Here is a 56,217-nt window from a genome sequence, read left to right as displayed (position 1 = left end):
ATTTCGTGCAGATGTGGGTCATCCCCGACGAATCGGGCATCTCCCCCGGCTACCAACAGCATGAGATCGGCCACATCGGTGCCGAACTTGTGACCATCGCCTCGGGCATTCCGGGGCGCGACGCGGCCATCTCGCTGCACAACCGCGGTGCGGCACTACACGCCGCGCGGCTGCAACCCGACGACTCCGTCGTCGCACCCGCCGCCCCGTTTCTGCACGTCTTCGTGCCCCGCGGCCGGGTCACTCTGGAAGGGGTCGGCGAACTCGCCGACGGGGATGCCGTCCGGCTCACCGACACCGACGGTCGGCGACTGACGGCAAGCGCGCCGACTGACCTGCTGATCTGGGAGATGCACGCGGAATTGGGTGGCCAGAACAAATAGAGTGGGCATGACAGACAGGAGCCGGCATGTCGAAAGCGCAGCCGCGGCACGCGGTGCCGAACCCAAAGCGCGACGTAAAAGCACTGAAAACAGTCAAGTTTTGGGCGTTGCCGATCGGCGCCACACTCGCCCTGATGTCGGCGCTGTGTGCGCTGTATCTCGGCGGCATCTTGAACCCGACCACCAACCTGCGCCATTTCCCGATCGCGGTGGTGAACGAGGACGCCGGGACCGCGGGCCCGAAGATCGTCGACGGCCTGGTCGCCGCGCTGGACAAGAACAAGTTCGACGTCCGGGTGGTCTCCCACGACGAGGCCAAACGGCTGCTGGACCGGGCACAGGCGTACGGCGAGTTGGTGATTCCGCCCACGTTCTCCTCGAGTTTGCGCGAGTACGGCGAGAGCGCTGTGATGCCCACCAAGGCCGAGCGGCCCTCGGTCACGATCTTCACCAACCCGCGTGCGGGCACGCTGGGCGCCAGCATCGCCGGGCAGACCCTGAACCAGGCCATGGCCGCCGCTAATACCAAAGTGGGACAGTATCTTTCGTCTCAAGTCGCGCAGCAGACCGGCAATGCGCCGCTGACGGGGGCGTCGCAGGCCGGACTGGCCAGCCCGATCGATATCAAGTCGGCCGTGTACAACCCGCTGCCCAACGGCACGGGCAACGGACTGTCGGCGTTCTACTACGCCCTGTTGTTACTGCTGGCCGGCTTTACCGGCAGCATCGTCGTGTCCACGTTGGTGGACTCACTGCTCGGGTATGTGCCGGCCGAGTGGGGTCCGGTGTATCGATTTGCCGAGCAAGCCAACATCTCTCGCTTCCGCACCCTGTTGGTGAAGTGGGGAATCATGCTGGTGCTGGCACTGGTGACGTCCGGTGTCTACATGGCCATCGCCCATGGACTCGGTATGCCGATTCAGCTCGGCTGGCAGTTGTGGGCCTATGGCGTCTTCGCGATCGTCGCGGTGGGCGCGACGTCCAGTTCGCTGATCGCGGTGCTGGGTTCGATGGGGTTGCTGTTCAGCATGCTGGTCTTCGTAATCTTGGGGTTGCCGTCGGCGGGCGCCACCGTCCCGCTGGAGGCGGTGCCGCCGTTCTTCCGCTGGCTGGCCGAGTTCGAGCCGATGCACCAGGTGTTCCTCGGCGTGCGGTCGCTGTTGTATCTCAACGGCGACGGTGCGGCCGGCCTCTCGCAGGCGTTGTGGATGACGTCCATCGGACTGGTGATCGGCCTGCTGGTCGGCGGCATCGTCACACGCATCTACGACCGCAGCGGATTCCACCGGATTCCGGGAGCCATCGGGGTCGCGATCGCCGAGGTGCACCAATCGCAGCACAAGGCGCGCATCGGCAACAAGCACGAGAGTTCGGGTAGATCGACGGATGCGAAATCCGGCGATGCGGACGCCGCCGAGTCTGATCCCGAAAGTGTAAGCGAGCAAACGTAATTCGGGCGCGGCCCAAGTGTCACACGTTTGTTATTTATGTTGACAGTGAGGCCAATGTGACTGATGCTGTGAATGTTGCATCCACATCAGGGCCGAAAGGGCTGCCGTGCAGACTCGACGCGCCAGGCTGCGCCGACTGGCGGCCGGCCTCACGACGGTGTTCGCCTGCGCCCTGTTGACCAGCACCGTCGCGCCGCCCGTCGCCCACGCCGCCGACGGCCGCGAAGCGCTCGCGAGCGCGATCGGCGCCACCAAGGGCTCGTATCTGGTCTACAACTTCGGCCCCGGCCACCCCACGCCGCTGATGGACGCCAGCGGGCGGTGGTACGAGATGAACAACGGCGGGCATTTGATGATCATCAAGAACGCGTCCGGACGCCTGGCGCCGCACCTGCTGGTCGACACGCACCGCGGGGTTCAGGCGCGATGCGAGAACAACCCCGGGGCCCGCACCGGCGAGGGGTTGTGGCAGGCCTCCGAGCTGTACGCGCCGCTGCAGGCGTGGCAACGGTTGGGGCAGCCGACCATCGCGATCAACGCCAACTTCTTTGACGTGCGCGGCCAGAAGGCCGGTTCGTGGCGTCAGACCGGCTGCAGCTCACCGCTGGGCGCGTTCGTGGACAACACCAACGGGCAGGGTCGCGCCAACCAGGCCGTCACCGGGACCGTGGCCTACCCCGGCAAGCAAGGACTTTCCGGCGGCGGGGAGAGCTGGTCGTCGCTGACGACGATGATCCTGCCGACCGGCGGTGCGCCGTACGTGGTGTGGCCACGCGGCAAGAATGACTACGACGCCGCCACCCCGGTGGTCGCCGACTTGCTGAACAAGAACGAGAAGTTCGTCGCGGTATCCGGGATCGGGCTGCTGGGCCCCGGCCAGACCCAGCAGCTGCACGACGGCGGCCCCAGCGCGGCGCGCACGGCCCTGGCCTACGTGAAGCAGCGCGACGAGATGTACATCTTCGAGGGCGGCAGCTACACCCCGGACAACATGCAGGACCTGTTCCGCGGTCTGGGCAGCGACACCGCGATCCTGCTGGATGGCGGTGGGTCGTCGGCGATCGTGCTGCGTCGCGACACCGGCGGGATGTGGGCCGGCGCGGGTTCACCGCGTGGCTCCTGCGACACCCGGCAGGTGCTCTGCGACTCCCACGAGCGCGCCCTGCCCAGCTGGCTGGCCTTTAACTAACCGTCGCCTCGGCCGGACCGTACCGGAAGATCAGCAGGCTGGTTGCCACCACGGCCGCCGTGAGCGTGAACACCGGAGCGATGAAGAACCGCGACAGCGTCGCGCCGAGAAACGCGCCGGCACACATCGTGAAAATCACACTGAAGCGCAGCTTTTGGCGCTCGCCGGTGCCGCCGGCCAGTCGGCTGTCCAGCCCGAGGCTGACGATCGTCGACGTCAACACGGTGGTGGACAGCTCTTGGATGCCGAACTGGCGAGCGCTGGAATGCTGCAGACCGAACGTCACCGTCAAGAAGCCGATCATGATCAGCTTGGTGTTGTCGTGATAGTGCAGCACGCCCGCACCGGCCAGGATCGACAAGGTAAGCAGCAGAACGATTTCCGCTGCCAGCACGGTGGTGATCCATTGCCGGGCCCGGTCACCGAAATGTCGTGACAACCGGCCGCTGAGGATGGTGGTGATGACGAACGTGGGCAGGGCCACCGACACCGCGGTCAGGTCGATGCTGGTGCGCGGGGCGAGCCAGAAGCCGAGGAAGATCACGTTGCCCGTCATGTTGGCGACGAACACGTGACCGAGGACCAAGATACTGAGCGAGTCGGCCAGGCCGGTGGCAAAAGTCAGCAGCAACAGCGCCGCAACGGTCGATCGCTCGGTTACCGGCGACGTGGCGGCCACGGGGTGGAGTATATTTCGGCGGTCTCGGTTCGGCCGGGTTACGGATGCGGCGTGAGATCCAGCGAAGTGACGGTTGTCATCCTGGTCACCATCCAGCGCCCGTTCGCGCGCTTCATGAACAGTCGATAGGACAGGTACTTCAGCGCCGGGATGTTCTTGGTCAGCGGGCTCGTCGAGGTGGTGTTGGTGTACACGATCACAACCGCGTTCGGGCCGTCCAGCGATTCGACCGCCGCGCCGGTGACCAGGGTGCTGTTGCTGATCTTGGCTTGCTTGTTCGGGGCGACGATGGCGTCGACGAATTTGCGGTACTGGGCCTCGAAATCGCCGCTGAGGTAGCGCGACGCGCGGTCGGCGAGGCTGTCCATGTTCTCCGGCGTGTAGGTCCACAGCGTCGTGATCGCGTTGGCCGCGGTGCGGGCCACGTTGAGCTTGGTTGTCGCCGTGGCACGGTCGGCCAGATAGGGCTGCATGGCCGCGCCCGCGAATGCCGCGGAGCCGACGAAAAGTAGTGCGGCCACCACGACGACGATGGCCATCCATTTGCCGGCCAGCAGTTTGCGCCGCGTGCGACCGCCCGGTGCGGGAGCGGTCGCCGACTCGTCGGTGTCCCCGGCTTCGTCCGACTCCGCCGCGTCGGATTCCGCTGCCGTAGAGGTGTTTTCGTCGTGGTCAGCGGTGTCGTCGGCGGTCAGATCACCTGCAGCAGGCTGCTTATCTTCCACTGATTCCCTTCCCGCGTAGCAGTTGCCGTCCAACGGTTGGTGTTCTCGAACACCTGCTTTTGATCCGGCGACTTGGACGTGACTTCGGTTGCCACCATCACGGTGACGCTGCCGTCGTCGTTCCACCGTTCCACGGCCGCCCCGAGGATGCTGCCGGTCGCGGGTTCCGCCCGGGCGACCTGCAGCAGGATCTCGTTGGCCTTGTCGTGGTACTGCTTGGCGAAATCGCCTGTCGCCTGGGCCATTATCCGCATCACGTAGTCGTTCGCGTGGTAGGGATCCAGCGAGGTGAACTGCGTCATGAACCCCGTCACGTAGCTGAGCACCTCGCGGTCCTTGGATGCGGCGTGCTCACGGGATTCGTGGGAGATCAGCATCAGGGTGGCCAGTGTGATCGCCGCCGTCGTCAACACCGCGGCGACGGTGCCGGCCACCGGCAACCCCCAGGCCCGGCGCTGCGTCCGCGGATCCGGCTCGACGAGCAGCGCGCCCTGACCCGGCTCAAACTTGCGGCGGGGGCTCATTTTCCGTTCCCCGGCGGCTTCGGTTTGGTCAGCACGGTGAGGTTGTCGACCAGCCAATGGCCGCCGGCGTCCTTGACGAAATTCACCCGCACCGTCGCGGTGATGTAGCGTTCCTCGGGCGCGGCGCCGCGGCGCCCCTGCATGAACAACAGCATCGTCGCCCGATCCGGCGACGATGATTCGATCGAGCCGTCGGTCACCCAGTATTCGTTGATGACCGGGTTTCCCTTCTGGACGATGTCCTGCTGCGCCTTGAGCGGCCCCCGGTAGCTGTCGGTCGCCAGCGACTGTGCCCGCTTGAAATCGTCGGCGAGTGTCTTCGGGTCGTAGGTCAGCATCTGCGCGACGATCTTCGGCCCCTGGATCGCGATCTGGGCCCGCGTTTGATCGGTCGCCCGATCGCGGGTGTACACCACCGCATAGCTCACCGCGACGCCCGCCACGCACAGTACGGTCGCGGTCAGCACCGTGCCGATCGTCCACCGCCGAATGTCGGGCCGCGGCGTTTCCGCGCATCGCACCTCGGTGCGCAACAGCATGTCGGCGAAGGTGCGCCGCTGCGAATCCCACAGCGGCCAAAGCCATCCCACCACCGACACGGTGTCGAGCAGATGGGCCAGATCCCGCAGCAGCAGACCCCAGGCGCCGATGACCGTACCGTCGCGGTGCACCACCGAGATGCCGAACAGTGCCCGGCCCAGGCTCCATCCGTAGATGGTGGGCAGCAGCAACCGGTTGACCAACAGGGCCAGGATCGCGATCCCGAGCACGCAGCTGCTCAGCCACCACCACCCGCCCCGCGGCGGCACGGTGAACGACACCAACGCCATCGTCGTCGCCACGGCGCCGGCGGGCAGGACGTCGACCGCGACCGCGCCCGCGCGAATATGCCAGGGCGCCAAGGCATTCTGTGATGACACTTGGGGGGCCGTGGTCTGAGTCTCCTCGACCACCAGCGTCACTTCGTCACCTGGTCGAGCTTGGCGATCCGGTACTGGCCTTCGTCCAGCGCCATTTTCACCCGCAGCCGATAACCGGTCTCGTTCTCCGACTGCTCGGTGGACACCTTGACGCGCATCGCGACGAGCACCTCGATCGAACCGTCTTTGTTGTCCCGCTCGACCGCGGCCCGCACATCCGAGACCTGAACGTGAACATTCGCGGACTGATATGCCTGCACGAGCATGCCGGTGTAAACCATGGCCTGTTGGCGGAATGCGTCGGTGCCGCACTCGATGATCTTCTGCTCGCTGGCGATCATCGCGTTGGTGTCGGGCGCCTGCGTCGCCGAGACGCAGTCGATCGCCGCCTTGAGCGCCGCGGCGTTGTTGCGCGCGATGGCCTGGCTCTCGTGGTGGTAGCGCAGCGCCAGGTAGCCGCCGGCGCCGACGGCCCCGGCGAGCAGGACCAGGGCGGCGGCGATGCCGGCGAGCCATGCCCGGCCCAGGGCCGACGGGGAACGCGCATCGGGGTGCGCCGCGGCCGGCTCGGCGGTTTGGTCGCCGTCGGTCGGCGGCTGTTCGGAATCGTCGGTCGCGGGCGCGGGTTCGGTTTCGTCCTCCGGCGCTTGCGGGACTTCGGCTTCCGGGGTGGCTTCGGGTTCAGCGGTCACCTCGGCCTGGTCGGCCTCGACCTCGGATTCGGGCGAGTCCTCGGTTGTCACCTCGGTGCTAGTCTGGTCGGCTCCGCCCTCGGATTCTGGCGAATCCTCGGCCGTCGCCTCGGTGCTAGTCTGGTCGGCTCCGCCCTCGGATTCTGGCGAATCCTCGGCCGTCGCCTCCGGGTTGGTCTGGTCGGTGACGTCGTCCGATTTCTTCGGCCGTCTCCGACGCAGACGACTAAGCATCGACATCGGTGGTGGGTTCAGCCGGCTGGTGCCAGCATCTCCTTCCATCCGTCGTCTCCTGTTTTGGTCGAGTTTTCGACGGAGTATTTGACGCCGTCGGGCCCTACCAGTTCACCGCTTTGGGGACTGTATACCGCCGAGGGGGGTCCCATGGGCGTGTAGACACACGGGTTGGGCTGCTGTCCGTTGCACTGCACGGTACCCGAGCCGGGTCGGGTCAACGGGTCACTGGTCGGCGGCGGGGTCCCCGCGACCCGGTCCGACGGTGCCGGGTTCATACCGTTGTTGATCGACGGTGCCGGGATCACCATGCCCGGGCGTACCGACTGGTCGCATCGTGCTCCCGGCGCCGGGCAGGTCAGAATCTGATTCGGGTCACCGAACCAGGGGTTGGTGCCGGCGGGCACATACGGCCTCGGGTCGCGGCACTCGCGCGGCGTGGCCGCCCGCTTGCCGGGGACATCCACGCAGGGGATGTTGCGCGAGCCACGCACGCTGTTGGCCGGGGTATCCATCGGAATCTTGCAGTAGGTGCCCGACGGCAGCGGCTGCATGCTGGTGTCGGCCGGTGCCCGCCACTCGGGGGCGGGAATGAAGCCGGTCAGGCAGGGCGGCGGCTGGTTGATGGACAGCGCCAAGTCGAGCGCGGCCTGGTTCGGGAACGGCGCGGCCACCGTCTGCGCGATCGAGGCACCCTGCGGCAGGAACACCAGCACCTGCTCCACGCCGGTGTGGTAGCGCTTGAGCAGGTCGAACACGATCTCAAGGTTCGCCAGCGTCTGCGGCAGCGACTCCCGCACGTCGCTGAAGACGTCGTTGACCTGATCGGCGGTCGGCGCGGCTTGCGACAGAACACTTTTCACGTTCGCGTCGCGTTGTGCGGCCTGGGCGGCCAGCGTGTTCAGGTTGCGCGCCCAGCGCTCGATGTTGTCACCGGACTTCACCTGGCTGTCCAGCACCGGCCCGGAGTTCTGGATGATGTCGTTGACGTTCGTGATGTTGGTGCGGAAGTCGCCGACGATCGCCTGCGTCGAGTCGACCAGGCGCTGCAGCGCGGGACCCAGGCCGCCGACGGACTCCGCCGTCTCGTCGAGCAGCTTGCCGATCTTGTCTTTGGGCAACGCCTCGAGGCCGCGGTTGGCGGTGTCCAGGGCCGGACCGATCTCGGCCGGCACGGTGCCCTTGGTGATGGTTTGCCCGTCGGCGAGGTACTTGCCGGGATTGCCGGTCGAGACGATGTCCAGGTACTGCTCACCGACCGCCGACACCGAGTGCACGTTGGCGACCGCGTCGACCGGGATCTTGTACCGGCTGTCGATGCTCATCGTGGCTTCGGCGCCGTGCGCGGTCGGCTCGACGTCGGTGACCTTGCCGATCGTGATGCCCCGATAGGTCACATTCGCCGTCGGGTACAACCCGCCCGAGGCCGGCAGGTCGGCCTTCAGCGAATACCGGCCGATTCCCATCAGGCTCGGGACCTGCAGGTAATAGACACCCAGCACGAGCAGCGAGACAACCGTCAGGACCAGGAACGCCCATAACTGTCGTCTGATGAACGGGGTCAGCAATTCCGGTCCCCCCTTTCCACCAGCGGGCCGCCGGGCGCGTCATTCGGGTTCGGCGTGTAGCGGACGTCGGGGATCATCGTCTCGGGGTCGCGGCCGAACGACTGCTCAAGTGCGCGCAGTGCGCCCGACAACCCGGTTCCGGTGAGGAACGCGTTGTCGACCGAGCTGTAGGTCACGTCCAGCGTCAGCGAGATGTTGACGTAGTCACCGCGGAACATCTTCGGCACGGTGTCGATGTCGAACGGCTGGGTCAAAATCAGTTTCAGCGCACCGATCAGGTACGGCGAGGAGCGGCCTAGTTCCTTGAGCGGGCATTGCAGCGCCTGCAGGTCGGTGTGCAGCGGCCCGCGCGCCTCGCCCAGGTACTGGTCGGCGGCCCCACTGAGCCGGCCCACCGAGTCGACGGCGTTGATCAACAGGTTTCTGGTGTCGGCGAAATGCTTGATCAGCGGCGGGATGTCGGTCAGCACCCGTTCGAGCACATCGGAGCGCCCACCCACATAGGTCAGCAGCCGGTTGGTGGAGTCGATCGCGCGGGTGATGTCGTCACGCTGCTGGTTGAGCTGGGCGGTGAAGGTGTCCAGCTTGCCGATGAACGCGCGGATCTGCTCGCCGCGACCGTGGAAGATGTCGTAGACCTCGTTCTGCAGCACTTCCAGGTTCGGGATCCCGCCACCACGCAAGATCAGTGACAGGCTGGCCAGCGTCTGCTCGGTGGTGGGATACGACGACGAGTTCTTCAGCGGGATGGTGTCGCCGTTGCGCAACAGCTCCGGCGACGGATTCGGCGGCGCGGCCAGTTCCACGTGCTGAGAGCCGAGCAGCGACGTCTGGCCGATCCTGGCGATCGCGTTCTTCGGCAGCTTGACGCCGCTCTTCACCCCCAGCGTCAGGGTGGCCACCCAATTCTTCAGGTTGATCGCCTTGATCGAACCGACGAACACGTCGGCGACCATCACCTTGCTGTTGCCGTTGATCGCCAGGGTGTCCGGCACCTGGACGTAGATGGTGTAGGACCCCGGCCCGTCGCCCGGGCCACCCGGGATCGCCACGTTGGAGATGCCCCGCCAACCGCACGAGCTCAGCACCATGGCGATCACCAGCAGCACCAGCCCCTGCCAGGCCCGGTAGCGGATCAGCCGCGTCAACCCGCTCACTGGCCACCCCCGAAGTCAGCGGCGATCGGCGGACCACCGGCGTTGGGGGCCGGGGCGCCGACCGGCGCGGGCGTCGGAGCCACCGGTCCCGGAATGACTCCCGGTCCCGGCGCCGGCGGCTGGATCGGCGTCGGCGCCCGCAGCCCGATGGGCGGCAGGATCGGGTTCTCGTCGTAGGCGTTCGGCGGTCCCGGCGGGGTCTGGTACTGAGACTGGACCGGTTCGATGTTGGGGCCACCCATCAGCTCGGCGAGCGAGTCGGGGGTCATCAGGCCCGCGGTGATCGGCCCGACCTGTTGGCCTTGCATACCCGGGGCGACGATCCAGCCTTGCTGGGTGTTGCGGTGCGACAGCGGCGTGTCCGGCACCCAGATGCCCGGGACGGTGGTGTCCTTGTAGCCGTTCGGCGGACGCAGCCGCTCTTCGGAGTAGGCCACCTGTTTGGGCAATGTCTCGGCGGTGCTGAACAGGTTCAAACCGAACGGCAGGTAGTTGAACTTGATCGCGTCCAGGATCGGCGCCAGGTACTGGGCGCACAGTTCGGCGGATTCCTGGTAGCCGAGCCGGCTGCCGGCCTGAATCGAGCTGCAGATGAACTGCATCGGGTTCGCGAAGTTCGTGATCGCCGGAATGGCGACCACCGAGCCGTGCGACGGGTGATAGATCTGGTTGATGTTGGCCGCGGCCGTCGGCAGCACGTGCAGCGCGGTCTCCAGCCCGTTCAGCGGATCGGGTTGCAGCAGCGTGTTCGTCGCGGTGGCCAGGTTGTTGACGTCGGTCGCCAGCACCTCGTGGTTCTTGTCCAGCCACGGCCGCACGGTGGTCAGCAGGCTGTCGAACTGCGCGATGGCGTTGGACAGGTCGTTGTCCGACGAGGCCAGCCGGCCGGTGACATCGGCCAGGTTCTGGTTCAGCGCGACGAACTGTGCGTCGTCCTGGTGCAGCGCGTTGACGAACAGCGCCAGGCTGCGCACCACGGCGAAGAAGTCGCCGCGGCCCTCGTTGAGGGCGTTCAACGCCGACGACAGGCTGTTCAGCGCGGTGTTGATCTGCTTGCTTTTGCCTTCCAGTCCGTCGGCGAACGACGAGATGACCTCACCGAACGGTCCCGTCGGCTGCTCCTTGGTCGGACCCAGCTTCGAGATGATGTTGGTGACGCTGTTGCGCAGCTCGTCCCACTCCACCGGGACCTGCGTGCGCTCTTCGGGGATCACGGCGTTGTCGCCGAGCACCGGCCCGCCCTTGTAGGGCGGTTCCAGCTGGATCGCGCGCGATGCCACCAGGGTGGGGTTGAGGATGACCGCCGAGGCGTTGGCGGGGACCTTGTATCTGTTGGCGTAGTGGAAGGTGACCTTCATCTTGTCGCCGACCGGCTCGATGCTGTCGATCGCGCCCACCCGCAGGCCCATGATCTGGACCTTGTCCCCCTTGTACAGGGCGTTGGCCGCCGGGAAGTACGCGACGACGGTGTTGTTGGTCAGCTTCTCGAACAGCCGGTAGCCGACATAGCCGACGACCAGCGCGACGACGATGACCAGCGCCCCGACGATGACCGTCGTCCGGGAGAACTTCGGGAGCCGGATGTTGCGGACGTCAAAGATGGTGCTCAATTCTGGCTACCTCCCGTGACACCACTACCGCCCGATCCGCCCGGGTTGATGAACGGCGCCGGCAATTGGTTGCCCGGTCCGGGCGGGGCCGGCGGACCCGGCGGCAGGCCCGGAGCGAACGTGGACGGCGGCGGCACCGGGCCGGCCGGTCCCAGGTTCTCGGTGCGCGCGCCGGGCGGTGCCTGCGTCGGCAGCGGCACCGGCGTGCCCGGAACGTTCGGGGGCGGGTCACCCGGGCGTCCGGCGATATTGATGCCGGGCGTGGGCGGCAGTCCGTCCGGGTTCGGCGGCGACGTCGCGACGTCGACCGGAGCCGGGAAGCCCGGCCCGCCGAACGGGCCCACACTCGCACCCGCACACGGCAGCGGATTCCACGGCCGCGGCAGGCCCTCGTCGCCGACGGTGATGTTGCCGCCGGGGTTGGCCGGCGTGTACGAGCACGGCGATCCGGGCGGGATGGCCGGTCCGGGGTGATCCGGGGTGCCCTCCAGCACGGGCGGTGCCGGCGGCGGCGCACCGTTGGGGAACCGGGTGCCGTTGGGGTCGGGCCAGCGGTATTCCGGCAGCCCGGCGCTGCGCCAGAAGTTCTCCGGGTCGATGCCGCGCTTCTTGAAGGCGGCGTCCACCCACGGCTGGATGATCTGGTAAAGCGCCAGGTTGTGCAGGACGACCTTGAAGAACGGTCCCGACGCGATCGCCTCGTTCAGCGACGGCAGGAAGTGGCCCACCTCGGTCAGACCCGCGGCCACGTCCTCCCTGCGGTCGACCAGGATCTGGCTGATCGTGCGCAGCTGCTCGAGCACGTGGTTGAGGTTTGGGTTGTCGTTGATCAGGCCCTTGACCTGTTCGGAGAACGCGGCGATGTTGCTCAACAGCGCGTTGATGGCCTGCCCGCGTTCGTTGAATGCGGCCAGCAGCGTCTTGGCGTTGACCAGCAGACGGTCCACCTGCTCGCTGCGGTCACCGAGCACGCTGGCCACCTGATTGGCCTGGGCCAGCAGGTGCTTGACCTCGGCGTCGCGTTTGCCGACCGTGTCGGAGAACTTGGAGACACCCTCGAGCGCGGCACTCAGGTGCGGGTAGGTCTGGTCGATGGTCTGCGACAGCACGTGCAGCGACTGCTTGACCTCGTCGATGTTCCAGCCCGTCGCGGCCTTGGTGACGTCGAAGAAGGCGTCGTAAATCTGGTACGGAGTGGTGCTCTGGCCGATCGGCAGCGTGGCCCCGGGCCGCAGCGGCTGGGCGCCGCGCGCCTCGATCTCCATCACCTTCTTGCCCAGGATCGTGTCCGTGCGGATCGCCAGCCGGCTCTCGGTGCCGATGGTGTTGGTGCCGATCGAGAACTTCATCACGATGTGGTCGCCGTCGATCTTGAGGCCCTCGACCTTGCCGACGTCCATGCCGGCGATGCGCACCTTGTCCCCGACGTTGATCCCGCCGGAGTCGCTGAACTGCCCGTAGTACGCCGGCCGTGCCATCAGGATCGGGACACTGGTGAAGCTTTGCCCGACGCCGATGACGAGCAGCGTGACCACGATGCCCATCAGGCCGAGCCGAAGCCGGTTCGGAGGTTCCAGCGTTCTCATTGCGGCGTGCACCTACCCGTCGGCTGCTGGAAGAGCCGGACCGTGCGGACCGGGCCGCCGGCCTGCAGGCCGTTGATCTTCAACGTGATGTCGCAGGCGTAGAAGTTCACGAAGTCGCCGTAGGACCCGATCGCGCGCCCGATCATGTTCAGCGCGCCCGGCACCTTCTTCAGGTAGTCCTGCAGCTGGTCTTGCTGGTCGATCAGCGGCTGCTGGATCCCGTCGAGGTAATTGATGGACTTGTGCAGCAGCGCGCGGTCCTCGCTGAGCAGGTCGGCCACCGTGCCGGCGGCGTTGCTGATGTGCGCGGTCCCGCCCGCCAGCTGGTCGCCGTGGTCCTTGAGCCCGGTGATCAGTATTTCCAGGTTGTTGACGGTCTGGTCGAATTGCTGGCGGTGCCGCACCGTGGTGTCCAGCACGACGTTCAGGTTCTTGATCACCTCGCCGATCGCCTGGTCACGCTCGCCGATTTGGCTGGTCAGCTGCGCGGTGTTGTCCAGGATGTCGTTGATGGTGCCGCCCTGGCCCTGGAACACCGTGACCAGCGCGGTCGCGATGGTGTTGACCTTCTCCGGGTCCAGCGCCCGAAACAGCGGCTTGAAACCGCCGATCAGCGCATCGAGGTCCAGCGCCGGCGCGGTGTGCGACAGCGGGATGAATCCACCCGGCGGCAGCACCTTGTCGGCGCCCTCGCCCTCGCCGCGCTTGAGCTCGAGGTACCGGTTGCCGATCAGGTCGAGGTAGCGGATCTGCGCCGTCGTCGACTGATACAGCGGGACCGAGCGGTCGACGTTGAACTTCACCCGCACGCGTTTGCCGCCGTCGACCAGCTGCACCGAGTCGACCTTGCCGATCTCCACCCCGGAGGCGCGCACGAACTGGCCCTGCCGCAGCCCGCTGATGTTGGCGAACTCCGCCGTGTAGGCGTTGGTGCGGTCGAACCGCATCTGGCCGAACACCACGACGATCATCACAGTGAACAGCAGCAGCACCAGGGAGAAGATGCCGAGTTTGACGAGCGTACCGGTGATTTTCATGGGTTGATCGTGTTATCCCCTACCTGACGGCCCCAGACGTACTCGATGGCGTAGGGCGAACCGGTGTCGAGGTGGTTGTACGGCGCGATGCTGTTGCCGGAGTCCATCACCAACTCGGGAGCGGGCCAGAGGTCATGGGTGATGTGCTGCCAGCAACCCGGCGCACCACCCGGCCCACCGCGGGCGTTCACCCGCGGCAAGTTTTCCGGATAGATGTAGGGGTTGGGCGCGCCACCGACCACCCCGGCCAGGCCGCCGACCAGGCTGGCGATCGTGGCCACCGCCGAGACGGGGTTGGCCAGCAGGCCGAGGCCGGACAGCGCCTCGGTGTGGGCGTTCAGCGAGTAGCCGTTCCCGGCCAGGAACGAGGCGGCCTTGGGCTCGATGTCGTGGTAGTTACGCAGCGTGCAGAAGATCGCCGGGCTGTAGGTGTCCAGCAGTTGCGCCGACGGCACGAGGTCGGCGGCGCCGCGCGCCAGGTACGGGCCGCCCTTCTCGAAGATCTCCGCGCCGGTGTTGCCGAAGCCGGCGGCCGCCAGCAGCGCCTGGTCCAGGTCCTTCTGCTGCCGGTTGATGGTGCGCGAGGTGACGACGGCGTTGTTGAGGAAGTCGAACAGGTCCGGTGAGGCGTTGGCGTAGGTGTCGCCGAGGCTGGCCAGCTGCTGGATGTCACGGCGGATCTGGGGCATCTGCGGGTTGACGTCGTCGAGCACCGCGTTGGCGTTGACGATCGACTGCCCGAACTTGTCGCCGAGGCCGGCCAGCGATTGCGCGGCCGCGCTCAGCGTCAGGTTCAGCTTGACAGGATCCACCTTCTGCGCGATCGAGGTGATGGTCTGGAACAAGGTATTGATCTCCGTCGTCACCGACCGCGCATCGATCACCGACGACGCCGAAAGCCGTTGCGGCGACGGGTTTTGCGGCGTCGTCAGCGACACGTACTTGCCGCCGAACACCGTGGTGGCCTTGATGTCGGCGTTGACGTTGGCCGGGATCAGCGACAGATACCGGGGGTAGACGTCCAGGGTGAACTTGGCCGCCGGCTTACCGTCGCGCACGATCTCGGAGATGCTGCCCACCCGGCCGATCTCGACGCCGTTGTAGGTGACCTTGGAACCGGGGTCCATGACCAGCCCGGCGCGCGATGCCAGCATCGTCAGCTTGGTCTTGGGGGTGAAGTCGCCGCGGAACTGCCCGTAGACCAGGACGAAAATGATCGCGCCGATGACCAATAATCCGATGCCCGCCAGCTTGTAGGGCGGGGTCCGCGATTCGTTGATCTTTCCGGGTCGGGTCATGGCAGCTACACCGTTAGGGCGAAGTTCGGGTTGACGCCGTAGAGCGCCAACGCGGCGGACAACACGACAACCTGCACCGAGACCAGCGAGAAGCGCATCGAGCGGCCGACGGCCTCGCCGACGCCGACGGGCCCGCCGCCGGCGTTGTAGCCGTAGAAGCAGTGGGTGATCATCACGACCGCGGTGATGAGGATGGCCTCCAGGAACGACCAGAACACGTCATCGGGGCGCAGGAACGTCCGGAAGTAGTGGTCGTAGGTTCCGTTGGACTGCCCGTAGAGCACCGTCGTGGTGATCTGCGGCGACAGGAAGCACATGATCATCGCCAGCGCGTAGATCGGGATGATCACCACCAGCCCGGCCATGAACCGCGTGGTCGCCAAGAACGAGATCGACTTGATGCCCATCACTTCCAGGGCGTCGATCTCCTCGCTGATGCGCATGGCGCCGAGCTCGGCGGTGGCGCCCGCGCCGACGGTGGCGGCCATCGCGATGCCGGTGACGACGGGGGCGGCGATGCGCACATTGATCAGCGCGGCGAAGAACCCGGTGAACGCCTCGACGCCGATGTTGCCCAGCGACGCGAAACCCTGGATGGCGACCAGCGAACTCCCGGACAGCGTGACGAAACCGACGATGGCCACGGTGCCACCGACGACGGCCATCGCCCCGGTGCCCATGCCGATCTGGGCGATCAGCCGCAGCGTTTCCTTGCGGTAGTTGCGCAGGGCGTGCGGCACGTGCGCCATGCAGACCAACCCGAACCAGGCCATCTGGCCGAGGTCGTCGAGCCCGCGGCCGGCCGCCCCGCCGTATTTGTTCAGGTTTTCGGCTGCCCGCGGGAACCGGGCGCGCAGTACGGCAACGTTTGTCATGTCAGCGTCCCGTTCCGAATCGCACACCGATCGTGGTCAGCACCACATTCACCGCGTACAGCGCGACCACGCAGAGCACCACGGTTTCGTTGACCGCCGTCCCCAGGCCCTTGGAGCCGCCGCGCACGGTGAGCCCGCGGTAGCACCCGACCAGGCCGGCGATCAGGCCGAAGACGGCGGCCTTGACCGTCGCGATGACCACCTCGGGCAGGCCGGTGATCGTGGTCAGAGTGGCCAGGTAAGCACCACCGGAGACGTTCTGCAGATACACGCCGAACAGGTAGCCGCCCACCAGGCCGACGGTGATGACCAGGCCGTTGAGCAGCGTGGCGACCAGGGTCGCGGCGATCACCCGGGGCACCACCAGGCGGTGAATCGGGTCGATGCCGAGCACCTCCATCGCGTCGATCTCCTCGCGGATGGTGCGCGCGCCCAGGTCGGCGCAGATTGCGGTGGATCCGGCGCCGGCGACCACCAGCACCGTGGTCAACGGGCCGAGCTGGGTGACCGCACCGATCGCCGCGCCGGCACCGGACAGGTCGGCGGCCCCGAACTGGGCCAGCAGCACGTTGAGCGTGAAGATCAGCAGCACGGTCAGCGGGATCGAGACGAAGACGGTCGGCAGAAACGCCACCCGCATGATGAACCAGCACTGCAAGACGAACTCGCGCCACTGGAACGGCCGGCGGAACAACGCCGCGCCCGTCAGCACGCACATCCGGAAGAACCCGCCGATCAGGGTCAGCGGCGTCTCGAGCTGGTCGCGTAGGTAGCCGACCAGGTATGGGCCGCGCCCGCCGGTCGACGTCGACGTCACCACTGCCCCCTCATGCTGGCGCCGCGCGATTGACGGCGCGGCGAATCGTGTCGCACGCCCCTCCCCTTCGCCGCTGGGCGGCTGGGGGGACCCCCACCTTGCCCCGGACCCACATGTGTGATCACCGACTCCCTACTGGCAAGTAGTAACGGAGACCACAGGAATGTACCCGATGGCCAAGCAGGTGTGAACCGCATCCGCACAATTAACCCTTCGTCAACAACGGGCAAACGTTACAGTTTTTGTCAGCTTTCCTCTCTTGGCGTGAAATCCCTTGAAGTAGCCTGTTTTTGAGTTGCGCCAGCCGCGCCATAGCGAACCCGTAGCTCAGTTTTGAGAACCTTGCCGGCCGGATTGCGGGGCAACGCGTCGACGATCTCGAGTGCCTTGGGATGCTTGTACCGGGCCAGGCGCTCGGTCAGGAATTCGTCCAGGTCTTCCAGCCTCAGGCCCTCGGCGCTGATCGCCGCGACGGCGATCGGCACCTCACCCCACTTCTGGTGGGCGCGGCCGATGACCGCGACCTCGACGATGTCGGGGTGGCCGGCCAGAACGTTCTCCACTTCGGCGCAGTAGATGTTCTCGCCGCCGGAAATGATCATGTCCTTCTTTCGGTCCACCACCCAGACGTAGCCCTCGTCGTCCATCCGGACGAGGTCGCCGGAATGGAACCACCCGCCCGCGAACGCCTCCGCGGTGGCTTCCGGGTTGTTCCAGTAGCCGCTCATCAAAGTCGGTGCCCGATAGACGATTTCGCCGACCTCACCGATCGGCACGTCGTTCATGTTTTCGTCGACGACGCGGGCGGCGACCGTCGGGATCACCTTGCCGACCGATCCGCGTTTACGGATCGCGTCCTCGCCGAGCAGCATGCAGGTGACCGGGGACATCTCCGTCTGGCCGAACGCGGCCAGGATCTGGGTGCCGGGGAACGTCGCCGACATCTCCCGCAGCAGCGCGTCCGGCGCCGGCGCGGCGCCCCACGACATGATGCGCAGCTTCAGGTCGCGGGGGCGGGCTTGCTGCTCCGCGCAGACGGCCTGCCATTGGGCGGGAACCAGGAAGATGCCGGTGACCTTTTCGGCGGCCAGCACATCCAGCAGCTGGCCCGGGTCGAACGCACCCAGCGGATAGATGACCGTGGGCAGGCCCAGCAGCAGCCCGCCCAGCAGGTTGCCGACGCCGGCGATGTGGAACAGCGGGACACCGATGAAGCCGACGTCGTTGTTGATGTCGGCGCCGTTGGTGTAGAGCCCGGTCATCGTCTGCCCGGTCAAGTTGGTGTGGGTGAGCACCGCGCCCTTGGGACGCCCGGTGGTGCCCGAGGTGTACATGATCAGCGCCGGCGAGTCGTTCGGGACGTCCACCGGTTCGGCCGCATCGCCGGGCTCACCGATCAGGTCTTCGTAGCCGAGCGCGTTGTCGTCGCCTGCGCCGCCGGCCACGATGACCGTTCCAAGCAGCGGCTGGATGTCGCGCACCCCGGTGGCGACCGGGGCCAGCACCGCTTCGGTGACCATGACCCGCGCCTCGCAGTCCTCGACCAGGAAGGCGATCTCCGACGGGGTCAGCCGGAAGTTCAGCGGAACCGCGATGGCGCCGAGCATGTTGGTGGCCAGCATCGCCTCGACGAATTCGGGGCGGTTGAGCATCAGGATCATCACCCGGTCGCCGAAGCCAACCCCTCGACGGCGCAGCGCGGCGGCCAGCGCACTCACGCGTCGCTGCAGGTCAGCCCAGGTCAGAGTGCGGCCGGTGAACCGCAGCGCGGCGGCCTGCGGCTGCATCAGCGCGTGCCGCTCGAGCTGGTTGACCCAGTTCTGGCGGCGGGCGAGGTACGGCTGCTCGTTCGGGTGTGACGGCTGCGACGCTTGTGCCTCGTGGCTAGCAAGTTGCGCGGTCAACTATGCCTTCCCTTCACTCGCGCACCGCTTGCGACAGGTTGATATTTGATAAAACATAGTGTTGTGTGGGTCACACTATGGCCTCCCCGCCCTGATGACAAGACCCGATACGCCTTGAAAACGCCCTGAAAAACGCCTCCGAAAGCCCTGACTACCGACGTGAACGTACCTCTATCAACGCGACCCCACGGCAGGCGGCGGCAGCTGCGCCGGGCGCAGCTGTCGGACGAGGTCGCGGGCCATCTGCGGGCGGCGATCATGTCGGGGTCACTGCGCCCGGGGACCTTCATACGCCTCGACGAGACCGCGGCCGAACTCGGGGTCAGCGTGACGCCGGTGCGTGAGGCACTGCTGAAGCTGCGCGGCGAGGGCATGGTGCAGCTGGAGCCGCACCGTGGCCACGTCGTGCTGCCGTTGACCCGGCAGGACATCGACGACATTTTCTGGCTGCAGGCCACCATCGCCAAGGAGCTGGCCGCGGCGGCCACCTCGCACATCACCGAGGCCGAGATCGACGAGCTGGAGCGGATCAACAATTCGCTCGCGGCGGCCGTCGGTTCCAGTGATCCGGAGACCATCGCGGGCATCGAGTTCTCGTTCCACCGCGTCTTCAACCAGGCCAGCGGGCGGATCAAGCTGGCCTGGTTCCTGCTCAACGCCGCGCGGTACATGCCGGTGCTGGTGTACGCCGGCGATCCGCACTGGGGTGTCGCCGCGGTCGACAATCACCGGCAGCTGATCGCCGCGCTGCGCCGCCGCGATACGCCCGCGGTGATCGAGCACACGGTGTGGCAGTTCACCGACGCGGCGCAGCGGCTGACCGAAATGCTGGACGGCGCCGGGATTTTCGGTTAACCCTCGACATTTCCGTCGAGATCGACGTCAGCGCGAAGAAGTGCGAGTGGAGTGCGCGCTCACGTCGATCTCGACGATCGCGTCACCCCGCGCCGGCGATCGGCCGGTCGCTAACTGGCGGCAAGCTGTTCGGCGCGCTTCTTGAGGTTCTCCGCGAGATGATCGAGCACGTTGTTCAGCATCATCTTCACCATCGGCGCGGGCACCGGCATCGACGGTTCGACGTCGATGTCCACCGTCAACAGGCTCGAGGCGCCCAGTTCCACCACGCTGAACAGCTGCTCCTGTTTCTTGAACAGCTCGCCCTGCTGCAACACGGTCTGAATCTGATTCGGGGCCGGGTAGTAGATGGCCTGAATGAAGACACCCTCGAAACCCTGGTAGGCGGCATCCAGGCGAATCTGGCTGGGCCGGCCGTCGTCGTAGCGCGCCAGCACCCAGCAGCCCTTTGCCCCGTCGCTCCACTCCGGGTACCGCTCGAAATCGGCGACGATGGCCATGATCGCTGCGGCGTCGGCGTCGACCTCGACGGTCTTGCTCAATACGGGCATGGGCGAAGCATAGCGGGGTGGGCGAAAGCCCCAGCGCGGGGCGCTATCTCGGGTTAAGCCTCGATGCAGGCCGTCGACAGCAGGGTCCGGATCGGGTCGGGAATTCCGACGGGCTTGCGGCTGGTGCGGTCGACGTAGACGTGCACCCAATGGCCCAGCGCGGTGGCCGGCCGCGGCTCCTGGCCGTCTGCGGACTCGAACACGCCGAGCCGGTAGGTGACGCTGCTGCGGCCCAGCCGGGTCACGGCGAGGCCGACTTCGAGGCTTTGCGGGAATTGCAGTTCGGAGAAGTAGCGGCAGCCCGACTCGGCGACGACGCCCAGCGCCGGCATCGTGATCGGGTCAACCCCGGTGCCGATCGCGATCCAGGCATTGATGGCGGTGTCGAACAACTCGTAATAGACCGCGTTGTTCAGGTGGCCGAACATGTCGTTGTCGGCCCACCGGGTGCCTACCGGCCACAGCACCGGGAAGTCGCTGCTGGTGAGCCGCTCGGGCGCCGGCGGAATGATAGCCATGGTGGTATTCCAACACGTTTCGGCCAGGCGCCCGGCTAGGTGCCGGAGAAGGCGTTGGCCAGCGCGGCGCCTTGCAGGGTGAACAGCCGCTCGGACTCCGACCAGTCGGGCAACAGCGAATCGAAGCCGTGGCAGGTGCGCGCAAACACGTGCAATTCGGTGGACACTCCAGCGTGCAGGAGCCGCTTTGCATAGTCGATCGCCTCGTCGCGGAACGGGTCGATCTCCGCGCAGGTGATCAAAGTCGGTGGTGTGCGGCGTAATTCGTCGCGGCGCGCCGGCACGGTATCCGGCGATGCGGGCTGCCGGCCCAGGTAGTAACGCCACATCAGTTCGGCCGCCTCGGAGTCGAAGGCCGGGCTGGTGCGAAACTCGGCTTTCGACGCGGTAGGGCGGTCGTCCAGCACCGGCTGGTGCAGCAGTTGGAACACGACGGGCGGCAGCGACCCGTCGGCGCAACGCTGCACGATGGATGCGGCCAGGGTGGCCCCGGCGCTGCTGCCCGCGATGGCCAGCCGGGTGGCGTCGACGTCCAGTTCCGCGGCGTTGTCGGCCACCCACCTCAGCACCGCGATCGCGTCGTTGAGCGCGGCCGGATACGGGTGTTCGGGAGCCAACCGGTAGTCGACCGACACCACCGTGCAGCGGCCGCGGCGGGCGAGTTCGGCGCATTGCCGATGATCGGTGTCCAGGTTGCCCAGCGCGAATCCGCCTGCGTGGCAGTAGACAACGGCCGGTGCCGGTGACGGCCCGCCGCGATAGATGCGGACGGGCACGCCGCCGACGGTGTCGCTGGTGATCTGCACACCCGGCAGCTCGGTGACTGCGGCGGCGTCACGGCGGCGCTGGTCGAACGGCTTGCGCATCAGCTGGATCGCCGCCGGGGAGAAGGCCGTTCGGGTCGTCGCGACCGCGCGCAGCGCCGGGTGCAGCCGCCGGGCCCCGTCCAACTCCGTCATCGTCCTCCCGCCGCGCTGACGGCCGCACGGCCGGCGTACTCCGGTCTGCGTGGCCGGCTGGAGAACATGAAGTCGCCCGGGGTGAACCTGCGTGTCATCTCCCAGAAGCTGCGCGCGCTGCGCGGCCACTGGGTGACCACGCGACCATTGGGGGCACGAAAGTAGTTGCTGCACTGGGTAGTCCACACGGTGCCGACCATCCACCGGTCGATCTTGGCGATGAACCGCGCCAGTGCCGACGGCCGCACCGCCACATACGTCTTGCGCCGGCGCCGCATGTACTTCAACGCCCGCACGATGTAGCGCGCCTGCGCTTCCAGCATGAAGATCACGCTGTTGGAGCCGACATTGGTGTTCGGCCCGTACAGCATGAAGAAGTTCGGGAATCCCGGAACGGCCATGCCCAGATAGGCATGCGCCCCGTCACTCCAGACCTCGCGCAGCGTGATGCCGTCTTCGCCGGACACGTCCAGCTGCCCGAGATAGTCGGCGGCGGCGTAGCCGGTAGCGCAGACCACGACGTCGACGTCGCGTTCGGTGCCGTCTTCGGTCACGAAGGATCGGGCCTTGAGATAGCGAGCCGGACTGGACACCACCTCGACATTGGGCCGGGTCAGCGCGGGCAGGTAGTCCGAGGAGAACACCAGCCGCTTGCAGCCCATCGGGTGATCGGGAGTCAGCCGCCGCCGCAATTCCTCGTCGGCGACCGTCTTTTCCAGCAGGCCGAGGGCGATCGCGGTGAAGTCCCGCGTCTTCTCGCTGCCGTGCTCGATCACCGAGATGTTGGATTCGCTGCGCAGCCACAGCCGGGTTCGGTACAGCCTCTTGGCGAACGGCAGGTGGGCGAAGGCCCAGCGCTCCCGTGGCGTGTAGTGCCGGTCCGGCTTGGGCAGGATCCACGTCGGCGAGCGCTGCACCGAATACACCTGGCCGGCCACCTTCGCGAGCTCGGGCAGTAGCTGCGACGCCGTCGATCCGGTGCCCAACACCGCAACCCGGGCGCCCGACAGGTCGAGCGAGTGGTCCCATTGCGACGAGTGCATCACGGTTCCGGTGAACGGCTCTTGCTCGACCAGCTCGGGGAACTGCGGCCGGGTGAACAACCCGACGGCCGACACCACGACATCGAAGCGGTGCTGTCGGCCCGCACTGGTCGTCAGGCACCACTGCTGGGCGTCTTCTTCCCAACGCGCCGACTGAATTTCGGTGCGTAACCTCAGGTGTGGGCGCAGCCCGTACTTGTCGGCGCAGCGCTCGAAGTAGGCGAGGATCTCAGGCTGGGCCGACCACAGCCGCGACCAATGCGGATTCAGGTCGAAGGAGAACGAATACAGATGCGACTTGACGTCGCAGGCCAGGCCGGGATAGGTGTTGATCCGCCAGGTGCCGCCGACGTCGTCCTCGCGGTCGAAGATGGTGAAGTCTCCAAACCCGGAGCGGGCCAACAGTATTCCCAGCGCCAACCCACCGGGCCCGGCACCGATGATGCCGACCGACAAATTCGTTCTCATATCGTCCTCATCGAATCTGTAGGCATTGCCCACCATCGACGACCAGTTCCGCGCCGGTGATGAACGACGCCTGCTCCGACACCAGGAACGCGACCGCGTCGGCGATTTCGGTGGGCTGTCCCAGCCGCCCGAATGTCGCCGTCGCCGTCAACCGGGCCTGGGTGGCGTCATCGAGCATCGAGGTCGCGATCGGCCCCGGGAATACCGCGTTGACCCGGATACCGGACGGGGCGAGCTCGGCCGCCGCGGTTTGGGTCAGCCCCCGCAGCGCCCACTTCGACGATCCGTAGGCGCAATGCGCGGGGAAGGGGCGGATCGCTCCGGTGCTGCAAATGTTCACGATGGCCGCGTGTTCGGCGTCCCGCAGCTGACCGAGCGCGGCACGCATCCCCAGGAAGGCGCCCAGACAATTGACCCGCCAGGCATTTTCGAAATCCTCGACGGACTCCTCGCTCAGCGCGGCGCGATGCAGCACGCCGGCGTTGTTGACCAGCACGGTCAACCGCCCGAGCCGCGCGACCGCCTCCTCGACGGCGGCCTGCCACTGCCGTTCGCTGGTCACATCGAGGTCGATCGCGATCACCTCGTCGTCGCCCAACTCGGCGACCATGGCGGCGATATCATCGGCCCGCCGGTCGCAGGCCGCTACCGAATAACCCGCTGCGCGAAGCTTTTTCGCGATCGCCCAGCCCTGGCCGCCCGCGGCGCCGGTGACGAGTGCGACGCTCATGATGACGGAACCTCGGGGCTGTCGGACAGGCCGTGGCTGGTGATGAATTGGCATCTGCGTTGCCGGAAACGCCACCGGCCGTCCCGGCGGACGAGTTGGTCGTCATACAGCGCCGGCCGCAGGTGCAGGTCGCCGGCCCGGACGAACAGGACCTGCGAGCGCGCGGTCGCGGTGTCAGATTCGTCGGAGCCGATGTCGATGCGCGACACCCCGGTCAGATGCAGTCCGCGCGGGGCATCGGTGAACATCTTGGCGATCCCCTCATGCCCGGTGAACGACCGCCCGTAGACCACGAATTGCGCGTCGGCGGTGAACAACTGCACACACGCGTCGATGTCGCCCGAGTCCAGGGCGAGCGCATAACCGGCTATCAGCTCACGAATCGCCGCTTCGTCGTCGGTCATTGCCCGGTCGCCTCGCGGAGGTGCTCGATCGCGCCGCGCCGCAACGCCTGCGATTCGGCGGCCAGCGTGATCATCTGGAACCCGAGTTGCGCCATGGCGTGACCGGTCTTGCCGTCGCTGGCGTGAATCCCGGTGACCAGTCCGGCTTCGGTGGCGACGCGATGGATCTGCACGATCGCGTCGAGCACCTCCGGATGCCGAGCCGATCCGACGGCGGCATGACCCATCGAGATGGCCAGATCGGCGGGCCCGATGTAGATTCCGGCCAGACCGTCGATCGCGCAGATGTCGGTGAGATTGGCCAGCGCCGCCGCTGTTTCGATCATCGCGAACACGCTCACCCGTGCTTCGTGGGCGGCGGGGTCGAGCCCCAGGCCGGGGCGCAGCGGGCCGAAGCTGCGGACGCCCGCCGGTGGGTAACGCGTCGCGGCGACCGCCGCGGCGGCCTGCGCTGCCGATTCGATCATCGCGATGAACACGGCGTCGGCGCCGGCGTCGGCCACTCGCCCGATCGGCGCCGGGTCGGCGTTGGGCAACCGCACCGCGGTGGCGATCGGCAGCTGCTCGAGTCGCCGCAATATTCCGGCGATGTCGGCGTCGTCGAGATAGCCGTGCTGCGCGTCGAATCCGACGTAGTCGTATCCGGCGCGGGCGAATTCCTCCGGTCCGATCAGGGTCGGGCCGGTGACCCACCCGCCCCACATCGGGCTGGGCTTGCTCAGCGCCTCGCGGAAGATGCTCACTGCGCGATCGCGATCTTCACGCGCTCGGGCACCGGCCGGCACGCCAGGTCGAACGCGCCCTGTACGTCGTCGACTCCGAAGGTGTGGGTGAGATAGCAGCCGAGCAGCTCGGGATGTTCGGCGGCGAATTTGCCGGCCAGCTCGAGTACCCGCCGCCGGTCAAGCGTCACACCGGATTTCAGGGTCAGGTTGTTGCGCAGCATGAGACGCATGCTAATCGGGTAGACCTCGTCGTCTGCGACGCCGAAGTAGAACACGGTGCCGCCGGGGGCGGTGGCTTCGATCGCGTGCCCCAGCGTCGCCACCTGATGACCAACGGCCTCGATGACGATATCGGCGCGGTCGGCTGGGGCCAGTTGGCCGACCCAGCGGTCGCTGGTCGCGCGCACCACCTCGTCGACACCGAATATCGTTGCGAGACTTTGCCGGTCGACGGGGTCCACCCCGGTGACGCGCCGGGCTCCGGCCGCCTTCGCGACGTAGGAGAACAGCAGCCCGATCGAGCCCTGCCCGATGATCGCGACGTGGCGACCGGCCAGGTCCGGCAGTTGCTCGCAGGCGTAGAGCACACAGGCCAGCGGCTGCAGCCCGACCGCCTGCGCCGCGGTCAGCCCGGGGTCGTACGGCGCGAGCCCGTCGCCGTCGCTGATCACTCGCTCCATCAACCCGTCGAAGCCGGAGGCCCAGCCCACCACGCGATCGCCGGGACGATGTTGCCGGTGGCGGCTGGCGATGACCTGGCCGGCCACTTCGTGGATCGGGAAGCCGTCCTTCTCGGCGGCGCTTGCTCCGTCGTCGCCCGGAAGCCGGCCCTTGGCGCCGCGAAAGCCCGGCAGGTCGCTGCCGCACACCCCGGCGGCCAAGAACCTCAGCAGCACCTGACCCTCGGACAGGTCGTCGGCGGTCTTGTCGGTGATCGACGTGCGCTCGAACTCATACGGCGCGATGATCCGGTAGGACCACACGTCAGACCTCCACCGGGATCGAGTTCCATCCCCACTGGAAGCTGGACGGATGCCGGGTGGCGTCCTGGCCGTTGATCTCGAAGTCCGTCACCCTGCGCAGCCATTCCTGCACCAGCACAGCGACTTCCAGCCGGGCCAGGTGGTAGCCGATGCAGAAATGCTGGCCGCGACCGAACGCCAGCATGCGCTTGATGGGCCGGTCCCAGATGAACTCGTCTGGGTCGGGGTACTCCCGCTCGTCGCGGTTGGCCGACGCCAGGATCGTGGTGATGCGTTGCCCCGGCTGGAGGGTCTGGCCGTGAATCGTGTACGGCTTGCGCACCGTTCGGGCAAACCACTGCGCCGGCGCGCAATACCGAATCATCTCTTCCCTGGCCACCGGCACGTTGGCGGCGGGATCGGCACGCACAGCTGCCATTTGGTCCGGCCGCTGGCCGAGCTCCCATAGCCCGTGCGCGACGATCTTGGGCACGGTTTCGGTGCCGCCGATGAAGATGCAGAGCATCTGCGTCGCGGTTTCGACGTCGTCGAGGGCGCTGCCGTCGGGTAGCCGGTAGCCCAGCAACCCGTCGACGACCGGAAGCGGGTCGCCGGACTGGTCGGCTCGGCGGCGCTTGACGACCGGGATGAGGTGTTCCAGATAGTTGGGCCGGGCTTGCGCGGTGTCTACACCCGCACCAGGCTCGGTGAGGCTCCCGGCGTTGACGGCGGCCAGCACCTGCGGCGCGAGTTCGGTTGACAATCCCAGCAAGTCGCACACCATCGAGGCCGCGACGATGCCGCCGTAGTCCTGGGTGAGGTCGAAGGATCCTTGCGGCAGCAGCAGGTCGAGGCGTTCGTTGGCCAGCTCACGGATCCTGGCCTCCAGGCCGGCGACCGACCGCGGCCGCAACGGCGCCGAGTGTGCCCGACGGATCTCGCCGTACAGGTCGGTGTCGAACACGGCGTGAAACGGCAAGGGGTGCAACGGCGGATCCTCGACCGGCCCGGTGTTGTGCTTGGCCAGCACCGTCGCCGGGGGCAGGGTTCCTTCCGACGCGACGAAGGTTCCGTCGTTGACTTCAAGAACCTGCCAGATGTCCTCGAAGCGGGACAGCGCGTACGTGTCCCACTGTGGCATGTAGTAGACCGGATAGTGGTCGCGCAGAGTTCGGTAGTACGGCAACGGATTTGCCATGACGTCCGCGTCGAAGGGGTCGTACGCGAAGTCGGAGATCGGGGCGGTCACTGCAGCGGAGAGGGCGGTAGGGCCTGCAGAATCGAGTCTTCCCAGCCGTCGCGCAAGGCCGGCGCCACGCTCATCCAGGTGACGATCTCGGCGGGCGGGCTGTCCTTCCACGAGGGGTAGTGGTTGGCGAAGCAGTCCCAGCCGCCGTCCAGCGCCCAGTAGTGGATGACCTCGTTGAAGCGGAACGTGGTGGTGAACGAGCCCAGCCAGCGTTTCCCGGTGCGCTCCGACCACGGCACGTACAGCCGTTCCAGCTCGCGGATGTAGTCGTCCTGGCGTCCCGGCTTGGTCTGCATGATCTCCTGAATCACCAGTGGTGCAGTGAAATTCGCTTCGCGCAGTTGGGCCAGGGTTTTGTTGCTCGGGCCGGGGTACATGATCCGCCCCTCCCCCGAGGCGCCGATCTCGGCCAGAAACGCCGACCACTTGCCCGCCGCGGCTTCGTGACTGCCGCCGCGGGCCTGGGCCGCGCCGATCCGCGCGTAGTCGGAAAACCCGTCGATCTCCCAGATGACCGTCACCTGCGGCCAGTGGCCGTTGTACGGCGTGGTTTCCCACATCGCGAACAGCCGGGCGCCCAGCGCGTCCATCATCGGCTGGTAGGTGTCGGTGAAAACCTCGGTGAAACGGTCGCTCAACCCGGATCCCAGCGAGATCGTCTCGTGCAGGTAGAGCAGGGTGTGACCGTAATACTTTTTCATCAGTCGAGCCGGGTTGTCTCACACAGCAGCGTCTCGGTTGGCTCGACCAAGGCGGACGGGATCCCCGCTGCCGCAAGGGCGTAGCCCTTGAACTTGCGCGCGGCGGTCGAAAGCACGTGCTGGGCTCGGGTCATGCCGCGGTTCACGCCCAGCGGCCAGCCGTCACCCCACAGCGCGACTTCGGTCAGGCGGTCCTCCAACGACTTGAGCACCTTGTCACGTACTCGGGGATCCGCGCTGAACGCCTCGGCACTGACGGCCAGTGTGTGACTCGTGGAGCCCATCGCGGTGGGCACGAAGTCGGATTCGGTGTCCATCACCGCCACGCCGAGGATGCGCAGCGGGCGGGTGTCGCAGCTGCCCGGCAGCAGGACGGTGACCTCCCACCCGGCCATCACCCGGTCGTAGAGCCAGCCGCCGGCCGAGTGCACGACGTCGACGGCGCTGCCCGCCACCACGTCTAGTCGATACCGCAGACACTCGCCGTTGCCGCGGGTGGGCCGTCCTGGACCAAGCCGCCCGCTCTGGCTGATGTCGAACGTCGGAGTGACCATCAAATCCGTTCCTCACCGCCACACCGCGGAGTGCGTTGGCTCCAAGGCAGCTGCAGCGCTTGTCATGGGCTTCCCAAGGGCTGACGCCGCCTCACACAGCGGGTGACGCGGCTCATGCCACAGCGTGACACTTCCGCCGAAATTTGTAAAGCTTCCCGTGAGCGGTCAGGAGCGGCGGCGGGCCTCCAGCTCGGCCAGAATCTCGTCGGTGTGCTGACCCAGTTGCGGGGCGGCGGAGCGCGGCGCCCACGGCGTGCCGTGGAAATCCGCCGGGGTGGCCACCATCGCGATACTGGACTCTCCGTCGGGAACGTCGACGATCCCGCCCGCGGCATGGAACTGCTGGTCGGCCACGACGTCTTCGAGGGAGTTGATCGGCGACCAGAAGAAGTCCGGTTCGGCCGCAAACGCCTGCGCCCATTCGTCCAGTGAACGGGTCGCGAAGATCTCGTCCAACTCGGCGATCAGCTCCGGGCCGTTGACGAAGCGGGCGGCGGCATCGCGGTAACGCGGGTCGTCGAGCCATTCGGGGTGGCCGACGACCCGGCACAGCGGCGGCCAGTGCCGGTCGCCTTCCAGGCCGACGATCCAGAAGCGCCGCCCGTCGCCGGCGGCGTAGTTGTTCATGCAGGGGTTGCCCATCGTTTCGCGTTGGCCGATCGCGATCGGCTGGCCGGTCAGCAGATAGGTGTTGAGGTCGAAGCTGACGGTGTAGGCGCCCTGGCGGTACAGCGAGGTGGTTACCAGCTGACCGGCCCCGGTGCGCTCGCGGGCCAGCAGCGCCGCGCAGATGGCTGCGGCCAGGGTCATGCCGGCCGAGTGGTCGCCCATACCGCCACGCTGGAACGGCGGCGTCTGGCCGGGCCGGGTCAGCAGGTGGGCCACCCCGGCGCGCGACCAGAACGCGGCCACGTCGTAGGCGGCCCGATCGGCGTCGGGGCCGGCCTGCCCGTAGCCGGTGATCAGGCCGTAGACCAGCCGCGGGTAGCGGGCGGACACCGACTCGAAGTCCAGGCCGAGGCGCCGCAGCGCGCCGGGGCGGACGTTGGTCACGAAAACGTCTGCGCCGGCCAGCAATTCGAAGGCGGTCTCGCGGCCCTCGTCGCCTGTGAGGTCCAAGACGATGCTGCGCTTGGAGCGGTTGTCCAGTTCGAATGGCGGGTTGACCCCGAGGTCGCAGCCCAGCATCCGGCCGAACATGCGGCCCGGGTCGCCGGCCGGCGGTTCGATCTTGATGACGTCGGCACCCCAGTCCGCCAGGATGGCGCTGGCGGCCGGACCGGCCACCCACACTCCGAGCTCGACGACTTTGAGGCCCTCCACCGGTCCTGCCATGGCTACGTTCCTACTCCGTGGCTCGACCGGGCCGCGCACATGCCCCTGCCGGCGCGCGGTCAACTCGCCTTGCGGTGCTCCCGGCGCACGAAACGGCCGTCGTGGTCGAACTCGGACCGGTTGGCGTTGACGTAGTCGGCCACGGTCATCGGCCGGTGCCCGCCGATCACCTCGACCAGGTTGTTCTCGCCGGCAAAGATGCCGTCCTGGTAGTCCCGGGCGACGCTGCTGATGTGCTGCACGAAGAATTCCGGGAAGCCCGCCACGGTCAATCCGGCCGCGAAGGCAGGGATCGAGACCGGCTCGTAGCGGACCGCGAATCCGAGCGTGTCGGCGATTTCGTCGGCAATCCGGTAGTGGTCGAGCTCGCGGGCACCGACCAGCGGGTAGACCTGGCGGTCGTGGGGCGCGGGGTTCTGCAGGACCGCGGCAATCACCGCGGCTTGGTCGGAGCCGGAGATGGGTGCGTGGCGGCCCTCGCCGAAGGGCAGCCGTAGCACGCCCTCGTCGTCATTGCGCTGCCATTGCCATTTCAACCACTCGGCGAAGAAGGTGGGACGCAAGTGGGTGGTTTTGAACGCCGCGCGGTCCAGCAGCCGCTCGGCGATCCAATGATGCTGGGCCGCATTGCTTTTCGCCTCCCGGCGAGCGGAGATCTGCGACATGTTGACCACCGCGTCGACGCCGGCCTCACTGGCGGCCTGGGCAAAGATCGCGGTGGCGGGCAACAGGGTACCCGGCGCGATCGGACAGCAGAAGTAGGCGGCGTCGACACCGGTCATGGCCGAGCTGACCGAGCGGAAATCCAGCAGATCGCCCTGCACGATCTCGGCACCCAGGGCGGCCAGCGCGTCGGAGCCATGGTCGATGCGGTGCACGAAGGCGCGGACCCGATGGCCGGCTTCGCGCAGAATCTCGACGGTGGGCGCCCCGGTGTTGCCGGTCGGCGCGGTGATCAGGAACAGCTTTCCGTTCGGCATCTCGACTCCTAATTTCTGACTAACGATATCGTTATTCAGATCAAAGCACGGTATGCTGACTAACGCAAGCGTTATTCATAGGAGAGCCAGGTGGAGTTCGAAAAGCGGCTGCAGGATCGGCAGCAGTGGTCGGTCAACGATCGCTGCTCGATGTCCAAGGTGCTCGACTTGCTCAGCACCAAAACCACGTTCCAGGTGCTTCGCGAGTTGTTCTTCGGCACGACGCGTTTCGAGGACTTCGTGCAGCGGACCGGGGCGTCGGCTCCGGCGGCGTCGCGGGCGCTCAAGCAGCTGGAGGCCGCGCAGATCGTCACCCGCGTCCCATACCAGGAGCCGGGCAGTCGCGCCCGCGACGAATACCGGCTGACCGAGGCCGGGGAGGATCTGTTGCCGGTGTTCATGTCGCTGGTGCAGTGGGGCGACAGCTACCTGCAAGACGGGCCGGCCCCGCTGGCGTTCATCGACGCCGACACCGGCGAAACCCTCGCCGTCCGTGTGACGGCCGAAACCGGCGCCCCGAAGAAGCGCTCGACGGACATCGAGATACGCGGTCACAGTGCCGGGCGCCGGCGCTAGCCTGGGCATCATGACCCTGGTGGCCGGACGTGGTCCGCTCAGCAGCGACCCGGCGGGCCGGTTCTGTCCCCCGCTGCCCGGCGGCGTCGTCTACATCGAGCCGCATCCGCGCCGCGTCCAGGCGTTCAAGGACGGGCGCCCGGTGATCGACACCGAGCAGGTGCTGATGGTGCACCGGCAAGGCCAACCGCTTAGCTACCTGTTCCGTGCCGATCAGGTCGGGGATCTGCCGGCCGAACCTGAGCCGGAGGCACCGGGTTTCGTTCACGTGCCGTGGGATGCCGTCGACACCTGGCTGGAGGAAGGCCGCGAACTCGTTCACTACCCACCGAATCCGTATCACCGCGTCGACTGCCGCCCCACCGGGCGACACCTGCGGGTCAGCGTCGCCGGCCGCACGCTGGTGGATACCGATGAGACCGTGATCGTCTTCGAGACCGCGCTCGCGCCAAGGCTTTACGTCGATCCCGCGCACGTGCGCACCGATCTGCTCCGCCGCTCGGAGACGACGAGCTACTGCAACTACAAGGGTTACGCGACGTACTGGTCCGCGGGTGACATTAAGGACATCGCGTGGAGCTATCCGGATCCGCCCCCGGAAAGCTTACCCATCAAGGGTTTTCTGAGTTTCGACGACGCGCGCGCCGAGGTGCTGGCCGAACTGCCGCACTTTGAACACCGCGAAACTGTACCTGGCAACACATTTTCCGAGTAGCGTCGTCGGTAGTTGCAGTCACGCGGCGAAGATCAAGAGTGTCGTCCCAGTTTCAGCTCGTGCTGGGCGATCATGTTGCGGAAGACCTCCATGGTGCCGCCGTAGATCCCGGCGGGCACGCCATGCCGGAAGATGAACTCGACGGCGCCGTCGTCCGCGGAACCCGTTGTGTCGGTGGGCAATGCCGATGCCGTGCCGAGCATATCCATCAATTCCGGTGAGACGTCACGCATGGTCTGGATGAGCGCCACACGCCCGTATATCCCGGGAGTCGACAACGCCGCCTCGATGCGGGCCATGCAGCGTCCGAGCCGGTATTTGATCGACTCGTCGTCGACCGGGCGCCGCCCGTTCTCGTCCGGTGTGGCCAGGACCGCCGCGACTCCGTCGGCCGCCTCGGCCATCAGGTGGCCGTGCTCCGACATCATCGAAACATTCTGCAGGCCATGGTCTTGCGCGTCGGTAATGCCGTGCTCGGCGTCGAGGGCGAACCGCATCACCGTCCAGCCGCCGTTGACCTCGCCGATCCGGTAGCGGTCGTCGACTCGCACGTCGCTGTAATAAACGATGTTGGTGCGGTCGCCGTCCAGCGTGCGGATGCCCTGGATCTCGATGCCCTCCGAATCCAGCGGCACCAGAAACATGGTCAGGCTCTTGTGTTTCGGCGCCTGCGGATCGGTGTTGGTGAGCAGGAAGACGTACCTGGCGTTCTGCGCATTCGAGGTGAACATCTTGGAGCCGTTGATGACCCACCCGTCGCCGTCCCGCACGGCCCGGGTCTTGCAGGTCGCCACGTCGGAGCCACCCTCGGGCTCGGTGTAGCCCAGGCACAACCGGATCTCACCGGCCAGCACGCCCGGCAACACCGCGTCGACGAGTTCGGGCGCCCCGAATTGTTGGACCAACCGTGCGACGACCGCCGTGGTGCCCCAGTGGAACCACGGCGTGTGGGCACGGCCGATCTCGAGGTGAAAGATCCGACGGCGCACCGGATCGAATCCGCCTTCGGACTCCTGTTTGAAATCCGACGCCAGATAGCCCTCTTTGGCCAGCGCCAAATGCACCGGCTCACTGAAGTTTTCACCTGTCTCGCGATCACGCCGCAGCACTTCGTCGGTGACGTGCTCGGCGATGAACGACCGGGTTTGGTCGAAGAATTCCTGGTCCTCGGCCGAGAGGTCGACGTACGAGAAGTCCATTACGCCGCGTCGATTACCAGGGTGCGGAAACGGTCCAGGGTTTCGAGCACGTGCGCGATGCTGTCGCCGGGCAGATGGACGCTCGTCCAGGTCACTCCCAACTTCGCCAGCCGGTCCAGGCCCTCGAGGTAGGCGTCGGCGTTGAAGTCGTCCTCGGTGATGCTGCCACCCTCGAAATTGGCGAAGGTGATGTCGATTGCCGACCAATCCCGGCCCGCCGCATCGCAGCGACGCCGCAGATCGTCGATGGCCACCGACAGCTCCTCGGTGGAGGTGATCGCCGCGGTCCCTGCCGTCTGGGCCAGCCGGGGCGGGGCGGGAAAAGGGCACCAGCCGTCACCGTACTGCGCCACCCGCTGCCGGGCCGTCGTGGTGTTGCCACCAATCCAGATCGGCGGACTGTCGACGGGCCGGGGATGCGCGGTGATGCCGCGCGCAGTGAAATGCTTTCCCTCAAACGTGATGTCGTCGCCGGTCCAGACCGCCCGGATCACTTGCAGGGATTCCTCGAACAGCTCGGCGCGCTCGTCATAGCTGACGCCGAGCGCCGCGAACTCTCGCTTGAGGTAGCCCACACCGACCGCGAGCGTGAAGCGGCCGCCGGACAGCAGGTCCAGTGTCGCCGCGGACTTGGCCACCACGAACGGATTTCGATACGGCAGCACCACGATGTTGGGGATCAGCCGCAGCGTTGACGTGGTGGCGGCCGCGAAACCCAGTGTGACAAAAGGATCTAACGCGTCGTGCCCGCCGGCCTGAAGCCACCGCTGCGAGGGTGCGGGGTGATCGGTCAGGCCGAAGCCGTGGATGCCGGCCGCTTCACAAGCCGCTGCGACCTTCCCGATGCCGTCCCCACTGACCAGCTCCGGGTTGTAGGGGTGGGTGTGCATCGGGTGGGTGATCGTGAAGCGCATCGGTGTTCCCAGCCGTCAGAATCGGGCGCGCGAGTCGATCGCGGTGTCGCTGGTGCGCAGCGGCCGGATTAGCGCCTCCTGCGCGAACGAGGCCAACAGTTCGCCCTCCTCGGTGTGCACGGTGCCGCGCACGTACGACATGCCCGCCCCGACCTGGGTGCTCTCGTGGGTGTACAGCAGCCATCCGGTCCAGCTGACCGGTTCGTGGAAGGCCACCGAGATGCTCATCGGCGCGGTGGACACGGTCAGGTGTGCCTGGGCCGTGCCGATGCCCTCATGCGCGCGCATGGTGGTGGAGATCCCGAGATGGCCGGTGAAGTACGCCAGCAGGGCCTTGGCCAGATCGTCGCGGGTGGGGATCGGGTCATAGTGCAACCACGCGTACAGCTCCGGCGGCCCGACCTCGTCGGGACTGTTGACGTCGACGACGTCGACCAGGCGCAGCTCCCGACCGACCATCGGCATCGGCGAGTGGTTGGCATCGGCGGGCGCGGCCACGTCGGGCCTGGGCAGCTGGTGGCGGATGACGTCGGGAGTCGGCACGTCGGCCAGCACCGTGATGCTCAGGCAGCGCCGCCCGTTCTGGTGCACGGCGACGACCGCGGTGGCGGTGGAACGGCCCTCGGACACCACGTCGATGGCCAGCTCGATCGGCGGGCCGACGGTCACCGCGCGCGAGAACACCGCGTGCGCCGAGCGCACCGACTTGTCCGGGAAGCGTTTGGCCACGGCGACGATCGCCTGGGCGAGCACCTGGGTGCCCTCCACCACCTGGCGTTCGTCGCCAACGGCGATGCCGGTTTCGCCGGTGAACCGGTCGTCGCCGTCGGACTGCACGTCAAACAGATCCAGCAGGCCGGCAACCGTCCATTCAGTCTGCTCAGATTCCGTGGTCAAATCCGATCCACCTCTCGCGTCGGGCAGCTTTCGGCTCAGCGTGACACTTTGCGTAGGATTTGTAAAGCTTGGCTAACAAGACTCCGGCAAGCACTCCGGGCAAGACAATGGAAAGCGCAGAGAGGCAACGCAATTGGGTATCGTGACGAGCACGTCAGAGACCGCGTTCACCCAGTCCGCAGAGACCGTGTACGACTTCGTCACCAACCCGCAGAACTGGACCAAGACCTATCCCGGCAGCGTGCACATCGGCAAACTGCCGCCGCTGCCGCTCAAGGTCGGCGACACCTGGGAGGAAGCGGGTCCCGACGGTGACCGGGTCTTCACGTGGCAGCTCGCCGTCGCGGTGCGCCCCATCCAGTTCGTGTTCACCTCGATCGGGCGCCTGGGACATGACCGCGACGGCCGGGGCGGCTTGGAAGGTCGCATCACGGTGTCCTACCGGTTCAGCACGCCCGGCCAGGACATCACGCTGTTTTCCCGCACCATGACCATTGAGGCGCCCAAGCACGCCCCGCTGCCCGACAAGCTGTTCGAACAGGCCAACCCGGCTCGGATCGACGCCTATCACGAGGCTGTCGCGCGAGAGCTCGCCCGGGCGGGAGATTGACACCAGCGCCGGCATTGCATGACACTTCTGCGGTGTTTTGTAAAGGCCTGAGCCGATGATCCCCGAGCCGCTGGCCAACGGGTTCTGCTTCGGCGAAGGCCCCCGGTGGTTCGAGGGCCTGCTGTGGTTCTCCGACATGCTCGGCGAAGCCGTCCACACGTCGACCCTGGGCGGGGCGATGACCACGTTGCCGCTGCCCGGGCGCTCGCCGTCGGGCCTGGGTTTCCGCCCCGACGGGTCGCTGCTGATCGCCTCGACCGAAGACCGGCGGGTGCTGCGCTACGACGGGGAAACCGTCGTCGAGATCGCCGATCTCACTCCCCTGGTCCAGGCCAACCTCGGCGACATGGTCATCGACGACACCGGGCGCGCCTACATCGGCTCCCAGGCCCGAACCGGCGGCGTCATCGTGCGCCTCGATCCCGACGACAGCGCCACCGTCGTGGCCTCAGACCTCGACTTTCCCAACGGCATGGTCATCACGCCGGACCGCACGACGTTGATCGTCGCCGAATCGATCGGCCGCCGGCTCACCGCCTTCACGATCGACGACTCCGGCGCGCTGGGCGACCGCCGGGTCTTCGCCGAGGGCCTGGACGGACCGCCGGACGGCATCGCCCTGGACGCCGAGGGCGGTGTGTGGACATCGATGACGCTGGCTCACCAATTCGAGCGGATCGTTGCGGGCGGCGCCGTCACCGACCGCATCGACATGGGCGAGCGGGTCGCCATCGCCTGCGCGCTCGGCGGCCCCGAACGTCGCATCCTGTTTCTGCTGTCGAGCACGGACGCCTATCCTCAGCGGCTGGTGGGCACCAAACTCTCGCGGCTGGACGCCGTGCAGGTTGCCACGCCCGGCGCCGGGCTGCCCTGAGACACCCGAGGGGGAGACACGTGACCGACTCCTACTACGAGCTGATCGATGACGCCGATGCGTTGGGCGAGAAGTTCCGGGCGACCGACCTGGCCCGCGGCACCTGGTCTGCGGCCATCCAGCACGGCGGCCCGGTGTCGGCGCTGCTGGTCCGGGCGCTGGAACGCTGCGAGCGGCGCGACGACACCCGGCTGTCACGGGTCGTGATCGACCTGCTGGGCGGGGTGCCGGCCGACGGCGACATCTGGGTACGCGCGCACGTGCAGCGCGGCGGCAAACAGATCGAGCTGGTCACCGCCGAGATGCTGGCCCCCGGCCCCGACGGCCAGCCGCGACCCGTCGCGCGTGCCAGTGGCTGGCGGCTGCAGCAGCAGGACACCCGGGCCGTCGCGCACGCGGCCGCGGAGCTGCCCCGGCCCCGCGCCGAAGCCCGCAACCGCAACCTCAAGGCCAAGGAGTGGGACCGCAACTACGTGCACAGCCTGGAGTGGCTGTGGCTGACCGTGCCGCTGAAGCCGGGCCCGGGCGAATCGTGGATCAAGCCGGAGGTGGATCTGGTCCAGGGCGAGACGATGACGCAGCTGGAGCGGCTGTTCGCGGTGGCCGACTGCGCCAACGGCATCGGCAGCAAGCTCGACATCACCAAGTGGACGTTCCTGAACACCGATCTGGCGGTGCACGTGTTTCGTGTTCCCGACGGGGAATGGGTCGGCATTCGGGCGGAGACCAGTTATGGGCCGGACGGCATCGGGACGACGATCGGCACGTTGTACGACGAGCAGGGCGCGGTCGGCGCCATCCAGCAGTCCGTGCTGGTGCGCCGGCGCCCGCCCAAAGCCTGACGGGGGACAGCGCAGATGTGGCTAGTTCGGCAATACTTCGTAAAGTCTCAGATATGACGCACCCGGCCGCCGCGATGACCATGACCGAGGCAGACACCTCGACGCGTCAGCGGATCCTGTTGGCGACCGCCGAGGTGCTCGGGCGCAACGGCAAGACCAAGCTCAGCCTGTCCGAGGTCGCCACCCAGGCCGGGGTCTCGCGCCCCACGCTCTACCGCTGGTTCGCGTCCAAGGAGGAGCTGTTGTCGGCGTTCTCGCAGTACGAGCGCCAGCTTTTCGAAAGCGGTTTGGTGCGCGCCACCGCGGGGCTCAAAGGCTACGACAAGCTCGACGCCGTGCTGCGCTTCATTGTCGAGTACCAGCATTCGTATTCGGGTGTGCGCATGGTCGACGTCGAACCCGAGCACACCATCGCCCAGTTCGCCCACGTGATCCCGCAGATGCGCGACGGTCTGCAACGGCACCTGCCCGGGCCCAACGCCGCGGTGAAGGCGGCGACCGTGATCCGGATCGCCATCTCGCACTACATCGTTCGCAGCGACGACGCCGAGCAGTTCCTGGCCCAGCTGCGCCACGCCGTCGGCATCAAACCGACCGCCGACTGACTTCTCCGCGAAACTGTATTCCGCTACCGATTTCCCGAGAAGACCCGTCGCGGAATACAGTTTCGCGACGGAATGTGTCAGTCGAACAGCACGGCCGCGTTCAGGTAACCCGTCGGGTCCAGCGCCGCCTTGACCGATCGCATCGCCGCAATATCGGTTGCCGCCCTTGACATTTCGAGGTAGGCCCGCTTGCGGCTGCCGACACCGTGCTCGGAGCTGACGTTGCCGCCGCACTGCGCGATGAGGTCCATCATGGGCCCGTAGAGCGCCTGCTCTTTCTCCGGCGGCACGCGAAGCACGTTGAGGTGCAGATTGCCCTCCCCGACATGGCCGAACAGCACCGGCACCGCGTCGCTGACCCGCTCGCGGATCAATGCGACCGCATCCGCGGCGAACCGGGCGATCGCCGCCAGCGGCAGTGACACGTCGAACTTCAGCGGCGGCCCGTACACGCCCAGCACCTCGGCCAGCGATTCGCGGACCCGCCAGAGTCGTTGCTGGGCAGCAACATCCACGCCGACTGCGGGCTCGGCGGACATCGGCGCGTCGGCGAGCAGGTCGGCGAGCCGCTCGGTTTGGTCGTGATCGGCGGCCAGCTCTACCAGCAGCAGCCAGGCCGCCTCGACCGGAGCACCGAACCCGAGATGCTCGGCGGTCAGCGCGCCGGCGCGGCCGTCGATCAACTCGAGCGCGGCGATCCCGTCCACATCCCGGAAGCTGCGGCCGGTGGCGATCAGCGCGTCGAGATCGTCGAAGCCGCACACCGCGGTCACCCGATGCGAGGGCGTGGGGTGCAGCCGCAGATCCAGTGCGGTGATCACACCGAGGGTGCCCTCGGCGCCGACGAACAGTGCGGGCAGGTCGTATCCGGTGTTGTCGCTGCGCACCAGGCTGTGCCGGCGCAGCAGCGACCCGTCGGGCAGCGCCACGTCCAGGCCGACGACCTGCTCGCCCATGTTGCCGTAGCGGACCGTGCGCAGCCCTCCGGCGTTCGTCGAGGCCATGCCGCCGACCGTCGCGGTGTCACGGGCGGCCAGGTCCACGCCGAACACCAGGCCCGCCGCGGTCGCGGCGTGTTGCACAGCGGCCAGCGTGGCTCCGGCGCCGACCGTGATGCGGCGTTCGGCGGTGTCGACATCGCCCAGCGCCGCAAGCCTTTCGGTGGACAGCAGCACGTCGTCGTGCTCCGGAACGGTGCCGGCCACCAGTGAGGTGCGACCGCCCTGCACGGTGACGTGGGCTCCGGCGTCACGGCACACCCGTAGCACCTCGGCGACCTGCTCGGCGGACTCCGGACGCACCAGCGCACTGGCCCGGCCCCGATAGCGGCCGGTGTGGTCGACGCTGCGCCCCTCGAGCACGTCGGGGTCGGTGACGACGTGCTTGGAGCCGACGATCCCTTTCAGGTCGGGCAAACTGCCTGGCATGTTGGCGGTTATAGCACCCGCCGGCGGCTGCGCGTCAGACCGGCTCGTAGGACCTCGAGGATCACGCGATGTCGGAGTGGCCTCGAGGACGAGATGAGGCAACGCCGTTCGATCAGGACGTTTCCTCCCACCCGTTCCGCGGCGCGGGAGTCGGTTTGACGCTACGCTCGATTACTGTCGGGTTGCACGTAATCCGTCCCTACGCAATCCCTTTGTGCGACAATGTGATTCGGATACTGGCAGGTTCGTCAGCAGGTCGCGTCAATCTCGAAGGACGCTGGAGGACCGGATGGCTTCGAACGGTATTCAAGATTGCTGTACGGCGTAGCTTTACCGGTGATCGTATAGGTGTTGCCGGTCTTGGCGACAGTCGCGGGCCCGGTCTGCGTCTGGTCGTTCTGCGCCCACATCCACCCATCCGCATACGGGTAGTCCGCGATGGTAACGCCGATAACCTGTTGAGCGTCGCTGCTGACCTGGACCTGCGCGTGGTCCACGGTGATCCAGATCTGGTTCGGCGGGTGGTTGTTTGGGTTGGCATTGTTTTCGCAGCGAACCGTCGTGCCCGGCCCGATGGTCTTGCCATTCACGGCGACCTTGCCGCCAGCGGCGTGAGCCAGCGGGGCACAGGCGATGCCCGCCGCCAGCACGGCGGGCACGGCCAGCCTCCCTAGCATTGCGGGTTTTCCCAAGTGTCGGGTGCTTGCCCTGAACCTGCCGGCAGTGCTGAGCATGATCTTCATGGGCTTAACTCCTTTTCGTTTCATCGTTGGCCGGCGAGGTGCTGGTCAACACAAATGGCGCGGCTGGTGGGCAACTGGTACTGATCGCAGTCCGGGTAACCCGTTGACGGCAGCGACCTTCTGGCGGGCTGTTGGCCCTCGCAGATCGCAATGGCGTTGCCGTCGCCGCCGTTGGCCTGGATGCAGTTCTTGCACTCCGCGGACATCTGCGGCGGCTGCGGGATCACACACGGAACGGCGTTCGCCGGTGATGCGGCGATTATTGCCGAGAACGGCACCGCGAGCAGGGCCCCGGCCGCCGTGATGATTACCTTCCTCATGATGTCTCTCCTATTCGTATCTGCTGTGGTCACACGGCAGCACTGGCTGGGGAGGCTGCGGAAACGTCTTTCCCATGTCTTTGCAGTAGGGGCACGTGTTCCAGGGGTGGTTGTCGCAGTTGTCGGATTTGGCCTGGTGGAATGGGTCCTCGCAGGTGCGTTCGCCGTTGGGGGCGTACGCGCAGGTGGGCGCGGCGTGCGCGGGGGCGCTGACCGCCATCGACAGCGCCACCAGAGTTATGGCCGCCGCAACCGACCCAATTCGACGGTGATCGATTCTCACGGGCTTAGCTATTTGACGACCGAGACTCGTCGGGCCCTGAACGCCGTGTAACGATTTCATTTTTGACCCCTTCGCTGCTTCATGGCGCCGGCCGCTGCGCTGTTGGTATCGATAACCGGGCGTAATGGCCGAATACGAACACCGAAAAGTTCTGCCGGACGGCTTGGAACATTCTTGGAGGGTTCGCCGGGGGTCCCCGCGGGTGCCGCGGGGCTTGCGCCACACCTTCGCGCCAAAATTGGCAACACGAAGACCAGCGCCCACGGGCCGAATCAACCAGTTGGCGTTGGAGCTCCTAGCGGAGGGGTTGGCCCGGGCGCGTTAGTTAGGCCACCAGACGCCGCGCGTTGGCTTCACCCAGTTGCCAGAGCGGGGCGATGTCCGCTTGAGCAAAGGTACGCCTGGCGCGCTTTAGCCCCCAGAGAAATAGCCCAAGCAATATACCCCAGAAGGGGAGCAGGAAACAGACGAAGACCGAGAGTAGCGAATTCACGACGATAATAAGAACCATGTATCCGCCAACCTTCGGCGCGAGAATCCTGGATAGATCTCCAGAGTTAAGGTTCTGCTGCCGCGTTGTGTGGTTGAGCACCGCCACGGTGACCCATTTTTCGCCTTTATTGGCATACCACACGGTAATTACGTCGCCCGGCTGCACGCTGACGTTATAATTCAATAGCGTCACGTCGCTCTGATTTCCGTCAGCCGTTTGTACACGGACCGTGTCGCGCACATCGGTCCTAATGCCCCCCGATAATCGATCTGAATACGCATCGTAGCGGACGGCGCCGTGAGTGTGGGTTGTGGTGCTCGACCCGAGAACGCGGCCTGTAACGGAAGAAAGTGTCCAGCTTCGGAATATTCCGCAGAATCTTGTGCCGTCAGGCTCGACACGCAGCGGGTGGGGCTGCAAATAGCCCACTGTCCGGTAAACCAATGGGAAGTTCAAGAGCAGCCAGGGGATGACAACAAAAATCGCCACAGATGCAGCAGCGTCGACGTCCATATTTGTCCTTCCATTTGCGCCTTCGCCATGCTCGGGCGTCTCGTTAGCTAACCCCCCCGGCATAAAAATTTGTCTGGTGTCCGCGGCCATGATATTTCGCGATGTTGGTCAAGGTCGCGCTGGAAATTCGCTCAATTCGATTAACTGAGCTACGTATTTGATAGCCCAGAGCCCCTCCTTAGACCAGCTCGTTCGTAGTTTGTCCGGGTTCGGGATGTAGTAGGAGACCCTGGGGCGGACGCCTTGGAACTTTCTTGGCGCAGATCGTAACGCGATATGGACTATTAAACGCGGTAAACGCTAAGCGGCGGGCCGATGCGGTCCATAACGGCCTTCGCGTTCAGCGCGTGGCCGACTTTTAGGTATCGCCCAGCGCGGGTGCGGCTCACAATGGAACCCGCGACGTCGCTGATCACCCGGAGGCCTGCAGCGCGATGGACGAAACTCGTCTGGAGTTCTATCTTCTTGGGCCGTTGCAGGTGTCACGGAACGGCAGGCCCGTCCAGTTGGGTACACCCAAACAGCGCGCGGTATTGGCCGCACTGCTGATCAATCGAAATCGCGCGGTCAGCATGGAGTCGTTGATCGACGCGACCTGGGATGAGTCGCCGGTGCCGGCAGCACGGACCAGCATCCACTCCTACGTGTCCAATCTGCGCCGACTGCTCGGCAATGCCGGGGCGGATCCGTACGCGGTGCTAGCCAGCGCATCGCCGGGCTACCGGCTCACCGTTGCCGCCGGCGATTGCGATCTGGAGCGGTTCATAACGCATAAGGCCGCAGGGATGCGCGCGGCCGCGGCAGGGCGATTCGAACAGGCCAGCAGTCACCTATCGGCCGCACTGAACGAATGGCGCGGCCCGGTGCTCGATGACCTGCGCGACTTTCCGTTCGTGGCGGCCTTCGCCACCGCGCTGGCCGAAGACCATCTGTCGACTCATGTGAGCCGGGCGGAAGCCGAAATCGCTTGCGGGCGCGCGGATGCGGTGATCGGTGACCTGGAAGCGCTCGCCACCAAGCATCCCTACCACGAACCGCTGTGGGCGCAACTGATCACCGCCTATTACGTCAGCGAGCGCCAGTCTGCCGCCCTTGAAACCTACCGACGACTCAAAGCCATCCTGGCGCACGATTTGGGCATCGATCCGGGACCGGCAGTCAGCGCCCTGCACGCGCGAATCCTGCGTCAGGAACGGCTGGACATCAAGCGGGCCGCCAAGACTACCGCGGCCAGAGCCGTGGCGGCCGCGCACCCGACCTCGCCCCGCAACGAGGTTGTCGCCTGGCTGTGCGGCGCGACCGGGCAGCACTATCCACTTCACGCGGCGATCACCACGATAGGGCGCCTTCCGGACAACGACGTCGTCCTCAACGACGACGACGTCAGCAGACACCACGCGGTAATCGTCGATACCGGAGGAAGTTTCATGATTGCTGATCTGAGATCGGCCAACGGGGTGCATGTTCAACACCGCCGACTCCGACCCAGCGCCACCCTTGTCGACGGTGATCGCATCAGCATCTGCGGTCACCACTTCATCTTCAAAACCCAACGGCCCTAGCTGCCCGCGAACCGGATTCATCGCCGCCGACGCGACTGATCACATATGGTGAGCCGGTGAAAGGCACGCCGTTCGGGCGTTATCGACTTATCGAATTGCTGGGCCGCGGGGGCATGGGTGAGGTATGGCGCGCCCATGACAGCGAAACGGACCGGATCGTCGCCCTGAAATTGCTACCCGCGCATTTTTCCGATGATGAAGAATTTCAGCGGCGATTCCGTCGGGAGGCCCATGCCGCCGCGCGGTTGAACAACCCGCACATCATTCCAATCCATCACTACGGCGAAATCGAAGGCCAGCTTTACGTCGATATGCGTCTCATCGAGGGGCGCGATCTGCAAGCTGTACTCGGCGAGGGGCCGCTGGCTCCCGCGCGCGCGGTGCGCATCATCGAACAGGTCGCCAAAGCCGTGCACGCGGCCCACCAGGCGGGCCTGCTGCACCGCGATATCAAACCGTCGAACATTCTGCTCGACGACGACGACTTCGCCTACCTCATCGATTTCGGCATCGCCCGCGCCATCAACGACACCCGAATGACCAAGTACGGCAACCCAATCGGCACGTTCGAATACATCGCACCCGAGCGTCTGGACAATCAGGCAGAAGAAGATGCGCGCGCCGACGTCTATTCGCTGGCTTGTGTGCTGTACGAGGCCCTGACGGGACACCCGCCTTTTCCCGGCGACACGATGGCGCAGCTGGTGGCGGCACACCTTCACATTCCTCCGCCTCAGGTCTCGGTCACCCGGCCCGACGTGCCCCCTGAGGTCGATCAAGTCATCGCGACCGGCATGGCCAAGGATCCCGACCACCGCTACACCACTACCGTCGAGCTGGCCGATGCCGCCCGCGACGCCATCACGATGCCGCTGGCACCGCGCGGCGCATCCACGCGGATTTCGGACCCGACCACCGCTCGCGCCCACGCGGACGCTCGTTTGCCACCTGCCCCCGACCTCGCCGCGACGCACCAGCGTCCGGTTAGCCCGTCCCCTGCCCCGGCAGCCGGTCCCGCTGACTACCGGCCCTTCCCCATCGGTGCACCGCCACAACGCCCCTCCCGACGGCGTCCGAGTTGGCTGATTGCAGTACTGGGCGTGGTCGTGATCGGAGTGGGCCTCGTCGTCTACGGCCCCGTGCGGGCACTCCTACACGGACACCAGCCGCCAACCCCAACCCCGACCGCGCAACCCGCGCCCGCACCGCCGACCGCGCAACCCACCCCACCTTCGGCGGGCCCCGTGTCCACGCCTGCATCTCCTAGCGCCGAGGTACCCGGGTTGGCCCCCTACGTCGGGGTCTGGCAGGCACACACCGGCAGGGTCGTCATCGACAGCACCGGCACCGGCCGCTTGACCTACCGAGGATGCACCGCCTGCACGACGCCAACGGAAAACACCATTGACTTCGCGCTCACCTCGGTGGCGAACGGCTTCGCCAGCGGAGCCGTTACGGCCAGCTCGGACGCGTTCTATACAGTCGGCGCACCGGTGACGGCCCATCTCGCCGCGGTCTTGCCCGGCCAACTCCTGGAGATGACCGTCAAAGGCATCGCCGAACTGCCGTTCTGCAATGGTCCCGCCGAGGCCGCCGGTCAATGCGGGGCCTGATCAAAGGACCGCCCACACCCGGTACGCGCTAATGCCCTTGCTGCGCAAGCATTTTCAGTGGCAAACCTCGGAGGCGGACCACAAGGCGCTACTCGCTCGGCGCCTTCGCGTCAGAACAAGTCCTTGTGGTTCACGTCGGTGATCAGGCCGCCGTCCATGATGAACTCACTGCCGGTGGAATAGGACGACTCGTCGCTGGCCAGGAACAGGATGAACGTCGCGACCTCCCGCACCTGCCCGGGCCGGCCCAGCGGAATGGTGACCATGTCCTCGGGCAGGTGTTTGGTCATCGGGGTCTTGATGAAGCCCGGGTGGACGGAGTTGACCCGGATGTTGTGCGGCGCCAGCTCCAGGGCGGCCGACTTGGCCAGGCCGCGCACGCCCCACTTGGACGCGACGTACGGGTGCACCATGGGCGCGCCGCGCAGGCCTTCGATCGATGACACGTTGATGATCGAGCCGCCGCCGGCCGCGATCATCGGCTCGACGGCCACCCGCATGCCCAGGAAGGTCCCGGTCAGGTTGACGTCAATGACCTTCTGCCACTTGGCCAGATCGAAGCTCTTGAGCGGGCCGAGCGCGACGGTTCCGGCGTTGTTGACCAGCACGTTGAGCTTCCCGAATTCGCCGATCGCGGTGGCGACCGCGGCGTCCCACTGGTCGGGCTGCGTGACGTCGAGGTGGACGTAGCGCGCGGAGTCGCCGATCTCCTCGGCCAGCGCCTTGCCCTGGTCGTCGAGGATGTCGCCGATCACCACCTTGGCGCCCTCCTCGACGAGCAGGCGCGCGTCTTCGGCGCCCATGCCGCCGGCTGCGCCACTGATGAGTGCAACTTTTCCGTCTACCCGACCCACGTGAGGGTCTCCTTTCGATTTAGGTGGTCACCAAAGTGCTTGGCGCGTAAAGGCCTTTGCCGGTTATCAGCGGCAGGTCGAGTGTGGTCCGAATGCCCGGCGGTGCGGCGATCACGGCCGGGATCGCGTTGACGATGCGGCCCGCGGCGCCGGCGATCGCGGCGTGGTTGTGGTCGCCCTTGCGGCTGCTCGGAATGATGTCCACGGCATACGACGGCTCGCCGGTGATCTCGACGCGGTACGAGCCGTCCCCGGAGGCGGGCTGGGGCAAGTCGGGGCGCAGGTCGGGCCGCAGCCGGGTGACGTGTTCGATCACGATGGCGGGGTGGCCCTTGACCATGCCGCGAATCTCGAACTGCAGCACCGCCACGGTGCCCTTGGCCACGTGGCCGACCGCGATGTCGAAGTCCTCCGGAGCCGGTTCGCGCTGGTAGGACTCGGTGATCTCGTCGACCTCGATGCCGAGGCCGGCGGCCAGCTGACGGATCGCGGTCCCCCAGGCGATGGACAGGACGCCCGGTTGCAACAGCATCGGAATCTCGTCCATGGGCTTGGCGAACCCCATGTAGGTCATGACTTCTTCGCCGTTGTACGACGCGTAGTCGTGAATCTCCATGCAGCGCACCTGCTCGATGCGCTGACAGGTCCCGGCCAACGCGAACGGGATCAGGTCGTTGGCGAACCCCGGGTCGACGCCGCTGATAAAGATGCTCGAATTACCTTGCTGGGCAGCGTCTTCCACGCGGGCGATGTACTTGTCGGGCATCACACCCCACGGGAACTGCAGCAGCCCGGGCGACGACCCGACCACGTTGATGCCGGCGGCGAGGATGCGCATGACGTCGGCCATCGCCTCGGGCAGCCGGGTGTCGCCCATCGCGCAGTAGACGACGCACTCGGGTTTGGCGGCGATGATGGCGTCCAAGTCGTTGACGGCCTTGATCCCGGTGACCGTGGGGGTATCCAGGCCGACGCCGCACAGTTCCCCGGCATCGCGGCCCACCTTTTCCGGCGTGGACACGTTGACGCCGGTCAGGTCGAACTGCGGATTCGCGATCAGTTCGGCCAGGGCCAGGCCTCCGACATTTCCGGTACCGACGTGCGCGACGCGGATCGCCATCTTCAGTCTCCGTCCCTTGAAGCCTGGAAAGCTTTTCTAGACACTAGTCCATAACTTCCGGGGTCTTGCGCGCCGGGAGCGCGATCGCCCGCGAGCGAGGAGACCCGGTCGCGATCGGCCGGCGTCTGGGCGGCCAGCTCGGCGGGGCCAGGAAGTGTTCGCACCCGAAAAGCATTGCCGGGCAACAACCACCAAGACCCGCGCAGTGCTACGCGTTATGGGTGAGTAGTTCTACTCAGCGGCCCGGTGAGCTACCGGGTCTTGTGCAGGTCGGCGAGCGAATTACGTAGTCCGCCGTCGATCCGGATCTGGATGCCGGCGACCGCAAACATGATCGCCGCGGTGACCAGGTGCACGACCGCGTCGGTGGTGTTGTTCGGAAAACTGAAGACGAGGGCGACCTGATGAGAGAAGAACGCCCAGATCCCCGGCAGCGCGCCGGCCGCGGCCGCAAGAATCAGATACAAAACCGACCATGACCTTCGCATCGCGAATACCAGGCCGGGTGCGAACAGGGCCAGACCCGCCACCGCGTGCCATCCGTTGTAATCCATCCCCAACAGCTGCACGGTCGGCGCGCCCGGACCGGTCGCGAAGCTGGGCTCGAGAATGAAACCGATCACGGCCTGGACCACGTGGACGATGCAGATGATCAGCAGGCCGATTTGAGCGAAACTCCACTTCATTGTGAACCTCCGGGATAGCCGGTGGCCCAAATACTACCCTTCGTAGTAGGCCGTGCCTAGGGCGCCGGCCCTACGGCCCGAGCGGAGACTCCGTGCGGATCGTCTCGTCGCGGATCAACCCGCGCAGCAGGGCGGTGCTGAACTCGGCGGCGATTTCCTTGGCGCTGCGCCGTCCGCTGGGCCGCAGCCAGCGGTAGCTGCCCAGCGTCATCCCGATGTAGCCCAGCGCCAGCACGTGAGAGTCGCACGGATAGAACTCGCCGTTGGCGATGCCGCGGTCGATCAGGCCGTGCACGTGGTGGTAGACCTGGGCTTCCTTCTCCCGGACCTCGGCGACCTGTTCCTCGGTGAACCATTCGGTGATGTAGGGCTGCTCCTGGAAGTACACCGCGGCCCGCTCGGGATCGCTCGCGATGCCCGTGAGCAGCCGAATCGTGTATTGATAGAGCGCCTCGCGGGCCGTCCAGGACGGGTCGTCGTGTACGGCGGCCAGCGTGCCCTCGGCGGCCTGGCGGTAGATGTCGAACAGGATCAGCGACTTGCTGGCGTAGTAGTGGTAGACGGTCGCCTTGTTCAGGCCGATGACGTCGGCGACGTCATCCATCCGGGTGCCGTGATAGCCCCGGGCGGCGAACAGCTTGGTGGCGACCGCCAGCAACTCCTCGCGGCGCGTCAACCCGTTGCGGGTGATGCTGTCGGATGTCATCTGTACTCACTATCGTCGCTACCAGCGGGGCCGAATGGGCGTGACTTCGGGCCCGGTCTAGGCAAAGTACCAATCAACTGGTTGGACAGTTTAGAGGTATCGGTGCCTGTCGCACCGGCGCGGATGCGACTAGACTTCGATATTCGAACTAGTCGCGAGTACAGAGGTGGGGCGATGGATCCGAGTCCGGATTACGACGGCAGCGACGAAATCGAATTCTTCATGAAGTATTTCACCTGGGGCCTGCGCGGGGTTGTCGACGGGAACGGGTACCCGCCGCCGGCCTACCCGCCCGTCTAGACAGACTTTTTCGCGTCCCGAACAAATCGCGGCTCCGCCCGCTGACGGCCAACCTCGGGTTGCACATTCACGTTGTGCCACAGGGCAATTGGCGCCCAGGTCAATGACCCCGCCTATCTGGCGCCGTAGGCGACGTCGAGGCGTTTGACCCCGTTGATCCAGCCCGATCGCAGTCGCTGCGGCTCGGCGAGCTTGGTGATGTCGGGTATCTGCTCGGCGAGCTCGTCGAATATCAGCTTGATCTCCATGCGAGCCAGGTTGGCGCCGATACAGTAGTGCGCCCCACTACCGCCGAAACTCAGGTGCGGATTGGGATTGCGCGAGATGTCGAACCGGAAGGGATTGTCGAAAACTTCCTCGTCGAAGTTGGCCGAACTGTAGAACAAGCCCACACGCTGGCCTTCCTTGACGGTGACACCGCCGAGTTCGACGTCGGCAAGGGCGGTGCGCTGGAAGCAATGCACCGGGCTGGCCCACCGGATGATCTCGTCGACCGCGGTGGCCGGGCGCTCCCGCTTGAACAATTCCCACTGCTCGGGGTTGTCGAAGAACGCGTTCATCCCGTGCGTCATGGCATTGCGCGTGGTTTCGTTGCCGGCCACGGCCAGCAGGATGACGAAGAACGCGAATTCGACGTCGCCGAGCGCATCCCCGTCGATGTCGGCCTGAATCAGGCGCGTGACGATGTCGTCGGCCGGGCAGCGGCGCCGCTCGTCGGCCATGTTGTAGGCGTAGGCCATCAGCTCGGCGTTGGCGACGGTGGGATCGCTGTCGAAGTCGGGATCGTCGGTGTTCATGATCGCGTTGGTCCAGTCGAACAACTTCGCGCGATCGGCCTCCGGCACGCCGATCAGGTCGGCGATCGCCAGCAGGGGCAGGTTCATCGCAACGTCGCCGACGAAGTCACCGTCTCCCTTGAGCGCGGCGGTGCGCACGATCTCGGCCGCCGCTGCGGCCAGCTTCTGTTCGAGCGAGGCGATCGCGCGCGGTGTGAACAGCCGCGACACCAGCTTGCGCAGCCGGGTGTGTTCGGGCGCGTCGTGGTTGATCAGCAAGGCCTTGGTCAGCTCGAGCTGCTCGGCCGTAACCCCGTCGGGAAGGCGCATGACGGCGCCCTTGCGGTTGGTCGACCACAGGTGACTGTCCCGGGAAACGGCCTTGACGTCCTCGTGGCGGCTGATCACCCAGTAGCCCCCGTCGTCGAAGACCGACTCAGGCTGCGGGTTCCACCACACCGGCGCCGTGCGGCGCAGCTCGGCGAATTGAGTGACCGGAAGGCCGGCCAGCAATACGTCGGGGTCGGTGAAATCGAAGTTCTCTCCGAACGGACACGTCGTTGTGCTCATGACGCCCGATCATACAGACAATTACCGGACGTATGACCGTCGACGCACGCCTCGTCGGATATCGTCGCGGTGTGCGGACCCGTGGATGGGGTGGCAGCGTGCCGGCCACCGACGAGGAGGCGGTAGCCCGCATCCTGGCGGCCACCCGCCGAACCATCGACGAGCGCGGCGACCAGATCACGCTGGCCGATGTCGCGCGCACGCTGAACGTGACGCGGCAGACGATCTACCACTACTTCGCCTCGACCGACGAGCTGCTGCAGGCGACCGCCCTGGACGCGACCGACGACTTCATGGACCACCTGGCGACGGCGCTGCACGGCATGACCGACCCGGCGGCGGCGCTGATCGAGGGCATTTGCCTGACCCTGGAACGCTTGCCGAAAGATCCCTACATCGGCCTGCTGCTGCGAGTGTCGCGCACCGGCGCGTTCGCCGAACAGGTCACCGTCACGAACGAGACCGCGCACGTGCTGGGACGCTCGATCTTGGACCGCCTCGACGTCGACTGGTCGGCATACGCTCCCGCCGCGATCGAGGACATTCTGCAGATCGTGCTGCGCACCTTGCAGTCGTTCATCCTGTCACCGCCGACCGGCGACGGGGCCGAATTACGCCGGCTGCTCGGTCTGTGGGTCGGTCCCGTCGTCGCGGCGCTACCGCGCGCCTAGCGAGCCACCGCGCCGAACGTGCTCTCATGGCGCGTTTCGGCCCAGATTTTCGCCACCAGAGCACGTTCGGCGGGCGAATTCGCTAAAGCGCCTTGAGTTCCTCGGCGACCTCGGTCACCGACTTCTTGGCGTCGCCGAACAGCATGCTGGTGCCCTCGCCGTAGAACAGCGGGTTGTCGATGCCGGCGAAGCCGGAGTTCATCGAGCGTTTGAGCACGATCACCGACTTGGCCTTGTCCACGTTGAGGATCGGCATGCCGTAGATCGGGCTGGACGCGTCGTTGCGGGCCGCCGGGTTGGTGACGTCGTTGGCGCCGATGACGATCGCGACGTCGGTGCGCGCGAACTCGTCGTTGATGTCGTCCATGTCCTTCATGGCGTCGTAGTCGACCTCGGCCTCGGCCAGCAGCACGTTCATGTGCCCGGGCATCCGGCCCGCGACGGGGTGGATGGCGTACTTGACCGCCACACCCTTGTCTTCGAGCAGCGACGCCATGTCCTTGACCGCGTGCTGGGCCTGCGCGACGGCCAGGCCGTAGCCCGGCACCACGATCACCTGGTTGGCGTAGGCCATCTGGATCGCCGCGTCGGCGGCCGAGGTGGCCTTGACGGTCTTGTCGCCGCCGCCGTCGCCGCTGGGCGCCACGCCGCCGCCACCGAAGCCGCCGGCGACGATCGCGGGGATGGACCGGTTCATCGCCTTGGCCATCAGGTTGGTCAGGATCGAACCCGAGGCGCCGACGATCATGCCCGCGACGATCATCGCGGTGTTGTTCAGCGCCAAACCGGCTGCGGCGGCCGACAGCCCGGTCATCGCGTTCAGCAACGAGATGACCACCGGCATGTCGGCGCCGCCGATGGGCAGCACCACCATCAGGCCCAGCACGCCGGCCGCGGCCAGCAGGCCGAGCATCCACCACAGCGACGCGCCGCCGGTGCCGGGATGGGCGTGCAGGCCCACGACGACCGCACACGCGATCGCCGCGACCAGCAGCAGCAGGTTGACCGGCTGCTGGGCCTTGCCGAAACCGATCGGCGAGCCGGAGATGATCTCCTGCAGCTTGCCGAACGCGATGATCGAGCCCCAGAACGAGATCGACCCGATGATCGCGGCGAACAACGAGGCCACCACGATGTGCACCGTCGGCGACTCGCCGTGCTGAAAGGCCGAAAAGCCTTGCGTCTCAAGGAATTCAGCGAGCGCGATCAGCGCGACCGTGCCACCGCCGACGCCGTTGAAGAACGCCACCAGCTGCGGCATGGCCGTCATCTTGGTGTAGCGGGCCGGCGGAACGCCGAGCGTGACGCCCACCACCAGGCCGGCGATGATCAGCACCCATTGGTCGGTGTGCCGGATCTTGACCAGGGTCGCCGCCACGGCCAGCGCCATGCCCACCGCGGCGATCAGGTTGCCGCGCACCGCGGTCTTGGGCCCGGTCAGGCCCATCAGGCCGTAGATGAACAGGGCGAACGAGAGGATGTAGAGGCCGATCACCAGATAGTTCATTTGGCGGCCGGCTCCTCGGTCTTGACGGGCACCGCTTTCTTCTTGCCCTTGAACATGCCCAGCATCCGGTCGGTCACGATGAAGCCGCCGATGACGTTAAGGGTTCCGAACACCACCGCGACGAACAGGATGATCTGCACCGCCAGCGACGGGTGCTCGACCGAACCGAACACCACCAGGGCGCCCAGCACCACGATGCCGTGGATGGCGTTGGTGCCCGACATCAGCGGGGTGTGCAGCGTGTTGGGCACCTTGGAAATCACGGCGAAGCCGACGAACCCGGACAGCACCAGGATCGCCAGGTTCGCTAACAGCTCGTCGTACATCTAGGAGTCCTCTCGATCGCGAGTCACACACGACTCCGCGATGATTTCGTCGTCGAAGTCCGGGGACAGCTTGCCGTCGGTGAGCAACAGATCCAGCAGGGCCGTGATGTTCTTGCTGTAGAGCTCGCTGGCGTGCTCGGGCATCGTCGCCGGCAGGTTCAGCGGCGAGGCGATGGTGACATCGTGGCGGACGACGGTCTGCCCGGGCTCGGTGAGCTCGCAGTTCCCCCCTGTTTCCCCGGCCAAATCCACCACCACGCTGCCGGGCTTCATCGCCTCCACCGCGGCAGCGGTCACCAGCCGCGGCGCGGGCCGGCCCGGGACCAGCGCCGTGGTGATCACGACGTCGAATCCGCTGATGGCCTTTTCCAGGGCTTGCTGCTGTTGTTCGCGTTCGGAGTCGGTGAGCTCGCGGGCGTATCCGCCCTCACCGGCCGCGTCGATGCCGACGTCGAGCCACTGCGCGCCCACCGAGCGGACCTGGTCGGCCACCTCGGGCCGCACGTCGTAGCCGGTGGTGCGAGCGCCCAGGCGTTTGGCCGTCGCCAGCGCCTGCAGCCCGGCCACCCCCACACCCAGCACCAGTACTGTGGCCGGCTTCACCGTGCCCGCGGCCGTGGTCAGCATCGGGAAGAACCGAGTCGACTCCGACGCCGCCAGCAGCACGGCCTTGTAGCCGGAGACGTTGCCCTGCGACGACAGCGCGTCCATCGCCTGCGCCCGCGAGATGCGCGGGATGGCCTCCAGGGCGAACGCCTGCACGCCGGCCTGCTTCAGCGCGCCGATCGAGTTCTCGGCATTGCGCGGCGCCAGGAAGCCGATCAGCGTCTGGCCGCTTTTCAGCTTGGCCACCTCGTCGGCGGTCGGCGGCGCAACCTTGACGACGACGTCGGCCGACCACGCGTCACCGATGGTGGCACCGGCTGCGGTGTAAAGCTCGTCGGGAAGCAACGCCCGCGCACCCGCACCGGACTCGACCACCACCGCCACGCCTCCGCTCACCAGGGAGGCAACCGCCTTGGGGACCAGTGCAACGCGGCGCTCATCGGTCCCGGATTCAGCAACCACCCCGATCGTCGTCTGCGCATCTGTCATGGCGCGTACATCTACTTTCCTTAGCTCAGCTGCCTTAATGCGAACCTCGTTGAGTTGAACACCCTAGCGGCCGCTACCAAAGCGGAATGTCTTGGCCGTGTTCCGACGCCGGCCGGGTCCCGAAGTAGCGCCGCTGCGATTCGTCGATCCGGACGTCGTTGATGCTGGCCTCGCGGCGCGCCATCAATCCCGACGGCGAGAATTCCCACAGTTCGTTGCCGTAGCTGCGGTACCACTGGCCGCTCGCGTCGTGGCACTCGTACTGGAACCGCACGGCGATCCGGTTGTCGTGGAAGTCCCACAGCACCTTGCGCAACGAATAGTCGAGTTCGCGTTGCCACTTACGGGTCAGGAATGCCACGATCTCGGCCCGGCCCACGACGTGCTCATCGCGGTTACGCCAGTGCGAGTCGGGCGTGTACGCCAGGCTGACTTTCTCGGGATCGCGGGTGTTCCAGGCATCCTCGGCGGCCTGGACCTTCCGCAGCGCTGTTTCGTAAGTGAACGGGGGGAACGGCGGACGAGATTCGGCGGCGTCGGTCATGTCTCCATCGTGCTCCACCGAAAGCGCCTGCACTTCGCCGAGACTGAAACCTGGCAGACCCGCGACGGCGGCGTGTCGTCCGCGTGGTTTCAGTGTCGCGTCGCCGACCGGAAACCAAGCCCCCCGACACGTGTCCTATCGTGACGGTCATGGACTTCGCGATGTCGGCTAAGGCCGCCGACTACCACAAGCGGTTGTCCGACTTCATGACTGAGTTTGTCTTTCCGGCTGAGGCCGCCTACGACAGCTACCGCCACGAGGCCGGCGCAGATGATCACACCGTTCCTCCCATTATCGAGGAACTCAAGGTCAAGGCCAAAGAGCGCGGCCTGTGGAACCTGTTCCTGCCGGCCGAGTCCGGGTTGACCAACCTGGAGTACGCACCGCTGGCCGAGCTGACCGGATGGAGCCTGGAACTGGCGCCCGAGGCGGTCAACTGCGCGGCACCGGACACCGGGAACATGGAGACCCTGCACCTGTTCGCCACCGAAGAGCAACGCAAGCAGTGGCTGGAGCCGTTGCTGGCCGGCGAGATCCGCAGCGCGTTCTCGATGACCGAGCCGGCCGTTGCCAGCAGCGACGCCCGCAACATCCAAACGGCCATCGTGCGCGACGGCGCCGACTACGTCATCAACGGCCGCAAGTGGTGGACCTCGGGTGCGGCGGACCCGCGCTGCAAGATCCTGATCGTGATGGGGCGCACCAACCCCGACGCGGCCAGCCATCAGCAGCAGTCGATGGTCCTGGTGCCGATGGACACCCCGGGTGTGACGGTGGTGCGCTCGACGCCGGTGTTCGGCTGGCAGGACCAGCACGGGCACTGCGAGATCATCTACGACAACGTCCGCGTCCCGGCCACCAACCTGCTCGGTGAAGAGGGGGGCGGCTTCGCGATCGCGCAGGCCCGGCTCGGGCCGGGGCGCATCCACCACTGCATGCGGGCTCTGGGCGGGGCCGAACGTGCCCTGGCCCTGATGGTGCACCGCGCGAACAACCGGATCGCGTTCGGCCGCCCGCTGGCTGACCAGGGCCTGGTGCAGCAGGCAATTGCCCAGTCCCGCAACGAAATCGACCAAGCCCGGTTGCTCTGCGAGAAGGCGGCGTGGACGATCGACCAGCACGGCAACAAGGCCGCACACCTGCTGGTGTCGCAGATCAAAGCGGTTGCGCCGCAAGTGGCTTGCAACGTGATCGACCGTGCGATCCAGGTGCACGGGGCGGCCGGCATCAGCGACGACACGGTGCTGGCCAGGCTCTACGGCTGGCACCGCGCCATGCGGATCTTCGACGGACCCGACGAGGTGCACATGCGAACCATCGCCCGTTCCGAAATCGGCCGGGAACAGTCCACCTTTGCCGCTGCGGTGACCCCACATGACTGAGGCGTTGCGAGAACTGTCCGGCGCGTGGAACTTTCGCGATGTCGCCGACGGTGCGTCTGCGCTGCGGCCCGGACGGCTGTTCCGGTCCGGGGAGCTGAGCCGCCTCGACGACGAGGGCCGGGATACGCTGCGCGAGTTGGGAATCACCGATGTCGCCGATCTGCGGGCGAACCAGGAAGTCGCAAAGCGGGGTCCCAGTTTGGTTCCGGACGGCATCGAGATCCACCGGCTCCCCCTGCCCGATCTCGGCGACGACGAGCGAACCGACGACGACGCCCCGCACGAGACCGCGTTTCGGCGCCTGTTCCAAGGCGACGCCGACCAATCCGACGAAGAGGTCAACGAGGCCGCCATCCGGCACATGATCGACGAGTACCGGCAGTTCCCCACCCGCAACGGGGCGCAACGCGCTGTGCGGCAAATCTTCTCGATGCTGGCCGCCGGGCGTTCGGTGCTCACGCACTGCTTCGCGGGCAAAGACCGCACGGGTTTCGTGATCGCGACGGTGCTGGAGGTGCTCGACGTCGATCGCGATACCATCGTCGCCGATTACCTGCGCAGCAACGCCGCGGTACCCCAACTGCGCGACCACATCTACGAGATGATCTCCCAGCGCTCCGATGTCGAATTGACCCCAGAGGTAGTCACATTCACCAAGGCCCGGCTGGCCGACGGTGTCCTGGGCGTGCGTCCCGAATACCTAGACGCCGCACGCCACGCCATCGACAAGGAGTTCGGCTCGCTGGACGCCTACCTGCGCGACGCAGGCGTCACACAGGCGGATGTGGACCGCCTGCGTGACGAGCTGCTC

60 protein-coding genes (2 of these 60 cut by a window edge) are annotated in these 56,217 nt (G+C 66.6%); 16 read left to right on the top strand and 44 right to left on the bottom strand.

The window, feature by feature from the left end:
* The 3 genes from BN973_RS03865 to BN973_RS03855 form a co-directional block, all read left to right on the top strand.
* Positions 1-383, top strand: the 3' portion of a protein-coding gene (locus BN973_RS03865; protein ID WP_036466042.1) for a pirin family protein. It extends 346 nt beyond the left edge of the window; only the last 383 of its 729 coding nucleotides appear in the window; its start codon lies beyond the left edge, outside the window; it ends in the stop codon at positions 381-383.
* A 26-nt stretch (positions 384-409) separates the two neighbouring features.
* Complete coding sequence (locus BN973_RS03860) at positions 410-1,834, top strand: YhgE/Pip domain-containing protein (protein WP_036466040.1); 1,425 nt, start codon at positions 410-412, stop codon at positions 1,832-1,834.
* A gap of 79 nt (positions 1,835-1,913) precedes the next feature.
* On the top strand, positions 1,914-3,023 hold the full coding sequence (locus tag BN973_RS03855; RefSeq protein ID WP_139830051.1) for a phosphodiester glycosidase family protein: 1,110 nt from the start codon (positions 1,914-1,916) through the stop codon (positions 3,021-3,023).
* Here BN973_RS03855 and BN973_RS03850 read toward each other — a convergent pair.
* The 14 genes from BN973_RS03850 to fadD5 all read right to left on the bottom strand — a co-directional run bounded on the left by BN973_RS03850 (position 3,016) and on the right by fadD5 (position 18,649).
* Positions 3,016-3,702 (bottom strand): YoaK family protein, encoded by a 687-nt coding sequence (locus BN973_RS03850; RefSeq protein ID WP_036466036.1) that lies wholly within the window; start codon positions 3,700-3,702, stop codon positions 3,016-3,018. The genes BN973_RS03855 and BN973_RS03850 overlap by 8 nt on opposite strands.
* Before the next feature lie 38 nt (positions 3,703-3,740).
* The gene (locus BN973_RS03845; protein WP_036466033.1) at positions 3,741-4,427 is read right to left on the bottom strand and encodes a hypothetical protein; all 687 of its coding nucleotides are present in this window, start codon (positions 4,425-4,427) and stop codon (positions 3,741-3,743) included.
* Complete coding sequence (locus BN973_RS03840) at positions 4,394-4,951, bottom strand: mammalian cell entry protein (protein WP_036466026.1); 558 nt, start codon at positions 4,949-4,951, stop codon at positions 4,394-4,396. The genes BN973_RS03845 and BN973_RS03840 overlap by 34 nt, the downstream gene beginning before the upstream one ends.
* Positions 4,948-5,913: an RDD family protein gene (locus BN973_RS03835; protein ID WP_036466021.1), complete on the bottom strand. Its 966-nt coding sequence runs from the start codon at positions 5,911-5,913 to the stop codon at positions 4,948-4,950. The genes BN973_RS03840 and BN973_RS03835 overlap by 4 nt, the downstream gene beginning before the upstream one ends.
* Positions 5,910-6,563 carry a hypothetical protein gene (locus BN973_RS03830; protein ID WP_051641531.1) on the bottom strand — a complete coding sequence of 218 codons (654 nt, stop codon included), beginning with the start codon at positions 6,561-6,563 and terminating at the stop codon, positions 5,910-5,912. The genes BN973_RS03835 and BN973_RS03830 overlap by 4 nt, the downstream gene beginning before the upstream one ends.
* A gap of 251 nt (positions 6,564-6,814) precedes the next feature.
* Positions 6,815-8,365 (bottom strand): virulence factor Mce family protein, encoded by a 1,551-nt coding sequence (locus tag BN973_RS03825; protein ID WP_036466020.1) that lies wholly within the window; start codon positions 8,363-8,365, stop codon positions 6,815-6,817.
* Positions 8,359-9,522, bottom strand: a complete 1,164-nt coding sequence (locus BN973_RS03820; RefSeq protein WP_036466019.1) for a virulence factor Mce family protein — start codon at positions 9,520-9,522, stop codon at positions 8,359-8,361. Before BN973_RS03820 ends, BN973_RS03825 begins: the two co-directional genes overlap by 7 nt.
* Positions 9,519-11,132 carry a virulence factor Mce family protein gene (locus tag BN973_RS03815; protein ID WP_036466017.1) on the bottom strand — a complete coding sequence of 538 codons (1,614 nt, stop codon included), beginning with the start codon at positions 11,130-11,132 and terminating at the stop codon, positions 9,519-9,521. The genes BN973_RS03820 and BN973_RS03815 overlap by 4 nt, the downstream gene beginning before the upstream one ends.
* Positions 11,129-12,718, bottom strand: coding sequence for a virulence factor Mce family protein (locus BN973_RS03810; protein ID WP_036466015.1), 1,590 nt, complete (start codon positions 12,716-12,718; stop codon positions 11,129-11,131). Before BN973_RS03810 ends, BN973_RS03815 begins: the two co-directional genes overlap by 4 nt.
* On the bottom strand, positions 12,715-13,755 hold the full coding sequence (locus BN973_RS03805) for a virulence factor Mce family protein (protein ID WP_036466013.1): 1,041 nt from the start codon (positions 13,753-13,755) through the stop codon (positions 12,715-12,717). The genes BN973_RS03810 and BN973_RS03805 overlap by 4 nt, the downstream gene beginning before the upstream one ends.
* A complete protein-coding gene (locus tag BN973_RS03800; protein ID WP_036466011.1) occupies positions 13,752-15,053 on the bottom strand; it encodes an MCE family protein in 1,302 nt (433 codons plus the stop codon). The genes BN973_RS03805 and BN973_RS03800 overlap by 4 nt, the downstream gene beginning before the upstream one ends.
* Positions 15,054-15,058: 5 nt before the next feature.
* Positions 15,059-15,928, bottom strand: a complete 870-nt coding sequence (locus BN973_RS03795; RefSeq protein WP_036466010.1) for an MlaE family ABC transporter permease — start codon at positions 15,926-15,928, stop codon at positions 15,059-15,061.
* Position 15,929: 1 nt separating this feature from the next.
* Positions 15,930-16,748, bottom strand: coding sequence for an MlaE family ABC transporter permease (locus tag BN973_RS03790; protein ID WP_407067546.1), 819 nt, complete (start codon positions 16,746-16,748; stop codon positions 15,930-15,932).
* A 242-nt stretch (positions 16,749-16,990) separates the two neighbouring features.
* Positions 16,991-18,649 (bottom strand): fatty-acid--CoA ligase FadD5, encoded by a 1,659-nt coding sequence (fadD5, locus tag BN973_RS03785; RefSeq protein ID WP_036466009.1) that lies wholly within the window; start codon positions 18,647-18,649, stop codon positions 16,991-16,993.
* Positions 18,650-18,808: 159 nt separating this feature from the next.
* On the opposite strand from fadD5, the gene BN973_RS03780 reads away from it, so the two are divergent.
* On the top strand, positions 18,809-19,504 hold the full coding sequence (locus BN973_RS03780) for a GntR family transcriptional regulator (protein WP_036466008.1): 696 nt from the start codon (positions 18,809-18,811) through the stop codon (positions 19,502-19,504).
* Positions 19,505-19,614: 110 nt separating this feature from the next.
* Here BN973_RS03780 and BN973_RS03775 read toward each other — a convergent pair whose 3' ends face one another.
* The 13 genes from BN973_RS03775 to BN973_RS03715 all read right to left on the bottom strand — a co-directional run bounded on the left by BN973_RS03775 (position 19,615) and on the right by BN973_RS03715 (position 30,683).
* Entirely contained in the window at positions 19,615-20,055 is a 441-nt protein-coding gene (locus BN973_RS03775) for an SRPBCC family protein (RefSeq protein WP_036466006.1), read from the bottom strand.
* 53 nt (positions 20,056-20,108) lie between these two features.
* The gene (locus tag BN973_RS03770; RefSeq protein WP_036466004.1) at positions 20,109-20,573 is read right to left on the bottom strand and encodes an acyl-CoA thioesterase; all 465 of its coding nucleotides are present in this window, start codon (positions 20,571-20,573) and stop codon (positions 20,109-20,111) included.
* 35 nt (positions 20,574-20,608) lie between these two features.
* Positions 20,609-21,532, bottom strand: coding sequence for an alpha/beta hydrolase (locus tag BN973_RS03765; RefSeq protein WP_036466002.1), 924 nt, complete (start codon positions 21,530-21,532; stop codon positions 20,609-20,611).
* Positions 21,529-23,043, bottom strand: a complete 1,515-nt coding sequence (locus BN973_RS03760) for a flavin-containing monooxygenase (RefSeq protein ID WP_051641108.1) — start codon at positions 23,041-23,043, stop codon at positions 21,529-21,531. The genes BN973_RS03765 and BN973_RS03760 overlap by 4 nt, the downstream gene beginning before the upstream one ends.
* A 7-nt stretch (positions 23,044-23,050) precedes the next feature.
* Positions 23,051-23,773: an SDR family NAD(P)-dependent oxidoreductase gene (locus tag BN973_RS03755; protein ID WP_036466000.1), complete on the bottom strand. Its 723-nt coding sequence runs from the start codon at positions 23,771-23,773 to the stop codon at positions 23,051-23,053.
* The gene (locus BN973_RS03750; protein WP_036465998.1) at positions 23,770-24,177 is read right to left on the bottom strand and encodes a nuclear transport factor 2 family protein; all 408 of its coding nucleotides are present in this window, start codon (positions 24,175-24,177) and stop codon (positions 23,770-23,772) included. Before BN973_RS03750 ends, BN973_RS03755 begins: the two co-directional genes overlap by 4 nt.
* Positions 24,174-24,881, bottom strand: a complete 708-nt coding sequence (locus BN973_RS03745; protein WP_051641530.1) for an HpcH/HpaI aldolase family protein — start codon at positions 24,879-24,881, stop codon at positions 24,174-24,176. Before BN973_RS03745 ends, BN973_RS03750 begins: the two co-directional genes overlap by 4 nt.
* A 35-nt stretch (positions 24,882-24,916) precedes the next feature.
* A complete protein-coding gene (locus tag BN973_RS03740) occupies positions 24,917-25,885 on the bottom strand; it encodes a zinc-binding dehydrogenase (protein ID WP_036465994.1) in 969 nt (322 codons plus the stop codon).
* 1 nt (position 25,886) lies between these two features.
* A complete protein-coding gene (locus BN973_RS03735; RefSeq protein WP_051641529.1) occupies positions 25,887-27,062 on the bottom strand; it encodes a cytochrome P450 in 1,176 nt (391 codons plus the stop codon).
* A gap of 47 nt (positions 27,063-27,109) precedes the next feature.
* Positions 27,110-27,814 (bottom strand): hypothetical protein, encoded by a 705-nt coding sequence (locus BN973_RS03730; RefSeq protein WP_036465993.1) that lies wholly within the window; start codon positions 27,812-27,814, stop codon positions 27,110-27,112.
* Positions 27,814-28,368, bottom strand: coding sequence for a hypothetical protein (locus tag BN973_RS03725; RefSeq protein ID WP_036465991.1), 555 nt, complete (start codon positions 28,366-28,368; stop codon positions 27,814-27,816). The genes BN973_RS03730 and BN973_RS03725 overlap by 1 nt, the downstream gene beginning before the upstream one ends.
* Positions 28,369-28,533: 165 nt before the next feature.
* Positions 28,534-29,703: a CaiB/BaiF CoA transferase family protein gene (locus BN973_RS03720; RefSeq protein ID WP_036465990.1), complete on the bottom strand. Its 1,170-nt coding sequence runs from the start codon at positions 29,701-29,703 to the stop codon at positions 28,534-28,536.
* A gap of 59 nt (positions 29,704-29,762) precedes the next feature.
* On the bottom strand, positions 29,763-30,683 hold the full coding sequence (locus BN973_RS03715; RefSeq protein ID WP_036465988.1) for an NAD(P)H-binding protein: 921 nt from the start codon (positions 30,681-30,683) through the stop codon (positions 29,763-29,765).
* A 150-nt stretch (positions 30,684-30,833) separates the two neighbouring features.
* Between BN973_RS03715 and BN973_RS03710 the strand changes: the two genes are divergently transcribed.
* Together BN973_RS03710 and BN973_RS03705 are read left to right on the top strand one after the other, a co-directional pair.
* Positions 30,834-31,259, top strand: coding sequence for a winged helix-turn-helix transcriptional regulator (locus tag BN973_RS03710; RefSeq protein ID WP_084163571.1), 426 nt, complete (start codon positions 30,834-30,836; stop codon positions 31,257-31,259).
* A 10-nt stretch (positions 31,260-31,269) separates the two neighbouring features.
* Positions 31,270-31,974, top strand: coding sequence for a DUF427 domain-containing protein (locus tag BN973_RS03705; RefSeq protein WP_051641528.1), 705 nt, complete (start codon positions 31,270-31,272; stop codon positions 31,972-31,974).
* A gap of 32 nt (positions 31,975-32,006) precedes the next feature.
* Here BN973_RS03705 and BN973_RS03700 read toward each other — a convergent pair whose 3' ends face one another.
* The 3 genes from BN973_RS03700 to BN973_RS03690 are packed head-to-tail and all read right to left on the bottom strand — an operon-like array spanning position 32,007 to position 34,984.
* The gene (locus tag BN973_RS03700; protein WP_036465986.1) at positions 32,007-33,173 is read right to left on the bottom strand and encodes an acyl-CoA dehydrogenase family protein; all 1,167 of its coding nucleotides are present in this window, start codon (positions 33,171-33,173) and stop codon (positions 32,007-32,009) included.
* Positions 33,173-34,087: an LLM class F420-dependent oxidoreductase gene (locus BN973_RS03695; RefSeq protein ID WP_036465985.1), complete on the bottom strand. Its 915-nt coding sequence runs from the start codon at positions 34,085-34,087 to the stop codon at positions 33,173-33,175. The genes BN973_RS03700 and BN973_RS03695 overlap by 1 nt, the downstream gene beginning before the upstream one ends.
* A gap of 15 nt (positions 34,088-34,102) precedes the next feature.
* Positions 34,103-34,984, bottom strand: coding sequence for an acyl-CoA thioesterase (locus tag BN973_RS03690; protein ID WP_036465983.1), 882 nt, complete (start codon positions 34,982-34,984; stop codon positions 34,103-34,105).
* A gap of 133 nt (positions 34,985-35,117) precedes the next feature.
* On the opposite strand from BN973_RS03690, the gene BN973_RS03685 reads away from it, so the two are divergent.
* The 4 genes from BN973_RS03685 to BN973_RS03670 are packed head-to-tail and all read left to right on the top strand — an operon-like array spanning position 35,118 to position 37,915.
* Positions 35,118-35,594, top strand: coding sequence for an SRPBCC family protein (locus BN973_RS03685; RefSeq protein WP_036465981.1), 477 nt, complete (start codon positions 35,118-35,120; stop codon positions 35,592-35,594).
* A gap of 55 nt (positions 35,595-35,649) precedes the next feature.
* Positions 35,650-36,468, top strand: a complete 819-nt coding sequence (locus tag BN973_RS03680; RefSeq protein WP_036465979.1) for an SMP-30/gluconolactonase/LRE family protein — start codon at positions 35,650-35,652, stop codon at positions 36,466-36,468.
* A 20-nt stretch (positions 36,469-36,488) separates the two neighbouring features.
* Complete coding sequence (locus BN973_RS03675) at positions 36,489-37,310, top strand: thioesterase family protein (RefSeq protein WP_036465976.1); 822 nt, start codon at positions 36,489-36,491, stop codon at positions 37,308-37,310.
* 53 nt (positions 37,311-37,363) lie between these two features.
* Positions 37,364-37,915: a TetR/AcrR family transcriptional regulator gene (locus tag BN973_RS03670; protein WP_036465974.1), complete on the top strand. Its 552-nt coding sequence runs from the start codon at positions 37,364-37,366 to the stop codon at positions 37,913-37,915.
* A gap of 77 nt (positions 37,916-37,992) precedes the next feature.
* On the opposite strand, the gene BN973_RS03665 is transcribed toward BN973_RS03670, so the two are convergent.
* From BN973_RS03665 to BN973_RS30935, 5 genes are all read right to left on the bottom strand, one after another.
* Entirely contained in the window at positions 37,993-39,342 is a 1,350-nt protein-coding gene (locus BN973_RS03665) for an FAD-binding oxidoreductase (RefSeq protein WP_036465973.1), read from the bottom strand.
* Between the two features lie 248 nt (positions 39,343-39,590).
* A complete protein-coding gene (locus tag BN973_RS03660; protein ID WP_169718173.1) occupies positions 39,591-40,085 on the bottom strand; it encodes a lipoprotein LpqH in 495 nt (164 codons plus the stop codon).
* A gap of 20 nt (positions 40,086-40,105) precedes the next feature.
* Positions 40,106-40,405, bottom strand: a complete 300-nt coding sequence (locus BN973_RS03655) for a hypothetical protein (protein ID WP_036465970.1) — start codon at positions 40,403-40,405, stop codon at positions 40,106-40,108.
* A 10-nt stretch (positions 40,406-40,415) separates the two neighbouring features.
* Complete coding sequence (locus BN973_RS03650) at positions 40,416-40,688, bottom strand: hypothetical protein (protein ID WP_139830050.1); 273 nt, start codon at positions 40,686-40,688, stop codon at positions 40,416-40,418.
* 325 nt (positions 40,689-41,013) lie between these two features.
* Positions 41,014-41,694: a hypothetical protein gene (locus BN973_RS30935; RefSeq protein ID WP_139830049.1), complete on the bottom strand. Its 681-nt coding sequence runs from the start codon at positions 41,692-41,694 to the stop codon at positions 41,014-41,016.
* A gap of 434 nt (positions 41,695-42,128) precedes the next feature.
* On the opposite strand from BN973_RS30935, the gene BN973_RS03640 reads away from it, so the two are divergent.
* The gene (locus tag BN973_RS03640) at positions 42,129-43,256 is read left to right on the top strand and encodes a BTAD domain-containing putative transcriptional regulator (protein ID WP_036465966.1); all 1,128 of its coding nucleotides are present in this window, start codon (positions 42,129-42,131) and stop codon (positions 43,254-43,256) included.
* Positions 43,257-43,312: 56 nt separating this feature from the next.
* Positions 43,313-44,869 carry a serine/threonine-protein kinase gene (locus BN973_RS03635; protein ID WP_084163290.1) on the top strand — a complete coding sequence of 519 codons (1,557 nt, stop codon included), beginning with the start codon at positions 43,313-43,315 and terminating at the stop codon, positions 44,867-44,869.
* Between the two features lie 110 nt (positions 44,870-44,979).
* Here BN973_RS03635 and BN973_RS03630 read toward each other — a convergent pair whose 3' ends face one another.
* From BN973_RS03630 to BN973_RS03615, 4 genes are all read right to left on the bottom strand, one after another.
* Positions 44,980-45,723 carry a glucose 1-dehydrogenase gene (locus BN973_RS03630; protein ID WP_036465965.1) on the bottom strand — a complete coding sequence of 248 codons (744 nt, stop codon included), beginning with the start codon at positions 45,721-45,723 and terminating at the stop codon, positions 44,980-44,982.
* A 19-nt stretch (positions 45,724-45,742) separates the two neighbouring features.
* On the bottom strand, positions 45,743-46,843 hold the full coding sequence (locus tag BN973_RS03625) for an NAD(P)H-dependent amine dehydrogenase family protein (protein WP_036465963.1): 1,101 nt from the start codon (positions 46,841-46,843) through the stop codon (positions 45,743-45,745).
* Between the two features lie 251 nt (positions 46,844-47,094).
* Positions 47,095-47,529, bottom strand: a complete 435-nt coding sequence (locus tag BN973_RS03620) for a DUF4383 domain-containing protein (protein ID WP_036465960.1) — start codon at positions 47,527-47,529, stop codon at positions 47,095-47,097.
* Positions 47,530-47,599: 70 nt separating this feature from the next.
* Positions 47,600-48,235, bottom strand: a complete 636-nt coding sequence (locus BN973_RS03615) for a TetR/AcrR family transcriptional regulator (RefSeq protein ID WP_036465959.1) — start codon at positions 48,233-48,235, stop codon at positions 47,600-47,602.
* 174 nt (positions 48,236-48,409) lie between these two features.
* Between BN973_RS03615 and BN973_RS30930 the strand changes: the two genes are divergently transcribed.
* Complete coding sequence (locus BN973_RS30930; RefSeq protein ID WP_139830048.1) at positions 48,410-48,535, top strand: hypothetical protein; 126 nt, start codon at positions 48,410-48,412, stop codon at positions 48,533-48,535.
* 113 nt (positions 48,536-48,648) lie between these two features.
* On the opposite strand, the gene BN973_RS03610 is transcribed toward BN973_RS30930, so the two are convergent.
* Positions 48,649-49,881, bottom strand: coding sequence for a cytochrome P450 (locus BN973_RS03610; RefSeq protein WP_036465958.1), 1,233 nt, complete (start codon positions 49,879-49,881; stop codon positions 48,649-48,651).
* Positions 49,882-49,952: 71 nt separating this feature from the next.
* Here BN973_RS03610 and BN973_RS03605 point away from each other — a divergent pair, with 71 nt between their 5' ends.
* A complete protein-coding gene (locus BN973_RS03605; protein ID WP_036471999.1) occupies positions 49,953-50,552 on the top strand; it encodes a TetR/AcrR family transcriptional regulator in 600 nt (199 codons plus the stop codon).
* 82 nt (positions 50,553-50,634) lie between these two features.
* Here BN973_RS03605 and BN973_RS03600 read toward each other — a convergent pair whose 3' ends face one another.
* From BN973_RS03600 to BN973_RS03585, 4 genes are all read right to left on the bottom strand, one after another.
* Positions 50,635-52,059 (bottom strand): NAD(P)(+) transhydrogenase (Re/Si-specific) subunit beta, encoded by a 1,425-nt coding sequence (locus tag BN973_RS03600; RefSeq protein ID WP_036465956.1) that lies wholly within the window; start codon positions 52,057-52,059, stop codon positions 50,635-50,637.
* Positions 52,056-52,385, bottom strand: coding sequence for an NAD(P) transhydrogenase subunit alpha part 2 (locus BN973_RS03595; protein WP_036465955.1), 330 nt, complete (start codon positions 52,383-52,385; stop codon positions 52,056-52,058). Before BN973_RS03595 ends, BN973_RS03600 begins: the two co-directional genes overlap by 4 nt.
* Entirely contained in the window at positions 52,386-53,480 is a 1,095-nt protein-coding gene (locus BN973_RS03590) for a Re/Si-specific NAD(P)(+) transhydrogenase subunit alpha (protein ID WP_036465954.1), read from the bottom strand.
* A gap of 73 nt (positions 53,481-53,553) precedes the next feature.
* On the bottom strand, positions 53,554-54,024 hold the full coding sequence (locus BN973_RS03585) for a nuclear transport factor 2 family protein (protein ID WP_036465953.1): 471 nt from the start codon (positions 54,022-54,024) through the stop codon (positions 53,554-53,556).
* A 161-nt stretch (positions 54,025-54,185) separates the two neighbouring features.
* On the opposite strand from BN973_RS03585, the gene BN973_RS03580 reads away from it, so the two are divergent.
* Positions 54,186-55,406 carry an acyl-CoA dehydrogenase family protein gene (locus tag BN973_RS03580; protein ID WP_036471998.1) on the top strand — a complete coding sequence of 407 codons (1,221 nt, stop codon included), beginning with the start codon at positions 54,186-54,188 and terminating at the stop codon, positions 55,404-55,406.
* Positions 55,399-56,217, top strand: partial view of a tyrosine-protein phosphatase gene (locus BN973_RS03575; RefSeq protein WP_036465952.1) — the 5' portion only. It continues 6 nt past the right edge of the window; only the first 819 of its 825 coding nucleotides appear in the window; the start codon lies at positions 55,399-55,401; the stop codon falls past the right edge of the window. The genes BN973_RS03580 and BN973_RS03575 overlap by 8 nt, the downstream gene beginning before the upstream one ends.

The organism is Mycobacterium triplex (assembly GCF_000689255.1).
GTDB classification, from domain to species: Bacteria; Actinomycetota; Actinomycetes; order Mycobacteriales; family Mycobacteriaceae; genus Mycobacterium; species Mycobacterium triplex.
This window is presented reverse-complemented; position numbering and strand designations above follow the sequence as displayed.

Coding starts and splice junctions, on each gene's coding strand:
- BN973_RS03860 (WP_036466040.1), top strand. CDS start 410: ATGTCGAAAGCGCAGCCGCGGCACGCGGTGCCGAACCCAAAGCGCGAC.
- BN973_RS03840 (WP_036466026.1), bottom strand. CDS start 4,951: ATGAGCCCCCGCCGCAAGTTTGAGCCGGGTCAGGGCGCGCTGCTCGTC.
- BN973_RS03810 (WP_036466015.1), bottom strand. CDS start 12,718: ATGAGAACGCTGGAACCTCCGAACCGGCTTCGGCTCGGCCTGATGGGC.
- BN973_RS03805 (WP_036466013.1), bottom strand. CDS start 13,755: ATGAAAATCACCGGTACGCTCGTCAAACTCGGCATCTTCTCCCTGGTG.
- BN973_RS03800 (WP_036466011.1), bottom strand. CDS start 15,053: ATGACCCGACCCGGAAAGATCAACGAATCGCGGACCCCGCCCTACAAG.
- BN973_RS03795 (WP_036466010.1), bottom strand. CDS start 15,928: ATGACAAACGTTGCCGTACTGCGCGCCCGGTTCCCGCGGGCAGCCGAA.
- BN973_RS03775 (WP_036466006.1), bottom strand. CDS start 20,055: ATGCCCGTATTGAGCAAGACCGTCGAGGTCGACGCCGACGCCGCAGCG.
- BN973_RS03770 (WP_036466004.1), bottom strand. CDS start 20,573: ATGGCTATCATTCCGCCGGCGCCCGAGCGGCTCACCAGCAGCGACTTC.
- BN973_RS03765 (WP_036466002.1), bottom strand. CDS start 21,532: ATGACGGAGTTGGACGGGGCCCGGCGGCTGCACCCGGCGCTGCGCGCG.
- BN973_RS03760 (WP_051641108.1), bottom strand. CDS start 23,043: ATGAGAACGAATTTGTCGGTCGGCATCATCGGTGCCGGGCCCGGTGGG.
- BN973_RS03755 (WP_036466000.1), bottom strand. CDS start 23,773: ATGAGCGTCGCACTCGTCACCGGCGCCGCGGGCGGCCAGGGCTGGGCG.
- BN973_RS03750 (WP_036465998.1), bottom strand. CDS start 24,177: ATGACCGACGACGAAGCGGCGATTCGTGAGCTGATAGCCGGTTATGCG.
- BN973_RS03745 (WP_051641530.1), bottom strand. CDS start 24,881: ATGTGGGGCGGGTGGGTCACCGGCCCGACCCTGATCGGACCGGAGGAA.
- BN973_RS03735 (WP_051641529.1), bottom strand. CDS start 27,062: ATGGCAAATCCGTTGCCGTACTACCGAACTCTGCGCGACCACTATCCG.
- BN973_RS03730 (WP_036465993.1), bottom strand. CDS start 27,814: ATGAAAAAGTATTACGGTCACACCCTGCTCTACCTGCACGAGACGATC.
- BN973_RS03725 (WP_036465991.1), bottom strand. CDS start 28,368: ATGGTCACTCCGACGTTCGACATCAGCCAGAGCGGGCGGCTTGGTCCA.
- BN973_RS03720 (WP_036465990.1), bottom strand. CDS start 29,703: ATGGCAGGACCGGTGGAGGGCCTCAAAGTCGTCGAGCTCGGAGTGTGG.
- BN973_RS03715 (WP_036465988.1), bottom strand. CDS start 30,683: ATGCCGAACGGAAAGCTGTTCCTGATCACCGCGCCGACCGGCAACACC.
- BN973_RS03710 (WP_084163571.1), top strand. CDS start 30,834: ATGTCCAAGGTGCTCGACTTGCTCAGCACCAAAACCACGTTCCAGGTG.
- BN973_RS03705 (WP_051641528.1), top strand. CDS start 31,270: ATGACCCTGGTGGCCGGACGTGGTCCGCTCAGCAGCGACCCGGCGGGC.
- BN973_RS03700 (WP_036465986.1), bottom strand. CDS start 33,173: ATGGACTTCTCGTACGTCGACCTCTCGGCCGAGGACCAGGAATTCTTC.
- BN973_RS03695 (WP_036465985.1), bottom strand. CDS start 34,087: ATGCGCTTCACGATCACCCACCCGATGCACACCCACCCCTACAACCCG.
- BN973_RS03680 (WP_036465979.1), top strand. CDS start 35,650: ATGATCCCCGAGCCGCTGGCCAACGGGTTCTGCTTCGGCGAAGGCCCC.
- BN973_RS03670 (WP_036465974.1), top strand. CDS start 37,364: ATGACGCACCCGGCCGCCGCGATGACCATGACCGAGGCAGACACCTCG.
- BN973_RS03665 (WP_036465973.1), bottom strand. CDS start 39,342: ATGCCAGGCAGTTTGCCCGACCTGAAAGGGATCGTCGGCTCCAAGCAC.
- BN973_RS03660 (WP_169718173.1), bottom strand. CDS start 40,085: ATGAAGATCATGCTCAGCACTGCCGGCAGGTTCAGGGCAAGCACCCGA.
- BN973_RS03655 (WP_036465970.1), bottom strand. CDS start 40,405: ATGAGGAAGGTAATCATCACGGCGGCCGGGGCCCTGCTCGCGGTGCCG.
- BN973_RS30935 (WP_139830049.1), bottom strand. CDS start 41,694: ATGGACGTCGACGCTGCTGCATCTGTGGCGATTTTTGTTGTCATCCCC.
- BN973_RS03640 (WP_036465966.1), top strand. CDS start 42,129: ATGGACGAAACTCGTCTGGAGTTCTATCTTCTTGGGCCGTTGCAGGTG.
- BN973_RS03625 (WP_036465963.1), bottom strand. CDS start 46,843: ATGGCGATCCGCGTCGCGCACGTCGGTACCGGAAATGTCGGAGGCCTG.
- BN973_RS03620 (WP_036465960.1), bottom strand. CDS start 47,529: ATGAAGTGGAGTTTCGCTCAAATCGGCCTGCTGATCATCTGCATCGTC.
- BN973_RS03615 (WP_036465959.1), bottom strand. CDS start 48,235: ATGACATCCGACAGCATCACCCGCAACGGGTTGACGCGCCGCGAGGAG.
- BN973_RS30930 (WP_139830048.1), top strand. CDS start 48,410: ATGGATCCGAGTCCGGATTACGACGGCAGCGACGAAATCGAATTCTTC.
- BN973_RS03610 (WP_036465958.1), bottom strand. CDS start 49,881: ATGAGCACAACGACGTGTCCGTTCGGAGAGAACTTCGATTTCACCGAC.
- BN973_RS03600 (WP_036465956.1), bottom strand. CDS start 52,059: ATGAACTATCTGGTGATCGGCCTCTACATCCTCTCGTTCGCCCTGTTC.
- BN973_RS03595 (WP_036465955.1), bottom strand. CDS start 52,385: ATGTACGACGAGCTGTTAGCGAACCTGGCGATCCTGGTGCTGTCCGGG.
- BN973_RS03590 (WP_036465954.1), bottom strand. CDS start 53,480: ATGACAGATGCGCAGACGACGATCGGGGTGGTTGCTGAATCCGGGACC.
- BN973_RS03585 (WP_036465953.1), bottom strand. CDS start 54,024: ATGACCGACGCCGCCGAATCTCGTCCGCCGTTCCCCCCGTTCACTTAC.
- BN973_RS03580 (WP_036471998.1), top strand. CDS start 54,186: ATGTCGGCTAAGGCCGCCGACTACCACAAGCGGTTGTCCGACTTCATG.